We start from the raw sequence: 52,746 nt of genomic DNA on the forward strand, positions 1-52,746 counted from the left end.
GCACCACCGCATCGATCACCCGGTCACGCAAATCCTGAGAATAGGCTCGTGGCATAAAGGCTGGCCTCCAAACCCAGCCCCAAGCTTGAATCACACCTCGGCCGCCTTGGGAATCCCAATTCGATTCAAGCTATTCGCAGCGCGCTCTAGCCGTTAAATTTAGCCTTCGGCCCCCCTTGCGTCGGCGGCGTGGCGGCGGTTCTATGCCCACCCCCTGTGGAGCGCATGCATGTCGCTATTCGATAAGTTCGTAAACCGCCTGTTCAAGCGCGGAGAGTTCACGATCATCTTCGCCGATGGTAGCCGAAAGACCTACGGCACGCCCGATCTCAAGCTGAAGCCGGTCACCATCCGCTTCGCCGACAAGGGCGTGGTGCGTGCCATCGCGAGCAATCCGCATCTCGGCGCGGCCGAAGCCTATATGGACGGGCGGCTGGTCATCGAGCAGGGCGATATCCGCGACCTCGTCGACCTCGTCCGCTATAACGGCCGCTGGGAAGAGGGCCGGATCACCCTGCGCGGGACCTTCGCCAGCCTGGTGCGCGACCGGCTGCGCGCGCGGCTGCAGAGCTTCAACACAGCGCGCCTCGCCAAGCGCAACGTCGCCCATCATTACGACCTGAACGACCGGCTCTACGATCTCTTCCTCGACGCCGACCGCCAATATAGCTGCGCCTATTTCGCCGATCCCGGCAACAGCCTCGACCAGGCCCAGGCCGACAAGAAGGCACATATCGCCGCCAAGCTGCACCTCAAGCCAGGCCAGCGGGTGCTCGATATCGGCTGCGGCTGGGGCGGGATGGCGCTCTACCTGAACCGCGCCGCCGACGTAGACGTGCTCGGCATCACCCTGTCCGAGGAGCAGCTGAAGGTGGCCCGCGCGCGCGCCGAGGCGGCGGGCGTCTCGGATCGGGTGAAGTTCGAGCTGATCGACTACCGCCTGCTCGAAGGCAGGTTCGACCGAATCGTCTCGGTCGGCATGTTCGAGCATGTCGGCGTGCCGCAATATGAGACCTTCTTCCTCAAGTGCCGCGATCTGCTCGCCGAGGACGGGGTGATGCTGCTCCACACCATCGGGCGGCTCGGCGTGCCCGGCAAGACCGACGCCTTCACCCTGAAATATATTTTCCCCGGCGGCTACAACCCGGCCTTGTCGGAGATCGTCTCTGCCAGCGAACCGGCCCGGCTGATCGTCGCCGATGTCGAGACGCTGCGGCTCCATTACGGGATGACGCTCGATCACTGGTACGACCGGACCATGGCGGCCAGGGACGCGATCGTCGCCCTGTACGACGAGCGCTTCTTCCGGATGTGGACCTTCTACCTGGCCGGCGCGCGGGCCGCCTTCATCCATGGCAATCTGTGCAATTACCAGCTCCAATATATCCGCAACCGCCGCGCGTTGCCGATCACGCGCGACTATATGGCCGAGGTGGAACAGGCGCTGCCGCGATAGCCAGCCCGATCGCCGCGCGACGCTCAGGCGGCGAAGCCGCCATCGATGGTCTGCATCGATCCGGTGATCATCGCGGCGGCGGGGCTGGCCAGAAAGGCTGCGTAGTCGGCAATCTCGCTGGCGTGGACATGGCGGGGGATCGCCATGAACCCGTGCATCATGTCCGCCATCGGACCGTCGGCGGGGTTCATGTCGGTATCGGTCGGCCCCGGCTGGATCGAATTGACGGTGATGCCGCGCGCGCCGAAATCGCGGGCAAGGCCGCGCACCATGCCCTGGAGCGCCGACTTCGTCATCGCATAGGCTGCGCCGCCGGCGAACGGGATGCGATCGCCATTGGTCGAGCCGATGATGAGGATGCGGCCTCCATCGGGCATGCTGCGCGCTGCCTCGACCGCCGCGAAATAGGGCGCGCGGACGTTGACGTCGATCATCCGGTCGACGGCCTCGGCATCGAGCGCCAGCGGGTCGCCCAGCACCAGCGCGCCGGCGTTGACCAGCAGGATGTCGATCGGACCTTCGGCGATGATCGCCGCGGTCAGCGCCGCCCGATCCGCGCTGTCCACGCGCAGCGGCCTCGCGCCGGTTTCGGCGGCCAGCGCGGCGGCGGCGTCCTGCGAGCCCGCATAGGTGAAGACGACCGCCGCGCCATCGGCGGCGAATTGGCGCACCAGGGCAGCGCCTATGCCGCGGCTACCGCCAAGGATGACCGTCTTGCGGCGCGAAACAGGGGGGGAAATGTCGGTCATGCCATGTCCTTTCAATTTCTATAGTTATCGCTATATTATTGGCTTGGGATGAGGGCAAGGATTTTTTTAGTGACCGATACAAAACTCCCGGGCCGGGGGCGCCCGCGCGGCTTCGATCCGGAGGAAGCGGTGGCGACGGCGCAGCGGCTGTTCCAGGAGCGCGGCTATGACGGCGTCGGCGTCGCCGAGATCGGCAAGGCGCTGGGGATCACGCCGCCCAGCTTCTACAACGCCTTCGGCAGCAAGGCGGCGTTGTTCGACAGGGTGCTCGACCGCTATGCGGGCAGCTTCGGCCGCTTCGTGCCCGATGCCCTCGAGGGCGGTGGCGACGCCTGCGCGGCAGTGGAACGCGTGCTCAGGGATGCCGCGCGGCTTTATGCCCGCCGGGACGGCATTGCCGGCTGTCTCGTGCTGGATGGCGCGCGCGGCAGCAATGATCCCGAGGTGGTGGCGCTGACGGCGCGCCGGATGGCGGACAGCAGCGAGGTCATCGCCGCGCGGATCGCCCGGGACCTTCCGGCTCGGGCGCATGAACTCGCGTCGATCGTGACGATCGCTCTCAAGGGCCTGTCGGCGGCGGCACGGGACGGCGCCAGCCGGGCCGAGCTGGACGGCTTCGCCCGAGCGGCGGCGGCGGGGTTCAGGGCGATCGTCGCCGCAGGATGACCGGCGGCCGGCGCGGGCCGACCCCGCGCCCTGTCACGCCGCCGGCGGCGTCTTGCGCGCAGCGAGCCTTTCCTCGCTGGTGATGATGCCGTCATGATCGGCGTCGACCCGATCGAACATCGCGACCGGGCCCCGTGCTGCTTCCGCGCGGGTGAGGATGCCGTTCGCGTCGGCATCGGCCTGCCGGAACCAGCGGCGGCTCGTCCCGATCCCCGGACCGTCCCCGCCCACCACCATGTGCCAGGCCTGGTTGCGGATCGCATCATCACCATAGGGCCGGGCCGGCGCCTTGTAGGCCGGGATCGCGCCCTTCAGCTCGGCTTGCGACAGCGCACCGTCCTTGTCGGCGTCGAAGCGGGCCAGGAACCACTCGCGGAAATTGTCGCGCCCTTCGGCATATTCGTCGGCGATGCGCTCCTGGCGGCTGTTGATTTCCCACCATTGTAGCGAGCCATTCTCATCCCAGTCGGACGCATCATAATATTCGGCCAGTTGCGACTGCAGAGCCGCGCGCGTCCGTGGCGGCCCATCCGGCCCGCGCTGGCCGAAGGCGGCAAGGAGCACCGACCCGACCAGCAATGCAGCAGCCAGCGACAAACTCTTGCTCATATGGAACCCCCCGGTTCTATTGCTGGCCAACGGCCGGCAAAAGGGGGCCCCTGCCCCCGCCGGAACGATATAATCCTATCCTGACGACGATAGCTAGAGCGGCGCGCCGCGGCCACGCTCAGCTGCGGGCAGCGCCCGTCCACTTGGCGCGCGCTGCATCCTGTTCGGCCGGGCTGATCGTCCCGTCATGGTCCAGATCGATGCTGTCGAACATCGCCAGCGCGCCGGCCGAAGCCTCGGCGAGGCTGAGCCTGCCATTCCCGTCGCGATCGGCGTGCATGAACCATTCGGCGCTTGTGCCGATCGCAGGCGCCTGGCCGGCAACGACGAGCCGCCATGCCTGGTTGGCGGCCGCATCGCGGCCAAAAGGGTGGCTTGGCCAGGCAGGCCCGCGTGCCACGCCGCTGAAGTCCGCACGGGTCAGGGCACCGTCCCTGTCCGCGTCGAGCTTGTCCACCAGCCATATCCGGAAATTATTCTGGCCCATGCCGTACCGGTCGTCGATCGCATCCTGGGCATCCTGCAGCTCGGCCAAGGTCACGCCGCCGCTATCGTCGCCATCGGCGATGTCGAAATAGTCGGCCAGCCTGACGCCCAGCTCGGCACGGGTCCTTGGCGCCCGATCCGGCCCCGGCTGGGCGAATGCGCCGAGCAAAATGGCGGCGCCCAGCATGGCAATGGCGGCTGGCGAGATTCCGGTCATCGGGAAACTCAACCCGCGCCGCCGTCCCTCCATCGCGCGCGCATCGCGTCGCGGGCGGCATCATGCTCCTGCGGGCTGACCGTACCGTCATGGTCGGTGTCGACCCGATCGAACATCGCCAGCGCGCTGGCAGACGCCTCGGCGAGGCTGACCCTGCCGTCCTTGTCGGCATCGGTGCGGGCGAACCAGTCGCCGCCCATGCCGCCCATCCGGCCGTGCCGCAGCTTCATGTCGTCGCCATGCCCGTCCCTGCCGCGATCCATGTCATCGGCGCCTTCGGGCCCTCCGCGCCGCGGCGGCGGCGCCATGAACTCGTCCTTGGACAGCGATCCGCTATGGTCCTTGTCGAGCATTGCGAACATCTCCGCGCGCCGATCCTCGCGCCGCTCGGCGAATTTCGCGTGCATCGCCGCGCGGGCGACATCGAACTCGGCCGGGGTGATGAAGCCGTCGCCATTGGCGTCGGCCTTGCGAAAATGCTCGGCGACCCGGGCCTGCAGCTCGGCGCGGGTCCGCGGCGGCCCATCGGGCGTCGCCTGGGCATAAGCCGCCGCCGCGAGCGTTGCGGCGAGGGCGGCTCCGGCGATCCAGGGTGTCTTCGTCATCATGCTATCCTCGCGAATGGGTGGGCGGACCGGCTGCGACAGGGAAAACCGGCCCACCCTGTCATGTTGATGAAACGCAAAGCTTGCCCGGATAGTTCGATGGTGAAATACCTGTGTCGGCGGTGAAATATATCCGGCCCGCTCATCGCCCGCCCGACACCAGCGCCTTGAGCATGCCGAGCTGCTGCTTCGCCGCCTGCCGTTCCCGCTCGTCCAATATCCCGTCGCCGTCGCTATCCACCGCATCGAAGCGTTCGCGTCCCGCCGCCTGCACCTCGGCCAGCGACAGCGTGCCGCTGGCGTCCCGATCGGTGCGGCGGAACAGCATATCGAGCATGCCGCTCCGGCTGAGCGGGCCATTGTCGTTCAGCGTCAGCCGGGGGCGGCCATCGGGCCCGACGTCCATCATGAATGGCTCCTCGTCGCGCCGGCCACTCAGCATCGAGCGCGCGACGCCCAGCGCAGCGGCGGCCTCGGCCCGGTCAAGGCTACCGTTCTGGTCGCGGTCGGCACCCGCGAAATATTGCGCGAGCGCACTGTCGAGCCCCTCTCGCGTCATCGGCAGTTCCTGTGCCGCAACGGGCAAGGTCAGGAGGGCACCCGCCAGGATGGGCCAGATACGCATCGCTACTCCTCCTCGCCTGCCGGCACCGCACCGCCACGAAGTGCCGCTAGCAACTTGAATGGCGGCCCCACGCATGGCAAGGGCCGCGCGCGCTGAGGTGGCGGGGCGGGAGATTGAGATGACGAATGACGTGAAGCGGGTGGTGCTGGCCTTTTCGGGCGGCCTCGACACGAGCGTGATTCTCAAATGGCTCCAGCAGACCTATGGTTGCGAGGTCGTCACCTTCACCGCCGATCTTGGCCAGGGCGAGGAACTCGAGCCCGCGCGCGCCAAGGCGCGGCTGATGGGCGTGCCCGACAAGCATATCTTCATCGACGATCTCCGCGAGGAGTTCGTCAAGGATTATGTCTATCCGATGATGCGCGCCAACGCGCTGTACGAAGGGCTGTACCTGCTTGGTACCTCGATCGCACGGCCGCTGATCGCCAAGCGCCAGATCGAGATCGCGCGCCAGGTCGGCGCCGATGCGGTCAGCCATGGCGCGACCGGCAAGGGCAACGACCAGGTCCGTTTCGAGCTCGGCTATTACGGCCTGGCCCCCGACATCCGCGTGATCGCTCCGTGGCGCGAGTGGGACCTGACCAGCCGCACCGCGCTGATCGCCTTCGCCGAGCAGCACCAGATCCCGGTGCCCAAGGACAAGCGCGGCGAATCGCCCTTCTCGACCGATGCGAACATCCTCCACACTTCGTCCGAGGGCAAAGTGCTCGAGGATCCGTGGGAGGAAGTGCCCGACTATGTCTTCTCGCGCACGGTCAATCCCGAGGATGCGCCCGATACCCCCGAGATCATCACCATCGACTTCGAGCGCGGCGACGCGGTCGCGATCAACGGCGAGGGGCTGAGCCCGGCGGCCCTGCTGGCGAAGCTCAACGATTATGGCCGCGTCCATGGCATCGGCCGGCTCGATCTCGTCGAGAACCGCTTCGTCGGCATGAAGTCGCGCGGCATGTACGAAACGCCGGGCGGCACCATCTATCACCTCGCCCATCGCGGCATCGAGCAGATCACGCTGGATCGCGGCGCCGCACACCTCAAGGACGAGCTGGCGCCGCGCTATGCCGAGCTGATCTACAACGGCTTCTGGTTCAGCCCCGAGCGCGAGATGCTCCAGGCGGCGATCGACCATAGCCAGGCCAAGGTGACCGGCACGGTGCGCCTGAAGCTGTACAAGGGCGGCGTCCATGTGATCGGCCGCAAGTCGCCCTACACGCTCTATTCGGAGAAGGTCGTCACCTTCGAGGACGACGCCGGCGCCTATGACCAGCGCGACGCCGCGGGCTTCATCAAGCTCCAGGCGCTGCGGCTAAGGCTGCTGGGGCGGCGCGACGGGCTCTGATCGCGTCCGTCTCGAGAGCAAATGCGATCAGATCAAACCGCTCATCCTGAGTAAGGGCTGAGCCGGGCGAAGACCGCATCGAAGGACGTCCTTCGAGACGCCACTTCGCCAGGCTCAGTGGCTCCTCAGGATGAGCGAGGGTGTCAATCTGTTGGCCACTTTGGCTTTTGAGAGGGCACCCGGCGGAGGCCGACGATGTCGATCGCGCCATCCCTGTAGCGTCCGACCTCGACCCGCCCGCGCGACAGCTCATCGAGGAACACGTCGCCCTTGTCATAGGCCCATGGCCCGAGCCGCAGCAGCCAGATGGTCGGCACGGATCGTGTCGTGGGTGCCTGCGCGATGACGCGCAGATGCGGCCGGTCGAGCGAGGGGACGCCCCGCGAGCCGCTGACATAGATGCTCCCCGGCGGCGGGTTCAGGCTCGGGATCGCGGTCGGGATCGGCCTGCTCGGCATCGCCAGCGCCATGTCGCGTACTGCCCGGTCGAAGGGCAGCGCGCCCTCGTTCGGATAGGCAAAGACGACATCGCCCGGCTGGAAGCGCGGCTTCAGCCACGCCAGCGTCCGATACCAGTCGCGCCGCGGATGCTCGCGCATGCGGATGTCGAACCCGATCTGCGAGACGCATAGCCATGCCAGCGCGCCGGTGCCGGCGAGCAGCCCGATGCGCCAGCGCCAGCCCAGCGCCAGCGCCATCAGCAATATCGCCGGGCAGGCCAGCGGCGTCATCGTCCGGATGATGAAGATCGGCGCGACCGTCGCCGACAGGATCAGCGACAGCGCCACCGGCAGAAGGCTGAGCAGCAGCAACGCGGCGAGCAGCCGCCGCGCCCGGCGCGCGCGCCACAGCAGCGCTGCGCCGAGCAGCGCCAGCATCGCCGCCGCCACCCGCATATCGTCGGTCGGCCCGCTGAACATCACCGTCGCCCGCCGCGCCAGATCGACGGTCGAGAAGCGCAGCCAGGTCGCCTTCACCCATTCGGGCGCCTGGTCCATCAGGATCAGCAGCGCCGGCAGCCAGACCAGCAGGACGATAAGATGGCCGCCGAATAGCCACAACCAGTCGCCGCGACGCATGATCCGGACGCGCACCACGCACAGCAGCGCCAGGCCCAGGGCGGCCGCATAGAGCGGCCCCAGATTGTGGAGCCACAGCATCAGCGCGGTACAGGCGAGATGTCCCGCATAGGCGCGCCCGGCGAGCGGCAGACCCTCGCCGCGCCGCGCCGCGATCGCCAGCAGGGCGAGCGTGGCGGCGGCATAGACCAGGATCATCACCGGATAGGGCCGCACCTCGCGCGTCATCTCGGCGAGGATCGGCGACACAGCGGCCAGCGCCAGCGCGGCCAGCGTCACGCGCCCCGCCGGTGCCCCGCATAGCCGGGCCAGTCGATGCGCTGCCAGGGCGAGCACCGGCAGCGCCGCCAGGCCGCAGACCAGCCCGAGCGCGCGGTGCCCCGCCAGATCATCCCCCGCGACCAGCGTCCAGGCGCGCAGCAGCGAATAATAAAAGGGCGGATGGGTCTCATAGCGCGGCACGACATGCCAAAGGAAATGCCAGCCTTTCGATGCGGCATAGGCGCTATAGCCTTCGTCGAGCCACATCGGCTCGCCGGCTATCCCCCATGCGCGAGCCCAGAGCCCGACCGCAGCGACGAGCGCGGCGGCAAGGATGAGGCGGTGGCGGGGGCGCGGCAGAAACCTGATCACCCGTTCCGCTTAGAGTGATTTCGAGGCAGATGGAATCATCTGCCGGCTCGGAAATCACGGACAATCGAGTCTAGGCGAAATAGCCCGGGGCGGTGAACCCCTTTCGCATCGGCGATCGGCGCCTGCCTATTCGCTCGCCGCCGCCACCCCGTCGCACATCCACGCCGGCACCAGCGCATCGCCGAGCTTGTCGACCGAGCGCCGCTCGACGCTACCGTCCGGCAGCACCACCAGCCGCCGATTGACCTTGTTGCGCCAGTTCATCCGCGCGGTGTTTTCCTGGCCGACATAGCAGCCCTTGGTGAAGCTCACCCCGTGCAGCAGGTCGGCATTGCATTCGAGCCACAGCGTCTTGTCCGAGCCGAGTTCCGCCACCCCTTCGGGCACGCCGAGCGACAGCCGGTGCTCGTGCCAGCCGGTCGCCGCGCCATCGGGCGCCGCGATCCAGCGGCGGCCGAGCGCCGCGAGGCGGGGGTCGGGCACGCCCTGCCCGCCGTCGAGCGCCCAATGCACCGCCAGCGCGGGTTCGCGCGCGATGACGATCGGCTTGCGCAGCCGATAGAGCGACAGGCGGCGGACCAGCGCGTCGGCCTGCGACGCCTCGCAATCGATCAGCAGAGCGTCGCCATCCTCGTCCCTGGCGTCCCAGACGATGAAATCGAACAGCGCCTTGCCCTGCGGCGTCAACAGGCCGGCCCACACCGGCAGCGCCGCGCTCACATCATTGGTGACAAGCCCCTGCAGGAAGTCACGCACCTCCGGGCCGGAGAGGCGGATCAGCGCGCGATCGATGAGGGTGGTATCGGACATGGCACGAAGGTAGGAGCAACGCACCCGGAAGTTAACCCATGGTGGCTGGCATGACCTACGATCTCATCCTCAAGAACGGCACGGTGTGGACGGTAGGCGGCCCGGTGCAGACCAGCGTGGGCGTCAAGGACGGCAGGATCGCCGGAATCGGCGTCGCCGGTGACGCAGGCGAGACGATCGACTGCGCCGGGCTCGACGTGCTGCCGGGCGTGATCGACAGCCAGGTGCATTTCCGCGAGCCGGGGCTCGAGGCCAAGGAGGATCTCGAATCGGGCAGCCGCGCCGCGGTGCTCGGAGGGGTGACCGCGGTCTTCGAGATGCCGAACACCAAGCCCAACACCGATTCGGCCGAGGCGATCGCCGACAAACTGGCGCGCGCGAAGGATCGGATGTGGTGCGACCATGCCTTCTATGTCGGCGCGACCGCGGCCAATGCCGAGCAGCTGGCCGAGTTGGAGATGATCCCCGGTACGGCCGGAGTGAAGATCTTCATGGGCGCATCGACCGGCGACCTGCTCGTCGCCGAGGACGAAAATCTGGCGCGGGTGCTGCGCTCGGGCAAGCGCCGCGTCGCCATCCACGCCGAGGACGAGGCGCGGATGATCGCGCGGCAGGGCGAGCGGATCGAGGGCGATCCATCGAGCCACCCGGTCTGGCGCGACGATGAAAGCGCGCTGCTCGCCACCCGCCGTATCCTGCGCATCGCGCGCGAGGCCGGGCGCAGGATTCACATCCTCCACATCACCACCCCGGCCGAACTCGCGCTGATCGCGCAGCACAAGGACATCGCGACCTGCGAGGTGACTCCGCAGCACCTGACGCTGGCCGGCGAGGAGGCTTATCCGCGGCTCGGCACCTACGCACAGATGAACCCGCCGATCCGGTCCGCCGCGCACCGCGAGGGGCTGTGGGACTATCTGCGCCAGGGCGTGCCAGACGTGCTCGGCTCGGACCATGCACCGCATACCAGGGACGAGAAGGCGAAGACCTATCCGACGTCGCCGAGCGGCATGCCCGGCGTCCAGACGCTGCTGCCGCTGATGCTCAACCATGTCGCCGAGGGCCGCCTGACGCTCCAGCAGCTGATCGAGCTGACTTCGGCCGGCCCGCAGCGCGTGTTCGGGCTGCGCACCAAGGGCCGCATCGCGCTCGGCTATGATGCCGACTTCTCGATCGTCGACCTGAAGGCGCGCTGGACGATCGAGGAGGACTGGCTGGCATCGCGCTGCGGATGGTCGCCCTTCACCGGCATGGCGCTTACCGGACGGCCAATCGGCACGATCATACGCGGACATCGGGTGATGTGGGACGGCAATCTCGCCAACGCAGCGATCGGTACGCCGATTCGCTTCGACAGCGTCGCTCTCGTCTGACGCAGCGGCGGCCGCCGTTCGTTTCGTCTGTGGATAAGTTGCAACTCAACGCAGGATGAAACCCGCTCGCCGCGTTGCAGCAACTTGTTAACCATTTAGCCTTCCCTCGCGCCGAATTGGATGTCTATCAGACACCACGGGATCGGGTGGGGACTACCAGATGACGAAAACGATGCGCGCGATTGTCGGTTCCATGCTGCTTGCGTGCATGGCTGTCGCGCCCAGTGCCGCCAACGCCCAGATGCTCCAGTGCGCACCCTTCGCCCGCATGTTCTCCGGCATCCAGCTGTTCGGCGCGGCCGCCGCATGGTGGGATCAGGCCGCGGGCAAATATCTGCGCGGCAACAGCCCGGCGATCGGTTCGGTGATGGTGTTCAAGGCGATCGGCTCGATGCGCTCGGGCCATGTCGCGACCGTCACCCAGGTGGTCAGTGAGCGGGTCATCAAGATCACCCACGCCAACTGGTCGATCATCAACGGCCGCCGCGGTCAGGTCGAGCGCGACGTCACTGTCGTCGACGCCTCACCGCGCAACGACTGGAGCCAGGTCAAGGTCTGGTTCGCGCCGATCGGCGCGGTCGGCAACAAGGCCTATCCGGTCAACGGCTTCATCTACAAGAATGGCAAGTCGACCGCCTCCACGGCCACCGAGGTGAACGGCCAGGAAGGCTGAGCCTCTCCGGGGCTCGCTTATCCGGGATCGTTCTTCAGTCCCAGTCGACGATCGTCCAGCCGCGCCGCTTTGCCTCTTCGCGCAGGCCCTGATGCGGGTTCGCGGCGATCGCCTCGTCCGCCCATTCGAGCACCGGCACGTCCGATACATGATCCGAATAGAAGCGGATCCGGCACTGGCTGCGCTCAAGGCCTTCCAGCCCCATCCACGCTTCGATCATCCGCAGCTTGGCCGGGCCGTAGCAATTCTCGCCGTCGACCTTGTGGCTGACATAGTCGTCGAGGCCCCTGATGCTGGTCGTGGCGACGATATCGTCCATGCCCAGCTTCGCGGCGATCGGCTCGACCCATAGCCGCGACGAAGCGGTGGCGAGCACCAGCCGCCGGCCCGCGGCCCGGTTCTCGGCAAGGCTGTCGAGCGCCTGCCGGCGGACATTGTGCCGCACCGTCTTTTCGGCGAAGCTCTCGGCAAGCGGCGCCAGCGCAGACAGGCGCACAGTGCGGCCGAGCAGCATCGCCTGGTTCAGCTCCTTGACGCGCTTGCGCTCGATCAGCCGGAGCACATAGGCGAGCATCACCAGCGCCGCCGCCGGCACGAAGATCAGCCGCCATGGCGCCAGCCGCAGCGCGGCATGGATCATGAAAGGCGTGAAGGTACCGGTCCGGGTGATCGTCCGGTCCATGTCGTAGATGGCGAGTTCGGTCATGCGACCGGCTTTAGGCGATTTGCCGCAGCAAAGAATATGGGAACATTCGCGTCCCGCCGGGATTTCATTTCGGATGCTTGCCGATCTCCTGCTTTTCGAGCACTGCTGAGTGTCATGAGCGCGCCGGCCGACTTCGAGTTCGACGACGGAACCCTGCGGTTCTCTGGAGAGCTGACCCTTGCCCGCATCGGCGACCTGCCGCAGCGGCTGGCGGCGATCGCGCAGGCACCGGCGCAGATCGATCTCGATGGCGTCGACCGCATCGACACGGTCGGCGCCTGGCTGGTCCACCGCATCGCCCGCGAGCATGACGCCCGGGTGATCGGCGCCGACGAGGACGTCTGCCACCTGCTCGAGCAGATTGCCGCTGCCGACAAGCCGCTGAAGATCCGCCCCGATCCGAGCCCGCCTTTCGTCCGCGTGCTGCGCGAGATGGGCGACGCCACCGCGGTCGCCGGCCATTCGCTGGTCGGGCTGCTGGGCTTCTTCGGCGCCACGGTGATCGGGCTGTGGGGCCTCGTCACCCACCCGCGCCGGTTCCGCTTCAACGCGATGGCCCGGCAGTTCGAGGTGGTGGGCGTCACGGCGCTCGGCATCATCGGGCTGATGAGCTTCCTGATCGGCATCGTCATCGCCCAGCAGGGCGCGGTCCAGCTCCGCCAGTTCGGCGCCGAGGTGTTCGCGATCAACCTGATCGGCCGGATCACGATCCGCGAGCTCGGCGTGCTGATGACGGCGATCATGGTCGCCGGCCGCTCCGGCAGCGCCTTCGCCGCCCAGCTCGGCTCGATGAAGCTGGCCGAGGAAATCGACGCGATGCGCACCATCGGCGTCTCGCCGATGGAGGCGTTGATCCTGCCGCGGGTGATCTCCACCGTGTTCCTGATGCCGCTGCTGGGCTTCTATGCGGCGGTGGTCGCCATCGTCGGCGGCGGCATATTCTGCTGGATCGATCTCGACATCCCGCCGATCACCTTCGTCCAGCGGCTGCAGGAGGTGGTGCCGCTCACCGATCTGTGGGTCGGCCTGATCAAGGCACCGGTGTTCGGCCTGATCATCGCGATGTCGGGCTGCTACCAGGGCATGCAGGTCGAGGGAAATGCCGAGGAGGTCGGGCTGCGCACCACCGCCTCGGTGGTGCAGGCGATCTTCCTGGTGATCGTGCTCGATTCGGTGTTCGCGGTGTTCTTCAGCTCGATCGGGTGGATCTGATGGCACGGCTCAACACCGCCGAAGGGGATACCGTCATCCACGTCTCCGGGCTCAGGAACAGCTTCGGCGATCAGGTGGTCCACGATGGGCTCGACCTCGACGTGCGGCGCGGCGAGATATTGGGCGTGGTCGGCGGCTCCGGCACCGGCAAATCGGTGCTGATGCGCTCGATCATCGGGCTGCAGACCCCGCTCGAAGGCGACGTCGAGGTGTTCGGCGAACCGATGATCGGCCGCGAGGAATATGAAGCGAAGCAGGTCCGCAGGCGCTGGGGCGTGCTGTTCCAGGGCGGGGCGCTGTTCTCGACCCTGACCGTGGCCGAAAATGTCCAGGTGCCGATCCGCGAATATTATCCGCAGATCGACGCACAGCTGCTCGACGAGATCGCCGCCTACAAGGTGGCGATGACCGGCCTGCCGCCCGAGGCCGGGCCGAAATATCCCTCCGAGCTGTCGGGCGGGATGCGCAAGCGCGCTGGCCTGGCCCGCGCGCTGTCGCTCGATCCGCAGCTGCTGTTCCTCGACGAACCGACCGCGGGGCTCGATCCGATCGGCGCCGCGGCATTCGACGCGCTGATCCACGCGCTCCAGCGCACGCTCGGCCTCACTGTCTTCCTGATCACCCACGACCTCGATACGCTCTATGCGATATGCGATCGCGTCGCGGTGCTCGCCGACCAGCGGGTGATCGCAGTTGGAACGATCCCGGAATTATTGGCGTTGGACCATCCGTGGATTCAGGAATATTTCAACGGCCCGCGGGGGCGGGTCGCATCGGACGCGGCCAGGCGCGAAGCGGCGAAGGACAGCAGGGCATGAGAGGCTGATGGAAACCCGGTCCAACCATGTGCTGGTGGGCGGCGTCGTGCTGGCGCTGCTTGTCGGGCTGCTCGCCTTCATCGTCTGGCTGGCGGGGTTCAACACCGCCACCGAGCAGCGCTACGACATCTTCTTCAAGACCTCCGTCGATGGCCTCGCCAAGGGCTCACCGGTGAACTTCTCCGGCGTTCCGGTCGGCAAGATCCAGGAGATCAAGCTGCTCCCGGACAGCCCGGAATTCGTGCGGGTGCGGATCTCGGTCGACCAGGAGACGCCGATCCTGCAGGGCACCACCGCGACCATCGCCGGCGTCGGCTTCACCGGCGTCAGCCAGATCAATCTCGATGGCGCGATCAAGGGCGCCCCGCCCATCGTCGAACCCGGACCCTATGGCGTGCCGGTGATCCCGACCAAGCCCGGTGCGCTCGGCGAGCTGCTCAACTCGGCGCCCGAGCTGCTGAACCGGATATCGGCGCTGACCGAACGACTCACCGAGCTGCTCAACGACAAGAACCAGAAATCGATCAGCGGCATTCTTGCGCATGTCGACCGGCTGAGCGGCGACCTCGCCGACCGTGGACCCGAGATCGCCGCCTCGGTCGCACAGCTCAAGGTCACGCTGCAGCAGGCGGGCGACACCGCCGCCAAGATCGGCGCGCTGGCCGAAACGACGAACGGCGTGATGTCGAGCGACGTCAAGCCGGCGATGGCCAGTCTCAACCGCGCCACGACCGCCGCCCAGCACACCATGGAGTCGCTGGACCAGGCGATCACCGACGCGCGGCCGGGGGTGAAGGCCTTCTCGACCCAGACGGTACCCCAGATCAACCAGCTGGTCCGCAACCTCGCGGAGATGTCCGAATCGCTCAACGCGATCTCCGCCAAGCTCGATCGCGGCGGCGCCGGCGCGGTGCTCGGCGGCGGCAAGCTGCCCGACTATAAGGGACAATGAGAGTGAAGATGATCCGCCCGCTCGTCGCCGTCATGCTGCTCGCCACGCTGTCGGGCTGCATCAGCCTCGGCGCCAAGCCGCCCAAGGCGCTGCTCAGCCTGACCTCGGACGCGCGCGTGCCCGCCGACCAGGCCAAGTCGACCCGCGACGCCCAGGCGATCGGAGTCTCGGTCCCGGTCCTGCCCGCGGCGCTGCGCAACCAGCGAATCGCGGTGCAGACCGGCGCGGCCTTCGCCTATCTGCCGAAAGCCGCCTGGGCCGATACCCCCGCCGCGCTGTTCCGCGCCGTCCTCGCCGAGACGATCGAGGCGAAGACCGGCCGCTTCGTCCCAGACCAGCGCAACGGGGCAATCACGCCAGACACGCGGCTGGCCGGCACGCTATCCGCCTTCCAGTTGCTCGGTGGCCAGGGCAAGGTGCTGGTGATCTTCGACGCGACGCTGGCGACGAGCGGCTCGGACATCTTGAAGACACGCCGCTTCGAGGCGACCGCGCCGGTCGCGGCGGAGGATGCTGCCAGCGTCAGCGCCGCGCTCAACCGCGCCGCCAATGCCGTCGCGGGCGATGTAGCGACCTGGGTGGCCGCCTGAGCCTCGCCGCGCGCCGGCAACAGGATGATCCTACAGCCTCTTGAGTTTGCTTTGGGCATTCCGTTCGTGTCGAGCGTAGTCGAGACACGCTGGCGCACGGTACGTCCCTCGACTTCGCTCGGGACGAACGGTTTAGACTGGAACGAAACGACCTCTACTTCTTCTCGACGAAAGCCGTCAGCCGCGCGAATTGTCCACCGATCACCTGGTCGACGATCGGCGCATAGCCCTGTCCGCCACCCGGCATATAGCCGCCGAGCGCATAGCTCAGGCTGATCGCGGTGCCGCTGCCCGAGGGCTTCAGCTCCCAGGTCATCGCGCCCGACACGCCCATCGATTGAAAGGGCCCGAGCGCACCCTGCAGGCGCAGCAGCCGATCCGGCATGATCTGCACGACGCGCATATGCTCCACCGCCCCCTTCGCCTGCGGCACGGTCTCGCAGAAGCAGCCGCCCGCGGTGGGATCGAGCGTCAGGTTGGCACCCTCCTGGGAATAGCTGTGGGTCATGTCCCACCAGCGGCCGGGCGCGATCAAGGCTGCCCAGACCGCGGACGGCGAGGCCGATACGGTTGCGGCGAACGCCACCACGAAGCCGCCGCTCTCGGCTGCCTTGACCTCGGCCGCGGCTGGCGAAGCCGCTGCCAGCGCCAGCCCGGCCAGACTCCCGACATATCTCATCCACCCACTCCCTGGTCGACCCGCTGCATTGCTGCCCAGCCCGCATCCGCGCTGCATAGCAAACCGCCCGTCTCTCCCGAAGGAGAAACGGGCGGCCTAGGCTGCGGACGATCGGGGGGAGTCCGCAGCAGCTAAAAGGGTCAGCGGGCGATCATCGCCACCGCTGTGACCTGGTTGGGATGGAAGCCGAACTCGACCAGCCGGTGCTTGAGGTCGGAGGCGTCGGCCCGGTCGCGCACCCGGCAGACGAAGCGGCGCAGGGTTTCGAGCCGCGGATCGGCGAGCGGCAGCTTGGGACGAACGCCGTTGCTGCCTTCGACCAGCCTTCCGAACCATCCGCGCCGGCGCGCCTCGCCCGCCTCGCGCATCGCCAGGCTGACGACCTTCCACTCGAGCGCCGACAAGGGTGGCGTCGAAGCGTCGGTTTCGGCCTGGAACGGCACCGCGATAGTCATGTCTTCCTCCGATTGTTACACATTGTTATCTGCTCAGGCGAAGAGCTTGGCTGTGATCTCCGCCACATGTTTTCCCTGAAATCTTGCGCCATCGAGTTCGGTCGCGCTCGGGTGGCGCGAGCCGTCGCTGCCGGCGATGGTCGTTGCGCCATAGGGTGCACCGCCCTTGACCTCGTCCACGCCGGTCTGGCCGGCAAAGCTGTAGGGCAGGCCGACGATCACCATGCCGAAATGGAGCAGGTTGGTGATGATCGAAAACAGCGTGGTCTCCTGCCCGCCATGCTGCGAGCCGGTCGAGGTGAAGGCGGCGCCGACCTTGCCGTTGAGCGCACCGCTCGCCCACAGGCCGCCCGCTCCGTCCAGGAAGGATGCCATTTGTCCCGATATGCGCCCAAAGCGGGTGCCGGTGCCGACGATGATCGCATCATAACCGGCCAGCTCGGCCACGGTCGCGACCGGCGCAGGCTGATCGAGCTTGAAGTGATTCTTCCGGGCGATGTCGAGCGGCACCGTCTCCGGCACGCGCTTGACGTCCACCTGGGCGCCCGCGCTGCGCGCGCCTTCGGCGACGGCGTGCGCCATCGTCTCGATATGGCCATAGGTCGAATAATAGAGAACGAGGATCTTCGGCATCTGCTTCGCTCCGAACATGTTGACGGAAGCGACCGCCCCGAGCCTTGGTCCGGGGCGGTCGAAGGAGTCAGGCGACGTCGACCAGTACGATCTCGGCGTCGTCGATCGCCTTGATGCTGATCGTGTCGAGATCGGCGATGGCCACGCCATCGCGGGGGGAAACCGCGACGCCATTGACTTCGATGCTGCCGCGGGCCGGCACCAGATAGGCCTTGCGGTCCCTGCCGATCGCCTGCTCCACGGTCTCGCCGGCGGCGATCGTGGCGCCCAGGACCCGGGCATCGGCCCGGATCGGCAGCGCGTCCCCGTCGCCCTGAATGCCGCTCGCCAGCGTCACGAAGCGCCCGGTACGATCACCCTTGGGGAAGGGCCGCGCGCCCCAGCTGGGCTTTTCGCCCCGCTTGTCCGGGATGATCCAGATCTGGAACAGGGTGGTCTCGACATCCTCCTCGTTCTTTTCCGAATGGACGATCCCGGTGCCCGCCGACATCACCTGGACGTCGCCCGCCTCGGTGCGACCTTCATTGCCCAGGCTGTCGCGATGGGTGATCGCACCCGAACGGACATAGGTGATGATCTCCATGTCATTGTGCGGATGGGGAGCGAAGCCGGTGTGCGGGGCGATGGTGTCGTCGTTCCAGACTCGCAGCGCGCCCCAATTGACCCGCTTGGGATCGCGATAGTCGGCGAAGGAAAAATGATGCTTGCCGTCGAGCCAGCCATGGTTGCCGCCACCGAGCGAGGAAAAGGGCCGAACTTCGATCATGTCGTCTACTCCTATGCTGGCCGCCGCAGCGGCGCGTTGGGGACAATCTAGGCTTGCAGCCCTGCAAATAAATGGAGATGATCGAAACTCATCGTTTCCAAAACCAGGCAAGACCATATGGCGCATCTCCCCGATTTCGAGGCATGGGCGATCTTCGCCAAGGTTGCGGAACTGGGCAGCTTTTCGGGCGCGGCCGACGATCTGGGGCTGTCCAAGGCGACCGTCTCCAAGGCGGTGTCCCGCCTGGAGCTGCGGCTGGCGACCCCGCTGTTTCACCGCAGCTCGCGCAAATTGTCGCTCACCGACAGTGGCCATCTCGCCCAGGAGCGCGCCGCGCGGATGCTTGCCGACGGCGAGGCGATCGAGGAGGCGATTTCCGAGCGCGGCGCCGCGCCGCGCGGGCTGGTGCGGCTAGCGGCGCCGATGTCGTTCGGGATCGCGCATCTCGGGCCGATCCTGCCGCTGTTCCACCAGGCCTATCCCCAGGTGACGGTCGAACTCCATCTCTCCGATGCGCGCACCGACCTGATCGAAGAGGGATTCGACGTCGCCCTGCGGATCGGCCAGCTCGAGGACTCGGCGCTGAAGGCGCGACGGCTGTTCCCGGTGCGGCTGCCGCTGGTCGGCGCCCCGGCGCTGTTCGACCGGCTCGGCCGCCCCGAGCATCCGCGCGACCTGGTCCGCTATCCGACCTTCGCCTACACGCATACCCGCACGCCGGGCCGCCTGCATTTCCGCCATCCCGAGCAGGGCGAATTCGCGATCGAGGTGAAGGGCCCGATCCGCACCAACAATGGCGACGTGCTGCTGGACGCGCTGCTCGCCGGCACCGGCATCGCTTCCCTGCCGGATTTTCTTGCCTGGAAATGCCTTGCCGACGGACGGCTCGAGGAGGTGCTGTCGGACTGGTCGGCGGGCCCGATCAGCGCGCTGCATGTCGTGACGCCGCCCACCGCGATGCGCCCCGCCCGGGTGAAGGTCCTGATCGACTTCCTCGCAGCCGCCTTCCTGAAGCCGCCCTGGATGACGAGGTGAGAAGGCGCCATTTTGGATCGAGCGGGCGAGACCTGCATTGCAGGCTGCGCAGCGCTTAGGCACAAAGGCAGGGGGGAGGACGGCCCGATGAACATGTTGCCGCTGCGCCGATGGTTGTCCGCGTTATCGCTGCCGTTCCTCTTGGTCGCCTGCAGCCAAGCAAAGATCCTGGACACGCTGTCGATTCCAGAAGATCGCGCATTGGCGAAAGCAGCCATCAATGATCTGCTTACGAATCGTCCCGCCACCCTCCTGGCGAAGATGCAGCCCGAACTGCGGCCACAGTTGGCCACGCAGTTCCGTCCTATGCGTGAAGCCATGCCGTTTGATGTCATGACTGGCGTAACATTGGTCGACGCGAGCTGGTTCAGCTTCAAATCAACAAGTGGTGCAAACTATCGAGATTCGAAGCTCGCCTACGAGATTGTGAGTGGAGACCATCGTGCCTTGGCGCAGCTCAGCATAAGGCGGCAAGGCGCCAGCGCGGCGATCACGGGCTTCCTCGTCAACGCAATTGATCGCCCCGCGTCGGAGTTGAACGCTTTTCGACTCACCGATGTAAGCTTGGACAATACCATCGTCGTGCTTTTGGCAATATCCGCCATTGGCGTGACAGCCATGGCTCTGCGAAAAATTTGGACATCTAGACTCTTCCGCCGCCGCTGGCTCTGGAGCCTGGGTTCTCTGCTTGGAATTGGCAAGCTAACCACGATCTGGGGCTCAGCGGCGCTGAATGTTTCGGCGGCCTATATGAGCATCTTTCCGATAAGTGTGATCAAACAGGGCATTTTGCAGCCTTGGCAAATCGGCACCACCATTCCCGGCATCGCCCTTTGGGCGCTCCTGCGGCGGTCAAAGAAGGAAGTAGCAGAGGAAGCGTTGAGCTAATCAGTCGACGTGGCTAAAGGCCCTCATCGCTATTATCGGACCTTGCATCATGACTGACACCCTGCCCGACCGTCTCTCGATCAACCCCGCCAGCCCGCATTTCAATGGCGAGCTGCTCGAACGCGGCATCGGCATCAAGTTCAAGGGTGCCGAGAAGACCAATGTCGAGGAATATTGCGTGAGCGAGGGCTGGATCCGCGTCTCGGTCGGCAACACCCGCGATCGCAAGGGCAACCCGCTGACGATCAAGCTGAGCGGCCCTGTCGAGCCCTATCTCAAGGACGTGCCCCAGGACGCCGGCGACAGCGCGGAGGGCTGACCGGACGATGGCGATCCGTATCGCATCGGACCGCCTCACCGCCGAGATATCGCAGGACGGCGCCGAGCTGCGGCGGCTGACCGATGCTGCCGGCCAAGAGTATCTGTGGGACGGCGATCCCGCTTATTGGGCCGGGCGCGCGCCGATCCTGTTCCCGATCGTGGGCATGTTGAACGGTGATCGCTTCCGCTGGCGGGGCCGCGACTACAGCCTGCCGCGCCACGGCTTTGCCCGCCGCCGCGGCTTCGCCGTGGCCGAACAGGGCGGCGACGGCCTCGTCCTCCGCCTCGAGGCCGACGACGCCACCCGCGCGGCATGGCCGTTCGACTTCTGCCTCGACATGATCTTCGCGATCAACAGCGCGACCCTGACGATGACGGCGCGCGTCGCCAATCGCGGCGGCGATCCGATGCCGGCCTCCTTCGGCTTCCATCCGGCGCTGCGCTGGCCGCTGCCCGGCGCGTCATCGAAAGCCGGCCATGTCCTGCAATTCGACAAGAGCGAACCGGCCCCGATCCGGCGGCTCGACACCGATGGCCTCCTCGATCCGCGGCCGCGGCCTACCCCGGTCGACGGCCGGCTGCTCGCGCTCGACGACAGTCTTTTCGCCGAAGACGCGCTGATCCTCGACCGGATCGAGAGCCGCTCGCTGGTCTATCGCGGGCCGGGCAGCGCGCCCGTCATCGTCGACTTCCAGGGCATGCCGCATCTCGGCCTGTGGATGAAGCCGGGCGCGGGATATCTGTGCATCGAGCCGTGGCAGGGCCACAGCGATCCCGCCGGATATGCCGGGACGATCGAGGACAAGCCGGGAATGGTGACGATCGCGCCAGGCGCGAGCCGCAGCTTCACCATGGCGATCACGATCGGCTGACCCGCCATGGCTGGCCCGGCGATCCAACGCCGGGCTCAACTCTCAAGCCACCCAGATCATCAACGAGAGCCTGATTCACGCTTTTGTGGAAGCGCATAGCGCTTCCACCTCAAACGATCAGGCTCGAAGGTGGGGGCGATTCCCCTGCGCCCCCATAAGCCAACGCAACCACTCGAACGCCATGCAACGTTGCAACGGGGATAGGATGGTTAACCCATGCCCGCAGTGATCCCGGTCACAGCGCAACGCTTGACCTGCATGCCCGGCAGACCCACATTCACCGCATGGAAAAGCTCGATCTCACCGACGCCGAATGGCGTGAACGGCTCACGCCGGAACAATATCATGTGCTGCGGCAGGCCGGGACCGAGCGGGCCTTCACCGGCAAATATTGGAACAACCACGACGACGGCACCTATCGCTGCGCGGGCTGCGGGGCCGAGCTGTTCGCGAGCGACAGCAAATATGATTCGGGTTGCGGCTGGCCCAGCTTCACCGCGCCGGCAGACGAGCAGATGGTGACCGAGCATCGCGACGCCAGCCACGGCATGGTTCGTATCGAAGTCCGCTGCGCGCGCTGCGAAGGCCATCTCGGCCATGTCTTCCCCGATGGCCCGGGGCCGGAAGGGCTGCGCTACTGCATCAACTCGGCGTCGATCGACTTCGAAGGCGGCGACAAGTAGGGCAAGGCCACCCAGGCGGAGAGGTTAGGGTCGTTGAGACCACCAATATCTCACGACCAAGACGGAGGTCGCAAGAGTTTCACCGGCGATGCCGGCAACGCCGCTCGCCACGAGAAGAAGCAGGATCGCGCGCGAGAAGGCCCGGGCCAATTCCAGATGCAACGCGAACGATAGCAACGCTCCGGTAGCGACAAGAATGATCGCGAGGAGGAACGCCAAGCGAGAGCACCTCCACAGGAGCGTGGCTTGTGAGGACCAGGTCATCGATAACCTACCGAATGTAATCCAGCCCGACACCAAAGCTAATGCCCCCCAGGCGAAGACGGGCACCACGATCACCGGAAAAATCCCGCAGTACAGTTGAGCCAGCGCACCCGGGAATATCGCAGCCGAAGCCACGGCCGCGCCAGCCATGGCGAGGGCCGTTACGAAGATGGACGCCGCGAGAGCCGATGGTCGTGCGGAACTGCTCATCGCGCGACCATCCCATCGATGGTGAAGTTCCACAATGGATCGGCGGCAGCCATTCGATCCAATCTGGCGTGGAGTGGCGATGGAGCCGCGAGCTGACCTTTAGGTTCGGGCGCCACCGACGTTTCAGGCGTCACGCCCCAGCCAGTAGAGTTCGCGGCCATGGGCGCGCAGCCAGGCGCGTTCGGCACTGGGATCGCGCCCGAGCAGGCGGCGCACCGCCGCATGGAACGCCGGGCTGTGGTCCATGTGCAGCCGGTGCGCCACTTCATGCGCGACGGTTGCCTCGAGCACGTCGGGTGGGGCGAGGATCAGGCGCCAGCTGTAGCGGATGTCGCCATTGGCCGAGCAGCTTCCCCAGCGTGCGCGTGGATCGCCGATCGACACCCGGCCGATATCGACCCCGGCCAGCGCCGCGAAGCGCGTGGTCTCAGCCTCAAGGCGTTCGAGCGCCCGGGCCCGCAGCCAGCGCGTGACGCGTGCGCCGAGCAGATCGGCCGGGCGGGGCACGATCAGGCTGTTTCCCACCCGGCGCACGATACGCCCGCGATCGGCCAGCTCGATGCGCAGCGGCTCGCCGGCGACCTCGATCGTCATGCCGTCCTCGATCGGCCGCGCCTCGGGCAAGGCCACCAGCGCCGCCTCGATCCAGTCGCGTTTGCTCTCCACCCATTTGAGCGCGGCGCGCAGCGAAGCCCGGCTGGGCATGATGAGGCGGACGCCGCCATCACGCGGATCAACGCTCAGCCGCATCCCATGTGCCTGTGCCATGCGCCGCACGACCAGCGGCCGGCTGCGCCCGCCGGCTTCGAATATCAGATTGGCCTCGGCCGTTTTCCGCGAGAAGATCATGAGGGGCGGGCTGCCCGGCTACAGGGCACGGTCGACCAGATGATGTTCGAGATCGCCGGCTTCATCCTCCGAGACGGTCCAGCCGCGAACCGACATTCCAGCACGGTGCACCGACTCGGGATCGCCGCTGACCAGCGGGTGCCAGTCGGCAAGCGGCTTGCCCTCGTCGATCAGCCGATAGGCACAGCTGGCCGGCAGCCAGTCGATTTCGGACAGGACCTTGGGCGTCAGCCGCACGCATTCGGGCACGAAGGTCCGGCGGTGCTTATAGTCCTTGCACAGGCCGCTGCGGCGATCGAGTAGCCGGCAGGCGACATTGGTCGCCATCAGCTCGCCGGTCTCTTCGTCCTCGAGCTTGTGGAGGCAACATTTGCCGCAGCCGTCGCACAGCGATTCCCATTCGGCGCGGCTCATCTGGTCGAGCCGCTTGGTCTCCCAGAACGGCCTTGCCTCAGCCATTATCTCGCCCAGCGTTCGATATCGGAAACCACGGTGTCGGCACCCTTGTCCTGCGTGATCAGGGCGATCGGCTCGCCTGCCGGGCCCATTAGATAGGCCGCGCGGACGTGATTTACGAGGTAGGAGCCATCTTTTTCCGCCGGCATCTTCTCGTAAAAAACCGCATATTCTTTGGCTACCCCGGCGATCTCGGACTCTGTTCCGGTCAGCCCGATCAGCTTGGGATGGAAAGCGCGAACGAACTGCTTGAGCTTGTCGGGCGTATCACGCACGGGATCGACCGTGATGAAGATCGGCTGGATCCTGCTCGCGAGAGACGGATTTGTCTTTTCGAGTTCCTTGTAGCCCTTCATCAGGTTCTGGACGTCGACCGGGCAGACATCGGGGCAGAAAGTATAACCGAAATAGATCAGCCGGTATTTGCCGGCGAAATCGCTGTCGCGGACCTTCCGCCCGTCCTGGTCGGTGAGCGCGAACGGCCCGCCGATCTTCGCGCCGGCCAGCGGTGGGGTCTCGGGCGCGCTGCCGCAGCCGGTCAGCAACAGCGTCGAGGCGGCGATCAGCAGCGCGGCCCAGGCAGCGAGGCGTGGATTGTTCATGGTGCGGCCAGCCATGCTTTGCTATTGGCCCTTGCGCAAGGGCGTTTCAGAACAGGGACATGACAGACAATATGGTCCGCCGTCACATCCGCATGATGCTGGCCGCCGCAGCGCTGGCGATCGCCTCGACGCCTGCCGCAGCGCAATTTTCCGACAGCTATATTTTCCTCAAGGCGGTGCGCGACGCCGATGGCGACAAAGCCACGAAGGCGCTCAGCGGCAATGGCGCGACGATCATCAACACGCGCGATTACCAGACCGGCGAGACCGCGCTGGCGATCACGATCAAGCGCCGCGACCTGACCTGGTCGAACTTCCTGCTGAGCAAGGGCGCCAATCCCAACGTCCGCGACAGCCAGGGCAACGCGCCGCTCCACGTCGCGACGCTGCTCGGCTTCAACGAGGGTGTCGAGCTGCTGCTCATCCGTGGCGCGCAGGTCAACATGGCCAACAACAGCGGCGAGACTCCGCTGATCATCGCCGTGCAGCAGCGCAATGTGGCGCTGGTCCGCCTGCTCCTGGCCAACGGCGCCAATCCCAAGCTGGCCGATCGCATCGCCGGCAAGTCGGCGCGCGACTATGCCAGCGACGATCCGCGCGGCGCGGCGGTGCTCAAGGTGATCGACGAATCCAAGGTCGATGTGAAACCGAAGCCGAAGATGTCGGGCCCAGGACTTTAACGCGTCGCGATACCCCTGCCGTCATCCTGAACTTGTTTCAGGATCCACCTCTTCCCATGGGAGCGCCCCCGAGCCGCAAAGTGGATGCTGAAATAAATTCAGCATGACGGCGGTAGGAGGGATCCCGCCGTCCTCAGACGCAGCTCTCCGGAAATGGATCGAGATCGCCCCACAGCCGCCGCGCCGCGCGGCGGGCGAAGCGCAGCGTTTCGGCCTTGCGGCGCGCGCCGGAGAGCGGGCGGTGCTGCGGTTCGCGGATCACCGCGGCGTCGTAGCGGTCGGCGACGATCAGGCCGCAGCAGCCCGGCCGGAATGGCTCGGTCTCGAACGGTGACAGGTCGAACCCACCCGGCACCGCCCAGAAGAAACGGTCGCAATAATCCAGATAGTCGGGCCATTTTCCGTCACCGAGCAGGTCGGCGCGCGACACCTTGATCTCGACGATGATGATGCAGCCGCGGGCGTCGATCGCCATGATGTCGGCGCGCCGGCCATTGCCGAGCGGCACTTCCGGCAACGGCGTCATTTCGGCACGCAGGAACAGCCGCGCGACCCCGCGCGCGACATCCGCGGCGATCAGGGGTTCAAGCGACTCGGGGAGAGCGGTCATCGGCGCAGCCTAGAACAGGACGGGAACGATTTCCATATCCCGCCCGGCGCCGGCCAGAGCGTCAGGTCGAGAGAAGCAGCTCGCTGGCGATCCGCTCGGCCTGCGGATGATCGAGTTCGACGACCCACAGGTCGGGATCGGATTTCCGCCGCCGCACGATATACTCGCCAGCTGCGGCCGGATCGGCCGGGCCGACCGTCTCGAGGCCGAAGCCACCCTCGAATCGCCAGGTCCGTTCGGCGATCCGGATGAGCATGCCGCGATCGTTCAGAAGAAGAAGCAGGGCGCCGGCGGTCGCGTCGCCCTTCGCGATCACCATCGCCGATCCGCCTTCGGCCTCGATCCGCCGGATCAGCGCCGAAACGAGCAGCCCCGATGCGGGCCGCGGCTCGATCATTTGCGCGCGTAGCCGGGAAGGGTGGCGAGCGGGATGCGCGAGCGCATGAAGGTGCCGGTGCCGCGCGCGATCTCCTCGCCATCGGCATCGATCAGCGCGGCTTCGGCGACGAGCACCCGGCGGCGGCCGTTGATCCAGCGGCCTTCGGCGATAACCGGGCCCGCGCCCATCGGCCGGGTCAGCAGCAGGTTGAACGCCGTCGTCAACAGGAAGAAGTCGTTGACCAGGCTGTTGGCCGCATAGAAGGCGGCATCGTCGAGCATCTTGAAATAGGTGGTGCCATGCGCCGCCCCGGCAGCATGGAAGTGGCCCGCCTCGACGGTGAAATGAATCCGCGAATGTCCTTCGGCGGGAATCTCGAGCCGCGACCGGAACATGCTGTTGATCGGCGCGGCCGCATAGAGCGATTCCAGCGCGCGATAATGCGCTTCCGCACCCGATGGCGGCGCCGGCTCGGCTGGAGGGTCGCCGCTCACCGTGCTTCAGGCGGCGTGACGGGTCTCGCCGGTCGCGAACAGCGCATAGAGAGCGTCTTCCGAACCGGCACCGCGCAGCTTGGCGACGAAGCCCTTGTCGCGCAGCCGCCGGCTGACCCGGGCAAGCGCCTTGAGATGCTCGACGCCGGCATCGACCGGCGACAGCAGAAGAAATACCAGATCGACCGGAAGGTCGTCGATGGCGGCAAAGTCGATCGGGTTGGCGAGTCGCGCAAACAGGCCGACGACGCGATCCAACCCTTCGACCTTGCCATGCGGAATGGCGATGCCGCCGCCGAATCCCGTCGAGCCCAGCCGCTCGCGTTCCACCAGCCGGTCGACGATGACGCGCGCCTCGACGTTCACCTGCTTCGATGCAATCGCCGCAAGCTGCTGGAACAGAGCCTTTTTGTTGGGAACGATGATGGCGGCCTGCACCGCCTGAGGCGATAGCAGGTCGCTCAGGTCGTCCATCGATTTGCTGTCAGTCATTTCAACGGGATTCGCATTCCTTATCCGGCCACCCGGCTCGGCTCCACCCAGCCGATCGTGCCGTCGGTGCGCCGATACACCATATTGAATGCGCCGGTACCAGAATTCCGAAACAGAAGCGCAGTGGTATTTCTGAGGTCGAGCATCATCACCGCGTCCGATACGCTGGCGTCGGGCACGTCGACCCGCGTCTCGGCGATGATCACGGGGCTGTCGCCTTCGACCTCCTCCTCGCGCGACGCCTCGAACACGGTATAGTTCGCATTGTCGTCGATCGTTTCGAGCGGCGGGGTGACCGCGGCGCCGTTGCGCGACTTCAGCCGGCGCATGTAGCGGCGCAGCTGGGTTTCGATGCGATCCGCGGCCTGGTCGAAGCAGGGGTGGGCGTCCATCGCATTGCCGCTGCCCTTCAGAATCACGCCCTGCATCACATGCGCAACGATATCGCAGGAGAAGCCATTGCCGTGCTGCCCGCGGCCGAAGGTGACATGCGCGGACAGACTTCGGGAGAAATATTTGTCGGCAATCGCGTGGAGCCGCTCTTCGACATGGGTTCTGAGCGCGTCGCCCGTGTTCACCTGATGTCCCGAAACGCGAATTTCCATAACGAATCTCCACTCTTGGTCGGCGATGGTGAGGCGGTCGCAACCGCTGCGCCATCCGCACAAACACGGATCAGATAGTCAGCTCGCGGCACCCTCAAGCCAGAGCGGCGCATCGAGCTTCGCAACAAATGCCTTGTGTCTCTCCAGTTCCTCCTCGCTTGGGTGATGGGGTCGCATCGTCCTGACCGACCGGCGCATGGCGACCAGCGCCGGCGTCGCGACCAGGATCGCCTCCTCGACGATGACATCGCCGATCGACAGGCCGATCTGGCGACCGCCGGTCAGCTCGACATAAAGCTGGGCGAGCAACTGGGCGTCGAGCAGCGCGCCGTGCTTGACGCGGTGGCTGCGATCGATGCCGTAGCGGCTGCACAGCGCGTCCAGGCTGTGCTTGGCGCCCGGATGGGCCTTGCGGGCCAGCGCCAGCGTGTCGATCATCCGGCCGACATGAACCTCGGGATGGCCGCAAGCCTTCAGTTCCCAGTTGAGGAATGCGAAGTCGAAGCTGGCATTATGCGCGACCAGCGGGCTGTCGCCAATGAACTCGAGCAGTTCGATCGCGCGGGTGCCGAACAACGGCTTGTCGCTGAGGAAGCGATCGGACAGGCCGTGGACCTGTTCCGCCTCGAACGGCATCGGCCGGCCGGGATTGAAATAGGCGTGGAACGTCCGCCCGGTCTCGACCCGGTTGACCAGTTCGACACAGCCTATCTCGACCAGCCTGTCCCCAGTAGCTGGATTCAGACCGGTTGTTTCGGTGTCGAATATGATTTCGCGCATGGCTGGCAATATCGGACTCCATGCGCCTGCAAGCAAGTGATCAGATGACGAACCGCGGCGCGGGTACGTCCAGTCGTCCCGCCGTTGTCGATCACGAAGTCGGCCTGCGCCCGCTTGATGTGGTCGGGCAGCTGCAGCGAACGGATATGCCGTAATTTCAATGGGTTCATCCCCGGCCGCGCGAGCACCCGGCGCGCCTGCTTCCAGGGCGGGGCGGACACCACGGCGATCGCGTCGACCTGCCGCCATCCTTTTTTCTCGAACAGCAAGGGGATGTCGAGGACCACCAGGCGCCGCGCGCGATGGCGCCGGAGGAACAGCCGCCGCGACTCGGCAAGCACCGGGTGGACGATGCGTTCGAGACGGTGCAGCGCAACACGGTCGCCGAGCACCGCCTTGCCGAGCACCGCCCGGTCTATCCCGTGCGGGCCCGCGGTGCCCGGGAAGGCAGCCTCGATCGCGGCGACCAGGCGCCCGCCGCGGCCCTGCAGACGGTGCACCTCGGCGTCGGCATCATAGACCGGCACGCCCGCTTGGGCGAACATCGCCGCCACGGTCGACTTGCCCATGCCGATCGAGCCGGTCAGACCCAATATGATCATGCCAGCAGCTTCGCCCGCAGCGCGTCGTCGGCATCGCGTGGCGCCGGTACGCCGAAGAACAGCGCGAACGCCGCCGCGGCCTGGCCGATCAGCATGTGCAGCCCGTCGATGGTACGCAGGCCCCGCGCGCGCGCCTCGGCGAGCAGTGGCGTCTCCAGCGGGGCATAGACGATGTCATAGACCACCGACCCGGGCGGGACATGGCTGAAATCCAGCAGCAGCGGCGGCTGGCCCTTCATGCCGAGCGACGTGGTGTTGACGACGAGATCGAGCATCCCTTCGCGATCGTCCCACGGAAAGTCCGTCGGGGTGGCGAAATGATCGAGCGACGCCGTCAGCCGCTCGTCGGGCTCGAAGCTCTCGCGCAGCTTGCGCACCTGATCGATGTTGCGGGCAGCGACGACGATGGTGAAGCCATGATCGTGAAGCGCGAGGCAGATCGCCTTGGCAGCGCCGCCGGCCCCGAAGATCCGCGCCATGCGGAACAGGTGGTTCTGCCGGAGCAATGGCTGCAGCGGCTCGAGGAATCCGGCATAGTCGGTATTATAGCCGACGAGCTTGCCGTCTTCGCGCCGCACGGTGTTGACCGCGCCGATCCGCTCGGCGGCGGGATCGAGCCGGTCGAGCAGCGCGATGACCGCCTGCTTGTGGGGAAGGGTGATGTTGCAGCCGCGCCAGAGCGGATCGCTCCGCCGCTGTTCGAAAAAGCTCTCAAGCTGTTCGGATCGAATATGAGAGGCGCGATATTCCGCAGCGATTCCAGCACGTTCGAGCCAGTGCTTATGGATGATCGGCGATTTGCTGTGGCTGATCGGATCGCCGATCACTTCGGCATAGGGCTTGGTGATCGCTGCGATCGGCAGGTCCAGCTGCTGGCTCATGACGATAACACCCCTCGAATGCGCAGATAATCGAGCAGTGGCAGCAGCGGCAAGCCTAGGATGGTGAACTGGCTGCCTTCGATCCGCGCGAACAGTTGCACGCCGGGCCCCTCGATCCGGTAGCCGCCGACGCATCCGCCGATCTCGGGCCATTCGCTGTCGAGATAGGATTCGATGAAAGCATCCCCCAGCGGCCGGACATGCATCGCGGCCCTGTCCACATGGCGCCACACCGGCGCGCCGCCCTCGCAGATCACCGCCGCGCTATAGAGCCGGTGCCGCTGGCCGCTGAGTACGCGCAACAACGCCCTCTGCTCCTCGCGGCTCTCCGCCTTGTCTATCATGGTGCCGTCGTCGAGGACCACCGTCGTGTCGCAGCCCAGCACCAGCTCGGCCGGATGGCGGCGCGACAATTTGGTCGCCTTCAGTTCCGCGAGCGCATCGGTGAGATCGCGTGCACCGACGCCTTCCGCGCGAAGCGATGCCTTCATCGAATCCTCGTCGACACCGGCCGCCATAGCCTGATGCGGGACACCGGCGGCATCGAGCATTGCCCGGCGGGATGCGGATTGCGACGCGAGGATCAGCATCAAGCGTCCTCCTGTGGCGAGCGTTCGTTGATCAGGTTGATGATCGCCGCGGCGGTCTCCTCGATCGACCGGCGGGTGACATCGATCACCGGCCAGCCCTGGTCCGAGAAGATGCGGCGCGCAAAGGTAAGCTCGGCGACCACGGCTTCCTGGTCGACATAGGCGGTCTCCGGCGACTGGTTGAGCGTGAGCAGCCGGTTGCGGCGGATCTGGATCAGCCGGTCAGGGCTGGTGGTCAGGCCGACGATCAGCGGGTGGACCAGCCGGTAGAGCGCCGGCGGGGGCGGCGACTCCACCACCAGCGGGACATTGGCGACCTTGTAGCCGCGGTTGGCGAGATAGATCGAGGTCGGCGTTTTCGACGACCGCGACACGCCGGTCAGGATGACATCGGCTTCCTCCCAATCTTCCCCGCCGATGCCGTCGTCATGGGCGATGGTGAACTGGATGGCCTCGACCCGCGCATAATAAGCGGCATCGAGGATATGCTGGCGGCCCGGCCGGGCGAGCGCTTCCTGGCCCAGCAACTGCGACAGCGCGTCGATAACCGGATCAAGCGCTGACACGATCGGCAGGCCGAGCGCGTGGCAGCGGGTCTCGAGTCGCTTGCGGATATCGTTGTTGACCAGGGTGAAGATGACCAGGCCGGGACGCTGGGCGATTTCGAGCATTATCCGATCGAGATGGCCCTGGCTGCGCACCATCGGCCAGAAATGCTTGATGGTCTCGACACCGTCGAACTGGGCGAGTCCTGCCTTGGCGATATTTTCAAGGGTTTCGCCGGTCGAGTCCGACAGGAGATGAAGGTGCAGCCTGATCATCGGCTACCGCACCGGCACGTCATTACGCATCCGGACTCTACGACGCACTTTGAGTTCGTTACAGGGACGAGTCTGTGGAAAACCATGGGGATGGGGCTAGCGGAAGCACGGGGGCGCTTTCAAGCAACGCTTTCGTCCCCATCGATCGGATTTCCTCCGACATATCGTCCACAGGGGATCGAATCGCCCGGCTGGCTGTGGATAATGGGCATAGACGCGGGGACTCGGTGCGCGCCTGTGCTTTCAGATGAGTCAAGCTGTTGGCAATCGGAGCAACTGTGAATAAACCCCGGCTCGCGCCCGCCTACTACCTCTTCAGACTCTCTCTTAATATTCTATATAAGGAAGAAGATGGCTGCTCCGCTTGCCGAACCGCGCCCCTTGCTAGCCGTGCTCAAGGGCAAAAGGCAGGAGCGTCCGCCGATCTGGCTGATGCGCCAGGCGGGTCGCTACCTGCCGGAATATCGCGCGCTGCGGGCCGAGAAGGGCGGCTTCCTCGAGCTGGCCTATGACAGCGATGCCGCGTCGGAGATCACGCTTCAGCCGATCCGCCGTTTCGGCTTCGACGGTGCGATTCTCTTCTCGGACATTCTCGTCATCCCCCATGCCCTGGGTCAGGATTTGCGGTTCGAAGCCGGCGAGGGGCCGCGCCTCTCCCCCACGCTGGTCGATCGCACGCTGGCAACGCTGGCGCCGGCACCCGAGCGGCTGCTGCCGATCTACGACACGGTGCGCAAGGTTCGCGCATCGCTGCCCACCGAGACGACCTTCCTGGGCTTCGCGGGCAGTCCCTGGACGGTGGCGACCTATATGGTGGCGGGACAGGGCAGCAAGGAACAGGCCGAGACGCGGCGCATGGCCTATCGCGATCCGGCAGCGTTCGGCGCCATCATCGATGCACTGGTCGGTGCCACAGCCGATTATCTCGGCAAGCAGATCGAAGCGGGCGTCGATGCGGTGCAGCTGTTCGACAGCTGGTCGGGAAGCCTGGCCCCGCGCGAGTTCGAACGCTGGGTGATCGCGCCGACGGTGGAGCTGGTGAAGCGGCTCCATGCGCGCCACCCGGGGGTTCCGGTGATCGGCTTCCCCAAGGGCGCGGGCGGCAAGCTTCCAGCCTATGCCCGCGAGACCGGGGTGGATGCGATCGGCCTCGATGAAACCGTCGATCCCGTCTGGGCCAACGCCAATCTTCCCGAGCGGCTTCCGGTCCAGGGCAATCTCGATCCGCTGTCGATGATTGCCGGCGGCGCTGCGCTCGACGAGGCGGTGGATACGATCTTGGGGGCTTTCCGGGAGCGTCCGCATGTGTTCAACCTTGGCCATGGAATCCTGCTCGACACCCCGATCGCCCATGTCGAACAGCTGGTCGCCCGTGTGCGGGGCTGATCGGTGAGCGGGCTCGCAGCAGGTTTCCTCGGCAACGCCTATCCCTGGGTGAAGGCTGCGCACCTGATCTTCGTGATCTTCTGGATGGCGGGGCTGTTCATGCTGCCGCGCTTCTTCATCTATCATCATGCCGCGGTGCCCGGATCGGCCGAAGACCGCGCCTGGATCGAACGCGAGCGGCGGCTGCGCTCGATCATCATCAATCCGGCGATGCTGCTGGTCTGGCTGTTCGGGCTGACTCTTGCCTTTGATCAGAATCTTTGGGGCGTGGGCTGGTTTCAGGCCAAATTTGTCGCGGTTTTCCTGCTGAGCGGCTATCATGGCTGGGCGGTCGGCTATGGCCGACGCATGGCGGCGGGATATCGTGCGTCCTCGGATGGTCCGCTACGGCTGATGAACGAGGTTCCGGGCATCGCCACGGCCGTCATCGTCATTCTCGTGATCGTGAGGCCGTTCTGATGGCTGCCCTCTCCCTGTCGCCGAAGTGGTTCGCTGCGGCGGCGTTGCTCGCGGGATCGGCCGCCCAGGCCGAGGAGCAGGAGCCGATCCTGCGTTGTCTCACCGCCACCTCGTCGCTGGCGTCGAGCAGCGACAAGGGCATTGCCCAGATCGGCGTGCTCAACAGCCTCTACTGGCTCGGTCGACTCGATCCCACGCTCAGCGAAGCGGTGATCGAGAAGCGCATCGCGGCGATTTCGGCGAGCATGACCAAGGAGTCCCTCCAGACCGAGGTCGGCCGCTGCGGCCGCGAGCTCGCCGAGCGTGGTGCGATGATGGAGCGGATCGGCAAGAAGCTGAAGGAGCGCGCGGCCCGGCGCGAAACGCGCTAGGCTTTCCCCAGCTGGAATAAACACTGTTCGGCGCCACCTGAGCGACGTTCATCCTCGGTTGCCTGCTTGACTTGATCGGCGCCGCCGCCTAATCCGCACCGTAGAACAGGCCTGCCGTTCGTGCTGGGTCCCTTTCTCCCTTTCCATTGTCAGATAGCGCGCGTCATGCCCGCTCCCGATTTTCCAAACCAGCCGTTCAAGCACCCAGGAACTCCGTAGATGCATTTGAAGGACCTCAAGAAGAAGAGCCCCGCCGATCTGGTCAGCATGGCCGAAGAGCTCGGGGTCGAGGGTGCATCGACGATGCGCAAGCAGGACCTGATGTTCGCGATCCTCAAGGTCGAGGCGGAAAATGGCGAGCAAATCATGGGCGAGGGCACGATCGAGGTGCTGTCTGACGGCTTCGGATTCCTGCGATCCCCCGAGGCCAATTATCTGGCAGGGCCCGACGACATCTATGTCTCGCCCAACCAGGTGCGCAAATTCGGCCTGCGCACTGGCGATACCGTCGAAGGCGAGATCCGCGGCCCCAAGGACGGCGAGCGCTATTTCGCGCTGACCCGGCTGATCTCGATCAATTTCGACGATCCCGACGTGGTCCGCCATCGGGTCAATTTCGACAATCTGACGCCGCTATACCCCGAGCAGAAGCTCAACCTCGATACGCTCGATCCGACCGTCAAGGACAAGTCCGCGCGGGTGATCGACATCATCTCGCCACAGGGCAAGGGCCAGCGCGCGCTGATCGTGGCGCCGCCGCGGGTCGGCAAGACCGTGCTTCTCCAGAACATGGCGAAGGCGATCACCGACAATCATCCCGAAGTCTTCCTGATCGTACTGCTGATCGACGAGCGGCCCGAGGAAGTCACCGACATGCAGCGCTCGGTGAAGGGCGAGGTGATCTCCTCGACCTTCGACGAGCCGGCCCAGCGCCACGTCCAGGTCGCCGAGATGGTGATCGAGAAGGCCAAGCGGCTGGTCGAGCACAAGAAGGATGTCGTCATCCTGCTCGATTCCATCACCCGGCTCGGCCGTGCCTACAACACGGTGGTTCCGTCGTCGGGCAAGGTGTTGACCGGCGGCGTCGACGCCAACGCGCTGCAGCGGCCGAAGCGCTTCTTCGGTGCTGCGCGCAACATCGAGGAAGGCGGATCGCTGTCGATCATCGCCACCGCGTTGATCGACACAGGCAGCCGTATGGACGAGGTGATCTTCGAGGAGTTCAAGGGCACCGGCAATTCGGAAATCATCCTCGACCGCAAGGTCGCCGACAAGCGGATCTTCCCGGCGATGGATGTCGGCAAGTCGGGCACCCGCAAGGAAGAGCTGCTGGTCGACAAGGGCAAGCTGTCGAAGATGTGGGTGCTGCGCCGTATCCTGATGCAGATGGGCACGATCGACGCGATGGAGTTCCTCCTCGACAAGATGAAGGACTCCAAGAGCAACGAGGATTTCTTCGACTCGATGAACCAGTAATCGCGGGGAGCGGGGTCGTTTGGGGGGGCTGACCGACTGGACCTATCGGCATTTCTGGGCGCATGAGGAACACCCTTATCGTCGCCTGCGCCGCCGGCTGGTCGAGATCGCCGCCCCCGGACTGACCATCCTCGATGCCGGCTGCGGCCATAGCGCCCCCAATTTGCAGGAGCTGCGCGGCAGCGGCGCAAGATTGATCGGCGTCGACCTGGTCCGGCTCGAGCCGCAGCCAGGCATGGAACTGATCGAAGGCGATCTCGGCGCTGTGCCACTGCCTGACGGGAGCGTCGACCTGATCTATTCGCGCTCGGTGATGGAGCATGTCGTCGATCCGGATGCGGTCTATGGCGAGGCCGCCCGGCTGTTGAAATCCGGCGGGCGCTGGATATTCCTGACCGCCAATCGCTGGGACTATGTCTCGCTGGTGTCGCGGCTGACGCCCAACCGCTATCATGCCCGCATCGTCCGGCGCTTCGAGGGGCGCGAGGAACATGATGTCTTCCCGACCGCCTATCGGACCAACGATCGCGGCCAGATTGCCCGCCATGCCGCCGCGCATGGCTTCGGAATCGACCGGTTCGAGCGGCATGGCCAATATCCTGCGATGTTCTACCGGTTCGGGCCGCTCTTCCTGGTCGCGACGCTGTACGAGAAGATGATCATGCGGTTCGCCGCGTTGGCGAAGCTGCGGGGCTGGCTCTATGTCGAGCTGGTGAAGCGCTGACGCCACGGTAACAGGCTCGACATGAGCGCTCCTTAGGCTAGGGATGCGCCATGCTGGACCTCTGGAATCACATCACCGCCGATTTCGCCAATATCGGCAGTCCTTCCGCGCTCTCGGCCTTTTTCCAGGTGCTGATGATCGACGTGATGCTGGCCGGGGACAACGCCATCGTCGTCGGCGCGCTGGCCGCGGGCCTGCCCGCCGAGCAGCGCCGCAAGGTCATCCTGATCGGCATCATCGCCGCGCTCGTCCTGCGGATCATCTTCGCGGTCAGCGTGAGCCTGTTGATGAACATCGTCGGGCTCGTCCTTGCCGGCGGCCTGCTGCTGCTGTGGGTGGCCTGGCGGATGTTTCGCGAACTGCGCCACGCCGGCGCGCTCGAGGGCGACGATCCGACCGAGCATGACGGTATTCCGCAGAGCAGGAGCTTCGTCTCGGCGGCCTGGGCTGTCGCGCTTGCCGACGTGTCGATGAGTCTCGACAATGTCCTTGCGGTGGCAGGTGCTGCCCGCGCGCATCCCGGCATATTGGTGATAGGCCTGCTGCTGTCGGTGGCGCTGATGGGCATCGCGGCCAACCTGATCGCGCGCTATATCGAGCGATATCGCTGGATCGCCTATGTCGGCCTGGCGGTGATTCTCTACGTCGCCGTGAAGATGATCTGGGAAGGCGCCGTCCCGCTGGTCTCGATGGTTGGCTGAGCGCGAAGCGCGGTTTTCACAAGATCAGGGCGTGGAGACGCGGGCAGAGAGCGCCGATCTTCTACTTGGCCGTGATCGAATATCGTCGAGCGCCGGCCATTGCCGTAGAATAACTACACGACTGTCGGTTTTCTTTACAGAGCCGAGGTGGCTGCGTTGCCTAGATATCTTTTGTTTACTTTGTTTCTGGAGAATATCGGTTAGAGCTGTTAAGGGCCGATGCCTGACAGGCGGGGTCGTGCGCGTCGTGATGGCGGGAATAGCGTGACGGTGGGGTAGTGTGATGCGTGCGTTTCGAGCAGTTTCCATATTTGCTGCCGGCCTGGTGGCCCTGGCGGGAAGCGGTGGGGCGTCGGCTGCGCTCGTCGGCACTTCGATCAGCACCGGCATCGCCGCGCTGAAGGAATGGAACCTCGTCGCCTTCAACAATTTCAGTTCGCAGAACCATGTCGACGGGCGCGTCCTGGTCGGCAACAACTTCACCGCCGGGCAGAATTTTGCGGTCCTCAACAATAATGTCCCGTCGAGCAGCTATGGGACCTCGGCGCTGACCGTCGGCAACGCGGCCCAGATGGCGGGCAGCATCAACGCCCCGGGTGTGCAGGTCGGCGGCAATCTGTCGGGCAGCTTCAACAATAACGGCAATGGCGCGGTGCAGGTCGGTGGAACCGCCCAGAGCCAGCAGAATTTCACGGTTCAATCAGGGCTGGGGCAGAATTTCACCAATACCCTGCTCAGCCAGAGTGCGGATATAAAGCAGTCGCTAACCAGCCTCAGCGCCAATCTGGCGGCACTGGCCAACAGCGGCACTGTCGCGCTGGGCGGCGACAGCAACAACCAGACGCTGACCGTCACCGGGACCGGCCTCAGCGTCTTCAACATGACCGAGGCGCAGTTTGAGGGCAATTCGAACCAGCAGCTGCTGGTGACCGTGCCGAGCGGCGCGACGCTGGTCGTGAACGTCGCGGGCACCGACATCGACTTCAACCGCACCCTCAATCGCTTTACCAATGATTCCAACGTGATATGGAATTTCTACCAGGCGACGACGGTCGATATCGCCCGCCAGTTCAGCGGCTCGGTGCTGGGCGTGTTTGCCGATATCACCGGCGGCAACAGCGGCAACATCGATGGCTCGGTGGTCGGCAACAACGTCTTCCAGAACGCCAATGGCGAGATTCACAACAATTATTTCCAGGGCGATCTGTCGAGCGTCGGCGGCGGGTCTGTCGTCTCGACCGCGCCCGAGCCCTCGACCTGGGCGATGCTGCTGCTCGGCTTCGGCTTGGTCGGTGCCGTCCTGCGCCGGCGCGGGACCGGGATGCCGGCGACACACGCGGCCTGAAGTACTGCTCCTCCGCCCGTCGGACAGGAGGGATATGATCAGGGTATCAGGATAATCGACCCGGTCGTGCGCCGCGCTTCGAGCGCCCGCTGCGCTTCGGCAGCATCGCGGAGGGGCAGGCGAAGGCCGATCTCGATGTCGAGCTTTCGTGCGGCGATCATTGCGAACAGCGCGCCTGCCGCGGCATCGAGCTCTGCCTTGTCGGCGACATAGTCGAACAGCCTCGGCCTGGTGAGAAACAGCGACCCGCGCCGGGCCAGTTCGAGCGGGCTTGCCGGCGGCACCGGGCCCGAGGCATTGCCGAAGCTCACCATCATCCCGCGCGGCTTCAACGAGTCGAGCGACGCCTCCCAACTGGCCGCGCCGACCCCGTCGAACACCGCGTCGACGCCGCGGCCATCGAGCGTCTCGCGCACCTTCGCCGCCAGGACATCGAACCCACCGTGCAGCCCCTGCTCGGCGCCGAGCTGTCTGGCCAGCGCAGCCTTCTCAGCAGTGCCGGCATGGGCGATGACCTTCACCCCGATGGCGTTCAGCCACTGCACGAGCAGCCGCCCGACGCCGCCGGCGGCGGCCAGCACGAGCGCGGTCTGACCCGCCTTCATCTTCGCGCAGCCCGCTATCAGCGCATGTGCGGTCAGTCCTTTAAGGATAGCCGCCGCCGCCACTTCGTCGCCGATGCCGTCGGGAAGGGCGATCAGACGGCCGGCCGGCACGTCCTGCCAGGTCGCATAGCTGCCCGGCATCGACAGGGCATAGCCGACGCGCGCGCCGACCGGCAGCGCAGTCACGCCGTCACCGACGGCCTCGATCACTCCGACGGCCTCGACGCCGAGCGCCGCCGGCAGCGGCTGCGGATAGAGGCCGGTGCGATGATATATGTCGATGAAATTTACGCCGATCGCGCGATGGCGCACCCGCGCGTGGCCGGGTGGCACCGGCCCGTCGTCGATCGGCAGGGCGGCGATGACCTCCGGGCCGCCAAATGCCTGCGCGACGAGCCGGTAACCGGTCATGCGAGATGTTGTGCGAAGAACGCCTCGGTTCGGCCGTCTGCGAGCTGCGCGCCCGCTTCGTTGCGGCGATTGCCCATCTGGGTGGCAAAGCCATGATCGAGGCCGGGATAGTCGTACAGCGTCACCTTGGCGTGACCGTCGAGCCCCTCATGCATCTTCTGCTGGGCCTCCGGTGGGACGAAGCCATCCGCCTGGGGAATGTGCAGCAGCAGCGGGTGGGCGATGGCATGCGCTTCGCCCAGCAATCCGTCTATCCCGACACCATAATAGCCCACCGTCGCGTTGATGTCGGTGCGGGTGGCGGTCATGAAGGCAAGCCGACCGCCCAGGCAATAGCCGACCGCGCCGACCTTGCCGCCGCCGACCATCTTGCGGGCTTCGCGGATCGTCGCCTCGATGTCCCTGATCCCGGCTTCCTGGTCGAACGCCCCGAATAGGCCAAAGGCTTCCTGCAGCTCATCGGGGACGTCCGCGTCGAGTTCGATGCCGGGCCGGATCCGCCAGAACAGGTCGGGCGCGATTGCCAGATAGCCCTTTGACGCCCATTCATCGCATTTCGCCCGGATCCCGACATTCACGCCGAAGATCTCCTGGATGACGATGATCGCCGCCTTTGGCGCGGAAACCGGCTGCGACGTATAGGCAAGAAACTCCTCATCTCCACCTAAGGTGTTGATTTCAGTGTAGCTTTTCATAAAAGGCCTCCTCTTCGCTCATGGTCCAGCAGCCATGTCTTGGTGACGATTCCGCGTCCCGCGGAATAATGCCCTATCGCACCGCCACTGCCTACCACGCGGTGGCACGGTATCACGATGGGTAAGGGGTTGCGCGCGCAGGCCTGGCCGATGGCGCGAGGGCTCGACCCTGCGGCCTTCGCGACGGCCCCATAGCTGAGCGTGTCGCCCGGCGGGATGGCGGCGATCGCCGCGCGCAGCGCCTCGCCCCGCGGGCCGGCCATCGGCGCGAGCGGCAGATCGAATGCGGTGAATCCTGCCGTGAAATAAGCGTCCAGCTGGCGCGCAGCCTCGGCCACCGGAGATCCCCGCGGTGCTGCATCCGCCGGATGAACGGCCGGCATCGATTCGCCGGCGTCGAGGATATGAATCGACCGCAGCTGGCGATCGTCCCCATTGATCAGGATGGGCCCGATGGCCGAGAGGAGGATCGCTTTTGCCATGGACGTGTGCTCCGCGAGACTCTAGCCATAGCGTATGGCGTTTCAATGATCTTGGAGGCGTGCGTGAAGGTCACGGTAGATGTCGATTGCACGCCTGAAGAGGCGCGCCGGTTCATGGGGTTGCCCGACATGTCGGGCGTCCATGAAATCTATACCGACAAGATGCGGAAGTTCGTCGAGGAAGGTGTTACGCCCGATGCGCTGCAGGACATGATGCGCAATTGGATGCCGATGGGCGAAGCCGGCATGAATTTATGGCGCACCATGTTCGATCAGATGAGTCGTGGCGGCGGCAGCGGACAATAAGGCGAGCGCCACCGCGACGATCTTTGCCCTGTCGAGCGGTGCGCCGCCGGCTGGGGTTGCCGTGGTCCGGATCAGTGGACCTCATGCCGGCAGCGCCATCGATCTCCTGACCGGACGCCCGCGGCCTGCGCCGCGCCGCGCCGTGCTGCGCACATTGCGAGATCCCGAAAATGGCACGCCGCTCGATCGGGCGCTGTTGCTCTGGCTACCGGGGCCGGGCAGTGCGACCGGCGAGGATATGGCGGAGCTCCACCTCCATGGCGGGCGCGCGGTGACTGCGGCGGTGCTGGCCGCACTTGCGAGACAGTTCGGGTTGCGCCCCGCGGAAGCGGGGGAGTTCACGCGCCGCGCTTTCGAACATCGCCGGATCGATCTCAACGAGGCTGAAGCGCTCGGGGATCTGCTGGCGGCGGAGACCGAAGCCCAGCGGCGCAACGCGATGCTGCTCGCGAGCGGCACGCTGAGCCGCGCCATTGACGATTGGCAGGACCGGATCCTGGCGCTGTCGGCGCGGCTCGAGGCCGAGCTCGACTTTTCGGACGAGGATGATGTCGCGCCGCTCGGTCCTGGCTTTGCCGACGAGGTGGCGGGGCTCGGCGCGGAGGTGATGCATTGGCAAGGCCGCGCGCCGGTCGAGCGGCTGCGCGACGGCATAAGGGTGGTGCTCGCGGGCCCGCCCAATAGCGGCAAGTCGACCTTGCTCAATGCCTTGGCGGGCCGGGAGGCGGCGATCGTCACCGCCGTTGCCGGTACCACAAGGGACCTGATCGAAGCACCGATCGCGATCGGCGGCCTTCCCTTTCTGCTGGTCGACACCGCCGGGCTCCACACGGGCAGCGGCGATATCGTCGAGGCGATCGGCATGGATCGCGCCGTCCAGGCCATGGCCGCCGCCGATATCCTGCTTTGGCTGGGTGAACCCGAAGAGGCGCCCTTGGGTGCGATCCGGATCGGAGCACAGGCAGACCGGATGCCGCACGATGGCGATCGCTTCGACCTCCTGCTGTCGGCGCGGTCGGGGCAGGGGATGGATGCGCTGACCGAGCTGCTCATGCGCCGAGCGGCGCAGCTTCTGCCGGCCGAGGGGGAGGCGGCGCTGTCCGCCCGGCAACGCGACGCCCTGGCGCGGCTCGGCGAGGCCTTGGCCCTTGCAGGCGGCGAACATGATCTCCTGCTGATCGCCGAAGCATTGCGGCTGGCGCGGCGCGCCATCGATGCGCTCACCGGTCGGTCGGGAACCGAGGATATGCTTGATGGCCTGTTCGGACGCTTCTGCATCGGCAAATAGACTGTTCCACGTGGAACAGTTTTGACTCGGCGGCGCGCGTGGGATAGCCGCGCCCCATGGCAGACAGCTATGACGTGATTGTGGTCGGTGGCGGCCATGCCGGATGCGAGGCGGCCGCCGCCGCGGCGCGGATGGGTGCGCGGGTCGCGCTCGTCAGCATGCGCCGTGACATGATTGGCGCGATGTCGTGCAATCCCGCCATCGGCGGTCTGGGCAAGGGACATCTCGTTCGGGAAGTCGACGCCTGCGACGGCCTGATGGCGCGCGCGGCGGATCGGGCGGCGCTACATTATCGCATGCTCAACAGCAGCAAGGGTGCGGCGGTCCAGGGACCGCGCATACAGGCCGACCGCCGCCTCTACATGAGGGCGATCCATGATCTGCTTGCCGCTACTCCCGGGCTGGTCATAGTTGAAGGATCGGCGGAGCGGCTCCTCGGCGATGTTCCACATGGGGCAGAAGGGCTGCTATTGGCTGATGGCCGGCAACTGCTGGCGCCGGCCATCGTCCTGGCGACGGGAACGTTCCTGAACGCGCGCCTCCATTTCGGCCTGGATTGCCGCAGCGGCGGGCGGGTCGGAGAGGCAGCGACCATCGGCTTGGCCGATCAACTGCGCGGCCTGGATCTGCCGATGGGGCGGCTGAAGACGGGCACGCCGCCCCGACTCGATGGCCGCACGATCGACTGGGCAGGGCTTGCCCGACAGCCTTCGGATGAGAAGCCATGGACCTTCTCGGCCATGAGCCCGCGCCGGGTGGTGCCCCAACTCGCCTGTGCGATCACGCGGACCAACCGCAGCACGCATGATATCATCCGCGCCGGCCTCGACCGGTCGCCGCTCTTCTCCGGCGTCATCGAGGGCGTCGGCCCACGTTATTGTCCGTCGATCGAGGACAAGGTGCACCGCTTCGGTGATCGCGATTGGCATCAGATCTTTCTTGAGCCGGAAGGCCTCGACGACTCCACCATCTACCCCAACGGGGTGTCGACCTCGCTCCCCGCGGATGTGCAGCTCGCGATGCTGCGGACCGTCGACGGGCTCGAGCGGGTCGAGATCGTCCAGCCGGGTTATGCCGTGGAATATGACTATATCGATCCGCGCGCGCTGACGGCCGGACTGGCCCTGCGCGTACTGCCTGGCCTGTTCTGCGCAGGGCAGATCAATGGCACCACAGGCTATGAGGAAGCCGCGGCACAGGGTCTTGCCGCCGGGATGAATGCGGCTGCCTATGCCGCCGGGCGCGACGCAATCCTATTCGATCGAGCGACCAGCTATATCGGCGTGATGCTCGACGACCTGACGTTGCAGGGCGTTTCCGAGCCCTATCGGATGCTCACCGCGCGCGCCGAATATCGGCTGCGGTTGCGGGCCGACAATGCGGGCACGCGCTTGACCGACTGGGCCGATCGCCATGGCGTGATTGGCCCCGACCGGCGTGCGCTGCATCGATCCCGTACCCACGCGCGGACGGCGCTCCGGTCGACGCTCGACAGCCGCGTCATCAGCGCGGCCGCCATGGCGTCGGCAGGCGCATCGGTTACCGCGGATCATGCAAAGCGCAGCCTGTCGGATTGGTTGCGTTTTGCCGAGGTCGGCACTGAGCAGCTTTTGGCTTTCGGCACCAGGCTCGACGGTGTCGCATCGGACATCGTCGATGAAGTGATCCAGGACTGCCGCTATGCGCCCTATCTTATTCGGCAGGACCTCGAAATCGCGCGGCTTCGCGCCGACGAGCGGATCACGCTGGCCGACATTGCCGACTATCGTTCGATTGCCGGTCTCTCGAACGAGATGGTCGAGCGACTCAACGCGGCCAGGCCTGCCGACCTGGGAGCCGCAGGGCGCATCCGCGGGATCACGCCGGCGGCACTGGCCGCGATCATGGTGCATGCCCGGCGAAACGCCGCGTGAACGAAGAAGAGGAAGCTCGCGCCTGGATCGCATCCCATGTTCCACGTGAAACAGTCGCGGGGCTGGAAGCCTTCGCCGGGTTGATCCTGCAGGAGATGCCGCGACAGAATCTGATCGCGGCCTCGACCGCCGAGCATATCTGGACGCGCCATTTCCTCGACTCCGCCCAGTTGCTTCCCCTCGCGCCAGACGGTGCGAGCAGCTGGATCGACCTCGGCGCAGGCGCGGGTTTCCCCGGCATCGTGATCGCGCTGATGGCGCCACGGCTCCGCGTCACACTTGTCGAATCCCGCCGCAAGCGCGTCGATTTCCTGACATCGGTGGTCGAGGCATTAGGCCTGGCGGCGCAGGTCACTATCGCCGGCAAGCGGCTCGAGATGCTCGACGCCGCGCGATTCGACGTAATCAGCGCGCGCGCCTTCGCGCCGCTCGATCGGCTGTTGCCGCTTGCCCATCGATTTTCCCATGCCGAGACATGCTGGCTGCTTCCGAAAGGCCGCAGCGCCGCATCCGAACTGGAAGCTGTCATGACTTCGTGGCAGGGTGATTTCCGGATCGTACCCAGCATGACCGATCCCGAGGCGGCGATCATCGCCGCCGCGAAGGTGCAGCCAAAGGCCAGGGGCCAAAAGGGACGCCGATGATCCGGATCGCGATCGCCAACCAGAAGGGCGGGGTGGGCAAGACCACCACCGCGATCAATCTTGCCACGGCGTTGGCGGCCACCGGCTGGCGGGTGCTGCTCATCGATTTCGACCCGCAGGGCAATGCCTCCACCGGGCTGGGCATCGACCAGGCGCAACGCAACAACTCCAGCTACGAACTGCTGCGGGACGACTGCTCGCTCGCCGAGGCGGTGATCCCGACCAAGGTGCCGCGGCTGGATATCGTGCCGGCGACCGTCGACTTGTCGGGTGCGGAGATCGAGCTGATCGAGGTCGAACGGCGGACCCACCGGCTGCACGCGGCCATCGCGCAGGAAGAATCGCGCTGGGATGTCTGCCTGATCGACTGCCCGCCCTCGCTCGGGCTTCTCACCGTCAACGCGCTGGTCGCGGCGAATATGATGCTGGTGCCACTGCAATGCGAGTTCTTCGCGCTCGAGGGGTTGAGCCAGCTTCTCCAGACGATCGAGCGGGTGCGCGCGCGGTTCAATCCGCAGCTGTCGATCCTCGGTGTCGCGCTCACCATGTATGACCGGCGCAACCGGCTGTCGGAACAGGTCGCGAGCGATGTGCGCGCAGTGTTGGGGGATGTGGTGTTCGAAACGGTGATTCCGCGCAATGTCCGCCTGTCCGAGGCGCCGAGCCATGGCGTCCCGGCGCTGATCTACGATCATCGCTGCCCCGGTTCCGAGGCCTATATCGCGCTCGCCCGGGAATGCATCACCCGGCTCACCAAGACGGCGCAGGCGGCATGAGCGCAGACACCCCGCGCCGCGGCCTCGGCCGCGGCCTGTCGGCGCTGATGGGCGAGGCGGCCATCGAGCAGCCGACCGCGCCCGGCGCGGCGCGGCCGGCCGGCGTCCAGACGGTTTCGATTTCATTGCTCGAACCCAATCCCGATCAGCCGCGCCGGCATTTCGACGAGGGTGCGCTCGATGAGCTGGCGGGGTCGATCGCGGCGCGCGGGATGATCCAGCCCATTCTGGTCCGGCCGCATCCGACGATGGGCGGCTATCAGATCGTGGCCGGTGAACGACGCTGGCGAGCGGCCCAGCGCGCACGTTTGCACGACGTTCCTGTGATCGTGCGCGAACTTTCGGACACCGATACGCTCGAGCTCGCAATCGTTGAGAACATCCAGAGACAGGATCTTAACGCGATAGAAGAAGCCGAGGCTTATCAGCGGCTTACCAATGATTTCGGCCACACGCAGGAAGCCCTCGGCAAGCTTGTCGCCAAATCGCGCAGCCATGTCGCCAATCTGCTGCGGCTGCTCGAGCTGCCCAAGCCGGTCCGCGACATGGTGGCCGATGGCCGGCTGTCGATGGGCCATGCGCGCGCCCTCATCACGGCGCCGGACGCCGAGGCGCTGGCCGGGGAGGTGCTTCGCCGCGACCTGTCGGTGCGCGATACCGAGAAACTGGCGCGGGCCGGCAAGGCCGGCGGCGGCAGCGGCGGCGCGAAGCCGGCCAAGGCGGCCGGCGCGCTCGATGCCGATGTCGGCGCGCTCGAGCGCCAGCTCGGCGATATCCTCGGCCTGAAGGTGACGATCGAGCATGGCGACAAGGGCGGGCAACTGACGGTCGGCTATTCGACGCTCGATCAGCTCGACCTGATTTGCCAGCGGTTGAGCGGCGAGCCGATCTGAGCCGCCGCTAGCGTTCCCCGCCCCGCGCGCCGCGGGGAAGGGAGATCAGCGCCGGCCGGCCGCCGCTGCCCGCGCGATGGTCAATATCTCCTCGCCGATCAACACCATGCCGGCGGTTCCCGAGCGCTTATAGGCGCGTTCGAGTGCGGCAAGGCGGGTTGTGGCGGTGGCGATGCGCTCCGGAGACCATCGCTGCAGAAGTCCGGATACGACCTTCTGATCCTTCCAGAAAATGCCGCGGCCGGAGCTTGTCATCACCGCGTCGATGCTCTGCCCGGCCGCAACTTCTGCGCGCAGCGGCGCGATCTGGGCGAGGCGGCGGAGCAGGGCGCGGACCAGGCTGATTCCCTCGGTCGCCCCGATCAGCGCCAGCTCGGCGGCGGCGCGCTCGGGCCGGCCGCCGAGCACCGCATCGACGATCGCGCTGAGATCGCTTTCGTCATTGGCGGCGCCGATATCCGCCAGCGCGGCGGCGTCGGCCGGTTTCGGATCGTCGGGGGAGGCGTCGAGGTACAGCGCCAGCTTCTCGATCTCGCGGCTCATCAAGGCGCGGTCGGCATTGGTCGCGGAGACCAGCGCCTGGGCGGCGCGCGGTTCGAGCCGCAGGCCATGTTCGCGGGCGATGTCGATCGCGACCTTGTCGGCCTGGGCGCCCTCGGGAACATAGCTCGCATAGGCGAGCGCCGCCGGCGCGGCGAGGGCGAGCTTCACCAGCTTGGCATCCTTGCGCAGATTGCCCGCGACCAGCACCACCGGATTGCCGGCCGACGGCGCCTCCATCAGCGCCGCCACGGCATCGAACATGTCGTCGGTAGCGGGATCGACGCGGATATGGCGAGCGCCGCCGAACAGCGATATCGATGCCGCCTCGTCGGCGAGCAGCGCCGGATCGGACCTGAGCTGGCCGGAGGCGAGATCGATCCGCTCGGCATCCGCGCCGAACGCCTTGTCGATCCGCGACGCCAACATCCGCGAACCCGATTCATCGGGCCCGTAGAGCAGGAACAGGCGGACGGCAGGGTCGGGCTTGTCGAGCGCGCGCGCGATCTGGCCGGCGTCAGCCTTCACTTGCCCGCGCTGCGCCCCGCATAGGTTGCGATCCGCGCGACGATCTGATCGGCGAGGGTCTCGGTCAGCCGTTCGAGCGCGGTCTGCTCGGCGGCGGCGGTGGCATATTCCGATCCGGCGACGTCGATGCCGGCATCGGCGGAGGCGCTCTGGTCCAGCAGGACGCTGCCGGTGGTGGCGTCGAGCAGCCGATAGCGGGCCCGTAGGGTCCGCCGTTCGCGGCTTATCGCATTGTCCTGGCGCACGCCGAAGCCGGTGATCTCGTCGTCCAGCTCGACTTCGAGGCGGAAGCGCGGACTGGCCTCACCCTGGCGGTGAAGCCGGTCGTTGAGCGCATTGTGGACCAGCCAGCCGCGCTGGCCGCCGATCGGCCTGACCTCGATGGCGCTCAGCGTCGTCGCAACCGGCCCGGCGCCGCCATCGGCATAGAGCGGATGCAGCCCGCAGCCGGGCAGCAGGACCGCCAGTGCCAGCGGCGCGAGGAGGCGGATGGCCAGCTTCATGCGACGATGTTGACGAGACGGTCGGGCACCACGATCACCTTCTTCGGGGCAACGCCTTCGAGCAATTTGCCGATCTTGTCGGACTGCAGCGCCATCGCCTCGAGCGCGTCCCTGCTGGCGCCTTTGGGCGCCGTCAGCGTGTCGCGCAGCTTGCCGTTGATCTGAACGGCGATGGTGACCTCGTCGTCTATCAGCAGGGCCGGATCATGCGCCGGCCAGGCCGCATCCGCAACCAGCCCGCTTTCGCCGAGGCGAGCCCAGGCTTCCTCGGCCAGGTGCGGCACCATCGGTGCGATCAGGCGCACCAGGGTCTGCGCCGCGGCGGTGCGGCTTGCCGATGGAGCGGCTTTCTCGATCGCATTGGCGAGCTCGTGGACCTTGGCTATGGCGCGGTTGAAGCCCAGCGTATCGATATCGGCCGCGATGCCGGCAATAGCTCGATGCAGCTTGCGATCGAGATCCTTGTCGCCACCTTCGCCGGGCTCGGACGCGTCGGTGATCCGCCACAGGCGGTTGACGAAGCGCCAGCATCCCTCGATGCCGCTCTCGGTCCATTCCAGGTCGCGCTCGGGGGGGCTGTCGGACAGCATGAACCAGCGCACCGCGTCCGCGCCATATTGATCGACGATCGGCCCCGGATCGACGACGTTCTTCTTGGACTTGGACATCTTCTCGATGCGGCCCAGCGTCGCCGGCTCGCCGGTCGCGATGACGATGCCATTCGAGACTTCTTCGGGGCTCAGCCACTGGCCGTCCGGCGCCCGGTAGGTCTCGTGGGTCACCATGCCCTGGGTGAACAGGCCGGTGAACGGCTCCTTGACCCCGATCTTGCCGATCCGCTCGAGCGCACGCGTCCAGAAGCGGGCGTAGAGCAAATGGAGGATCGCATGTTCGACACCGCCGATATACTGGCCGACCGGCAGCCAGCTTTCCGCGACGTCACGGTCGAACGGCTTGTCGCCGGGCTGGCTGGCGAAGCGGATGAAATACCAGCTCGAATCCGCGAAGGTGTCGAGCGTGTCGGTTTCGCGCCGGGCCGGCGCGCCGCAGCCGGGGCAATCGACATGCTTCCAGGTCGGGTGGCGGTCGAGCGGATTGCCGGGGATGTCGAAGCTGACATCCTCGGGCAGGATCACCGGCAACTGTTCCCTCGGCACGGCGACGGGCCCGCAGCTGTCGCAATGGATGATCGGGATCGGGGTGCCCCAATAGCGCTGGCGCGAGACGCCCCAGTCGCGCAGGCGCCAGACCGTGGTGCCGGTGCCCCAGCCCTCGGCTTCGCCGCGCGCGATCACTGCGGCCTTGGCGTCCTCGACCGACAGGCCGTCGAGGAAGCTCGAATTGACGATCCTGCCGGGTCCGACATAGGCTTCGTCGTGGATCGGAGCAGTTGCCTCGTCGGGCGACGGGGCGACGACGCGCTTGACCGGCAGCGCATATTTCCGCGCGAAGTCGAGATCGCGCTGATCGTGCGCCGGGCAGCCGAACACCGCGCCGGTGCCATAGTCCATCAGCACGAAATTGGCCACGAACAGCGGCAGTTTCCAGGTCGGATCGAGCGGATGGATCACCGACAATCCGATGTCATAGCCCTTTTTCTCGGCCGTCTCGATCTCTGCCGCGGCGGTGCCGGTGCGCTTGCACTCGGCGATGAAGGCCTCGAGCGCCGGATTGCCGGCCGCCAGCGCCTGGGCGATCGGATGATCGGCGGCGATCGCCGCGAAGCTCGCCCCGAACAGCGTGTCGGGCCGCGTCGTGAACACCTCGAAATCGGTGATGCTGCCGGCGGGCGCGTCGAGCTGGAAGGTGAAGCGCATGCCCTGCGACTTTCCGATCCAGTTCTCCTGCATCGTGCGGACCTTTTCGGGCCACTGGTCGAGCGTCGACAGGCCTTCGAGCAGTTCCTCGGCAAAGTCGGTGATCTTGAGAAACCACTGGCTGAGCTTGCGCCGTTCCACCAGTGCGCCGGAACGCCAGCCGCGGCCGTCGATCACCTGCTCATTGGCGAGCACGGTCATGTCGACCGGATCCCAGTTGACCGCGGATTCCTTGCGATAGACCAGCCCGGCGGCGTAGAGATCGAGGAACAGCGCCTGTTCCTGTCCGTAATAATCGGGCTCGCAGGTCGCCAGCTCGCGGCTCCAGTCGAGCGCGAAGCCCAGCCGCTTCAGCTGCTGGCGCATCGCCGCGATATTGGCGCGGGTCCAGTCGCCGGGGTGAACCTTCTTTTCCATCGCCGCATTTTCGGCGGGCATGCCGAAGGCATCCCAACCCATCGGGTGGAGCACCTCATGGCCCTGCATGCGCCGGAAGCGGGCGAGCACGTCGCCCATCGTATAGTTGCGGACATGGCCCATGTGGATGCGTCCCGACGGATAGGGAAACATCTCGAGCACATAGCTTTTGGGCTTGGGGCTGTCGTCGCGCGCATGGAAGGTGCCCTGGCTTTCCCAGATCCCCTGCCAGTGCGCGTCCGCCTTCACATGGTTGAAACGCGCGTTCACGTGGTCATTGGCCTTTTAACCGGCGATCAGCCGGCGATGGTCGCACGGCGCAGGTCCCGCGCCTTGGTCAGGATGATGTCTTCCAGCTTCTGGGCGGTCGCGGCCTGCACCGTGGCATCGACCCAAGTGCCATTGGCCAGCACTTGGCGCTGCGGCGCCACGCGCACCGCATCGGCGCGCAGGTCGGCGTCGAGGATGGTGACGGTCAGCTTCATCCGCTCGGCCGGCTGGTTGGGGTTGGTGTACCAGTCGGTGACGATCACGCCGCCGTTCGAATCGGTCTGAAGCAGCGGCATGAAGGAGAGCGTCTCGAGCGAGGCCTTCCAGAGATAGGCGTTGACGCCAATCGCCGTGGTCTTGGCGGCCGCGAGGTCGGATGCGAACTGAGCCTTGTTCTTGCCGCCGCCGCAGCCCGCCAGCGAGGCGACAAGGGCGAGGGCGATCGCGGTGCGAAGGGTAGGGCTGGTCATCTGGGGGCGGTCCTTGGGGCTCAATCTGCGGGGCGTTTTGCGCGATGCGTCGTTATAGACGTACCGACCGGCCCCGCAAGGCCGAACGGGCTTGCGGCTCGGGGGCCGAAGTAAAGCGGAACTGGCGCCGCTGCCGATCCTCTGAAGGGGGCGGAAAGAGCAGATTGTGGAGTCTGTGCAACAGACTTCCGATTTCGCCAAAAGGCATATGGCAACGACTCACCTGGGATGTTAGGGCACCCTATATATATAAAAGAATGAGTTACGCAGGATGACATATAAGGGGGCCTACGGAAAGCTGGTTGGCGCTGTCGTTACGACGGCGCTGCTGCTGTGCGCCCCTGCCATATCCGCGAAACCGGCCCCCACGCCCCAGGTGAAGATCGATCGCAAGAAGGCGAGGGGCATCGGCTTTTTCGCGCCGCTCGCCGCCGATCCGCGCCAGTCCGCGTTGTTCGATCGTGTCGGCGGCAGCTTCGCTGAACCCAGCTTCCGCTTCACGCCTTCGGGCGGCAGCAGCAAGCGCGCGGTCACCGTTGCGATTCGTGCGCGCAACAACCGTCCCAATTCGCTGACGACGGTGGCGGTCAACAGCGCTGCGATCAGTGCCGGCCTTGCGCCCTCGGCCTATAGCCTGGGCGCTTCGCTCGGCTGGAAGCATTTCGCGCTGTCGGGCGACTTCGCCCGGATCGATGGCGGCGCAGTGCCCGACGACCGCCAGCTTGCCGACATCGGCGTGAGCTATTCCGGCTCGAAGTGGAGCACGCGCCTGCTGTTCGGTGCGGAGCGCGCCACCGGCGAGAACAAGCTCGGCGGTCCCGACGAAGCCCTGTCCGTCGACCTCGGCGGCTCCTATTCGCTCACGCGCAACCTCGAACTGTCCGGCGGACTGCGCTACAAGACGCAGCGTGAGCGTCTCGACATGACGAGCGACCTGCGCCGCGACAGCCAGGCGATCTATATCGGGACGGCGTTCCGCTTCTAAGACTGTCGTTCAGCTGGTCCCGCTCCTCCTGAACTTGAACGAAACAGAGCCTGGCTACGAAGCCCAGGCGTCGATCGCCGCCCATCCGTAAGCGCCGCAGCGCACGGCCAGTTTTCCCCTGATCCGGTCCATGCCGCCCAAGGCGATCACCGGCCGCCGCGTCGCCCGGGCCAGTGCGGCGAAGCGCATCCGGCCCAGCGGCGTGGCACCGGCATGCGACCGCGTGGCGTGTAGCGGCGACAGGAAGATCGCGCCCGCGCCGGAACGCTCCGCCCGCCTGATCTCGCGCACATCATGCGCCGAAGAGGTACCATAGCGGGGCGGGTGGGCGATGGCGTGATGCGCGCCATCGGCCCGCCAGCGGAGCGCCTCGCGATCTCCGCCGGCGAGCAGCAGAACAAGTCCCCGTTTCCGGGCCATCCGCCGCACCCGCTCGAACAGCTGCCGCCGTTCTGTCGTGCCGCTGGCCTTGTGACGGAACACGATGCCCGATCCGGCCGGCAGGCGCGCGATCGCCGCCCATAAGCCGTCGCCCTGGCGCTCGTCGGTCATCATCCACAGCTGTGGAAGCTCGGGGTGGCGGGGCCTCATCGCGCCACCTATAGCGAAGCGCATGGTTGATATCGACACCACCGCCGCCCGACGCCTTGCCGACATCCGCAAGCGCATCGCCCATGCCGCCGAACTTGCCGGACGCGATCCCACAGGCGTCGAACTGATCGCGATCTCCAAGACGCGCGAGGCGCCCGACATCATCCCCCTGCTCGCGTCAGGCCAGGCGAGCTTCGGCGAAAATCGCGTCCAGGAAGCCGAAGCGAAGTGGCCGGCGCTGCGGGAGGGCCGCGCCCTGCGCATCCATCTCGTCGGGCAGCTCCAGTCCAACAAGGCGCGCGAAGCGGTCGCGCTGTTCGACGCGATCCACTCGATCGACCGTCCTTCGCTGATCGAGGCGCTGGCGCGCGCGATCGGCGCGAGCGAGCGCCGGCCAGATTGCTTCATCCAGGTCAACATCGGCGAGGAGCCACAGAAGGGCGGCTGCGCGATCGATGATCTGCCGACCATCCTGCAGCAGGCGCGCGACGCAGGACTGCCGGTGGCCGGCCTGATGGCGGTGCCGCCGGCCGAGGTCGAGGCCGCGCCCTATTTCGCGCTGCTGGCCAAGCTCGCCCGCCGGCATGGCCTGGCGGGGCTCAGCATGGGCATGTCGTCGGATTTCGAAACGGCGGTGATGCTGGGCGCGACCCAGGTGCGCGTCGGCACGGCATTGTTCGGCGGGCGCGGATGACGCGATCGGTGGCCCTCAGCTCCTGAACCAGCGCGCCGCGGTGAAATAGGCCGCGACGCCCAGCCCGACCAGCAGGCTGAACCCGGTCACCGCCCAGAAGGACAAGGGGTGGTGCGCATAGGGGATGCCGTCGACGTTCATCCCGAAAAGGCCGGTGACAAAGGTGAGCGGCAGGAAGATCAGCGCGACGATCGCGATGATCAGCGAGCGG

Annotated in this window: 65 protein-coding genes (1 of these 65 only partly in view); 30 read left to right on the forward strand and 35 right to left on the reverse strand. The window is 66.2% G+C overall.

Going from position 1 to position 52,746, the window contains the following annotated elements:
- Positions 1-229: 229 nt before the first annotated feature.
- Positions 230-1,456 (forward strand): class I SAM-dependent methyltransferase, encoded by a 1,227-nt coding sequence (locus AC1DQK_RS04255; RefSeq protein WP_477867749.1) that lies wholly within the window; start codon positions 230-232, stop codon positions 1,454-1,456.
- A gap of 23 nt (positions 1,457-1,479) precedes the next feature.
- On the opposite strand, the gene bdcA is transcribed toward AC1DQK_RS04255, so the two are convergent.
- On the reverse strand, positions 1,480-2,205 hold the full coding sequence (gene bdcA / locus AC1DQK_RS04260; protein ID WP_477867751.1) for an SDR family oxidoreductase: 726 nt from the start codon (positions 2,203-2,205) through the stop codon (positions 1,480-1,482).
- A gap of 69 nt (positions 2,206-2,274) precedes the next feature.
- Here bdcA and AC1DQK_RS04265 point away from each other — a divergent pair, with 69 nt between their 5' ends.
- Complete coding sequence (locus tag AC1DQK_RS04265) at positions 2,275-2,871, forward strand: TetR/AcrR family transcriptional regulator (RefSeq protein ID WP_477867753.1); 597 nt, start codon at positions 2,275-2,277, stop codon at positions 2,869-2,871.
- A 33-nt stretch (positions 2,872-2,904) separates the two neighbouring features.
- On the opposite strand, the gene AC1DQK_RS04270 is transcribed toward AC1DQK_RS04265, so the two are convergent.
- The 4 genes from AC1DQK_RS04270 to AC1DQK_RS04285 all read right to left on the reverse strand — a co-directional run bounded on the left by AC1DQK_RS04270 (position 2,905) and on the right by AC1DQK_RS04285 (position 5,413).
- A complete protein-coding gene (locus AC1DQK_RS04270) occupies positions 2,905-3,480 on the reverse strand; it encodes an EF-hand domain-containing protein (protein WP_477867755.1) in 576 nt (191 codons plus the stop codon).
- A gap of 118 nt (positions 3,481-3,598) precedes the next feature.
- Positions 3,599-4,183 (reverse strand): EF-hand domain-containing protein, encoded by a 585-nt coding sequence (locus AC1DQK_RS04275; RefSeq protein ID WP_477867757.1) that lies wholly within the window; start codon positions 4,181-4,183, stop codon positions 3,599-3,601.
- An 8-nt stretch (positions 4,184-4,191) separates the two neighbouring features.
- On the reverse strand, positions 4,192-4,788 hold the full coding sequence (locus tag AC1DQK_RS04280) for an EF-hand domain-containing protein (RefSeq protein WP_477867759.1): 597 nt from the start codon (positions 4,786-4,788) through the stop codon (positions 4,192-4,194).
- Between the two features lie 142 nt (positions 4,789-4,930).
- Positions 4,931-5,413: an EF-hand domain-containing protein gene (locus AC1DQK_RS04285; protein WP_477867760.1), complete on the reverse strand. Its 483-nt coding sequence runs from the start codon at positions 5,411-5,413 to the stop codon at positions 4,931-4,933.
- Positions 5,414-5,531: 118 nt separating this feature from the next.
- Here AC1DQK_RS04285 and AC1DQK_RS04290 point away from each other — a divergent pair, with 118 nt between their 5' ends.
- Positions 5,532-6,752, forward strand: a complete 1,221-nt coding sequence (locus AC1DQK_RS04290) for an argininosuccinate synthase (RefSeq protein ID WP_477867762.1) — start codon at positions 5,532-5,534, stop codon at positions 6,750-6,752.
- Between the two features lie 143 nt (positions 6,753-6,895).
- Here AC1DQK_RS04290 and AC1DQK_RS04295 read toward each other — a convergent pair whose 3' ends face one another.
- Positions 6,896-8,464, reverse strand: a complete 1,569-nt coding sequence (locus AC1DQK_RS04295; protein ID WP_477867764.1) for a hypothetical protein — start codon at positions 8,462-8,464, stop codon at positions 6,896-6,898.
- 126 nt (positions 8,465-8,590) lie between these two features.
- Complete coding sequence (gene ygfZ / locus AC1DQK_RS04300; protein ID WP_477867766.1) at positions 8,591-9,274, reverse strand: CAF17-like 4Fe-4S cluster assembly/insertion protein YgfZ; 684 nt, start codon at positions 9,272-9,274, stop codon at positions 8,591-8,593.
- Between the two features lie 50 nt (positions 9,275-9,324).
- Here ygfZ and AC1DQK_RS04305 point away from each other — a divergent pair, with 50 nt between their 5' ends.
- Both AC1DQK_RS04305 and AC1DQK_RS04310 read left to right on the forward strand, forming a co-directional pair.
- Complete coding sequence (locus AC1DQK_RS04305; protein ID WP_477867768.1) at positions 9,325-10,647, forward strand: dihydroorotase; 1,323 nt, start codon at positions 9,325-9,327, stop codon at positions 10,645-10,647.
- A 160-nt stretch (positions 10,648-10,807) separates the two neighbouring features.
- Complete coding sequence (locus AC1DQK_RS04310; RefSeq protein WP_477867770.1) at positions 10,808-11,320, forward strand: CHAP domain-containing protein; 513 nt, start codon at positions 10,808-10,810, stop codon at positions 11,318-11,320.
- Positions 11,321-11,354: 34 nt separating this feature from the next.
- Here the strand turns inward: AC1DQK_RS04310 and AC1DQK_RS04315 are convergent, their stop codons facing one another.
- A complete protein-coding gene (locus AC1DQK_RS04315) occupies positions 11,355-12,026 on the reverse strand; it encodes an HAD family hydrolase (protein WP_477867772.1) in 672 nt (223 codons plus the stop codon).
- 114 nt (positions 12,027-12,140) lie between these two features.
- Between AC1DQK_RS04315 and AC1DQK_RS04320 the strand changes: the two genes are divergently transcribed.
- From AC1DQK_RS04320 to AC1DQK_RS04335, 4 genes are read left to right on the forward strand one after another with little or no spacing between them, the layout of a single operon-like run.
- Positions 12,141-13,238 (forward strand): MlaE family lipid ABC transporter permease subunit, encoded by a 1,098-nt coding sequence (locus tag AC1DQK_RS04320; RefSeq protein ID WP_477867774.1) that lies wholly within the window; start codon positions 12,141-12,143, stop codon positions 13,236-13,238.
- The gene (locus AC1DQK_RS04325; RefSeq protein ID WP_477867776.1) at positions 13,238-14,056 is read left to right on the forward strand and encodes an ABC transporter ATP-binding protein; all 819 of its coding nucleotides are present in this window, start codon (positions 13,238-13,240) and stop codon (positions 14,054-14,056) included. Before AC1DQK_RS04320 ends, AC1DQK_RS04325 begins: the two co-directional genes overlap by 1 nt.
- A 7-nt stretch (positions 14,057-14,063) precedes the next feature.
- On the forward strand, positions 14,064-15,008 hold the full coding sequence (locus AC1DQK_RS04330) for an MlaD family protein (RefSeq protein WP_477867778.1): 945 nt from the start codon (positions 14,064-14,066) through the stop codon (positions 15,006-15,008).
- An 8-nt stretch (positions 15,009-15,016) separates the two neighbouring features.
- On the forward strand, positions 15,017-15,598 hold the full coding sequence (locus AC1DQK_RS04335) for an ABC-type transport auxiliary lipoprotein family protein (protein ID WP_477867780.1): 582 nt from the start codon (positions 15,017-15,019) through the stop codon (positions 15,596-15,598).
- A gap of 154 nt (positions 15,599-15,752) precedes the next feature.
- Here the strand turns inward: AC1DQK_RS04335 and AC1DQK_RS04340 are convergent, their stop codons facing one another.
- From AC1DQK_RS04340 to AC1DQK_RS04355, 4 genes are all read right to left on the reverse strand, one after another.
- Positions 15,753-16,277, reverse strand: a complete 525-nt coding sequence (locus AC1DQK_RS04340) for an SRPBCC family protein (RefSeq protein ID WP_477867782.1) — start codon at positions 16,275-16,277, stop codon at positions 15,753-15,755.
- Between the two features lie 140 nt (positions 16,278-16,417).
- The gene (locus AC1DQK_RS04345) at positions 16,418-16,732 is read right to left on the reverse strand and encodes a hypothetical protein (protein WP_477867784.1); all 315 of its coding nucleotides are present in this window, start codon (positions 16,730-16,732) and stop codon (positions 16,418-16,420) included.
- A gap of 33 nt (positions 16,733-16,765) precedes the next feature.
- The gene (gene wrbA / locus AC1DQK_RS04350; RefSeq protein ID WP_477867786.1) at positions 16,766-17,365 is read right to left on the reverse strand and encodes an NAD(P)H:quinone oxidoreductase; all 600 of its coding nucleotides are present in this window, start codon (positions 17,363-17,365) and stop codon (positions 16,766-16,768) included.
- 67 nt (positions 17,366-17,432) lie between these two features.
- A complete protein-coding gene (locus AC1DQK_RS04355; RefSeq protein WP_477867788.1) occupies positions 17,433-18,131 on the reverse strand; it encodes a pirin family protein in 699 nt (232 codons plus the stop codon).
- A gap of 117 nt (positions 18,132-18,248) precedes the next feature.
- Between AC1DQK_RS04355 and AC1DQK_RS04360 the strand changes: the two genes are divergently transcribed.
- The 5 genes from AC1DQK_RS04360 (at position 18,249) to msrB (ending at position 21,930) form a co-directional block, all read left to right on the forward strand.
- Positions 18,249-19,166, forward strand: coding sequence for a LysR family transcriptional regulator (locus AC1DQK_RS04360; RefSeq protein ID WP_477867790.1), 918 nt, complete (start codon positions 18,249-18,251; stop codon positions 19,164-19,166).
- An 87-nt stretch (positions 19,167-19,253) separates the two neighbouring features.
- Positions 19,254-20,054: a hypothetical protein gene (locus AC1DQK_RS04365; protein ID WP_477867792.1), complete on the forward strand. Its 801-nt coding sequence runs from the start codon at positions 19,254-19,256 to the stop codon at positions 20,052-20,054.
- A 49-nt stretch (positions 20,055-20,103) separates the two neighbouring features.
- Positions 20,104-20,373 (forward strand): DUF3297 family protein, encoded by a 270-nt coding sequence (locus AC1DQK_RS04370; RefSeq protein ID WP_477867794.1) that lies wholly within the window; start codon positions 20,104-20,106, stop codon positions 20,371-20,373.
- Positions 20,374-20,380: 7 nt separating this feature from the next.
- Positions 20,381-21,247, forward strand: a complete 867-nt coding sequence (locus AC1DQK_RS04375; protein ID WP_477867796.1) for an aldose 1-epimerase family protein — start codon at positions 20,381-20,383, stop codon at positions 21,245-21,247.
- A gap of 284 nt (positions 21,248-21,531) precedes the next feature.
- A complete protein-coding gene (gene msrB, locus AC1DQK_RS04380) occupies positions 21,532-21,930 on the forward strand; it encodes a peptide-methionine (R)-S-oxide reductase MsrB (RefSeq protein ID WP_477867798.1) in 399 nt (132 codons plus the stop codon).
- A gap of 24 nt (positions 21,931-21,954) precedes the next feature.
- Here the strand turns inward: msrB and AC1DQK_RS04385 are convergent, their stop codons facing one another.
- The 4 genes from AC1DQK_RS04385 to AC1DQK_RS04400 all read right to left on the reverse strand — a co-directional run bounded on the left by AC1DQK_RS04385 (position 21,955) and on the right by AC1DQK_RS04400 (position 24,326).
- Positions 21,955-22,404, reverse strand: coding sequence for a hypothetical protein (locus AC1DQK_RS04385; protein ID WP_477867800.1), 450 nt, complete (start codon positions 22,402-22,404; stop codon positions 21,955-21,957).
- A 123-nt stretch (positions 22,405-22,527) separates the two neighbouring features.
- On the reverse strand, positions 22,528-23,253 hold the full coding sequence (locus AC1DQK_RS04390; RefSeq protein WP_477867802.1) for a M48 family metallopeptidase: 726 nt from the start codon (positions 23,251-23,253) through the stop codon (positions 22,528-22,530).
- An 18-nt stretch (positions 23,254-23,271) separates the two neighbouring features.
- A complete protein-coding gene (locus AC1DQK_RS04395) occupies positions 23,272-23,712 on the reverse strand; it encodes a YcgN family cysteine cluster protein (protein WP_477867804.1) in 441 nt (146 codons plus the stop codon).
- Complete coding sequence (locus AC1DQK_RS04400) at positions 23,712-24,326, reverse strand: SCO family protein (protein WP_477867806.1); 615 nt, start codon at positions 24,324-24,326, stop codon at positions 23,712-23,714. Before AC1DQK_RS04400 ends, AC1DQK_RS04395 begins: the two co-directional genes overlap by 1 nt.
- 44 nt (positions 24,327-24,370) lie before the next feature.
- On the opposite strand from AC1DQK_RS04400, the gene AC1DQK_RS04405 reads away from it, so the two are divergent.
- On the forward strand, positions 24,371-24,991 hold the full coding sequence (locus tag AC1DQK_RS04405) for an ankyrin repeat domain-containing protein (protein ID WP_477867808.1): 621 nt from the start codon (positions 24,371-24,373) through the stop codon (positions 24,989-24,991).
- A 133-nt stretch (positions 24,992-25,124) separates the two neighbouring features.
- Here AC1DQK_RS04405 and AC1DQK_RS04410 read toward each other — a convergent pair whose 3' ends face one another.
- The 10 genes from AC1DQK_RS04410 to AC1DQK_RS04455 form a co-directional block, all read right to left on the reverse strand.
- Entirely contained in the window at positions 25,125-25,601 is a 477-nt protein-coding gene (locus AC1DQK_RS04410; protein WP_477867809.1) for an MmcB family DNA repair protein, read from the reverse strand.
- Between the two features lie 61 nt (positions 25,602-25,662).
- Complete coding sequence (locus AC1DQK_RS04415) at positions 25,663-25,998, reverse strand: DUF1491 family protein (RefSeq protein WP_477867811.1); 336 nt, start codon at positions 25,996-25,998, stop codon at positions 25,663-25,665.
- A complete protein-coding gene (locus AC1DQK_RS04420) occupies positions 25,995-26,474 on the reverse strand; it encodes a PaaI family thioesterase (RefSeq protein WP_477867813.1) in 480 nt (159 codons plus the stop codon). The genes AC1DQK_RS04415 and AC1DQK_RS04420 overlap by 4 nt, the downstream gene beginning before the upstream one ends.
- Positions 26,475-26,480: 6 nt before the next feature.
- Complete coding sequence (locus AC1DQK_RS04425; RefSeq protein ID WP_477867815.1) at positions 26,481-26,966, reverse strand: PTS sugar transporter subunit IIA; 486 nt, start codon at positions 26,964-26,966, stop codon at positions 26,481-26,483.
- A 20-nt stretch (positions 26,967-26,986) separates the two neighbouring features.
- Positions 26,987-27,571: a ribosome hibernation-promoting factor, HPF/YfiA family gene (gene hpf / locus AC1DQK_RS04430; RefSeq protein WP_477867817.1), complete on the reverse strand. Its 585-nt coding sequence runs from the start codon at positions 27,569-27,571 to the stop codon at positions 26,987-26,989.
- Between the two features lie 78 nt (positions 27,572-27,649).
- Positions 27,650-28,351, reverse strand: a complete 702-nt coding sequence (gene dnaQ, locus AC1DQK_RS04435; protein ID WP_477867819.1) for a DNA polymerase III subunit epsilon — start codon at positions 28,349-28,351, stop codon at positions 27,650-27,652.
- On the reverse strand, positions 28,312-28,953 hold the full coding sequence (gene coaE, locus AC1DQK_RS04440; protein WP_477867821.1) for a dephospho-CoA kinase: 642 nt from the start codon (positions 28,951-28,953) through the stop codon (positions 28,312-28,314). Before coaE ends, dnaQ begins: the two co-directional genes overlap by 40 nt.
- Positions 28,950-29,834: a shikimate dehydrogenase gene (gene aroE / locus AC1DQK_RS04445; protein ID WP_477867823.1), complete on the reverse strand. Its 885-nt coding sequence runs from the start codon at positions 29,832-29,834 to the stop codon at positions 28,950-28,952. Before aroE ends, coaE begins: the two co-directional genes overlap by 4 nt.
- Positions 29,831-30,424 carry a Maf family protein gene (locus tag AC1DQK_RS04450; RefSeq protein ID WP_477869221.1) on the reverse strand — a complete coding sequence of 198 codons (594 nt, stop codon included), beginning with the start codon at positions 30,422-30,424 and terminating at the stop codon, positions 29,831-29,833. Before AC1DQK_RS04450 ends, aroE begins: the two co-directional genes overlap by 4 nt.
- Positions 30,424-31,245, reverse strand: a complete 822-nt coding sequence (locus AC1DQK_RS04455) for a pyruvate, water dikinase regulatory protein (RefSeq protein ID WP_477867825.1) — start codon at positions 31,243-31,245, stop codon at positions 30,424-30,426. The genes AC1DQK_RS04450 and AC1DQK_RS04455 overlap by 1 nt, the downstream gene beginning before the upstream one ends.
- 351 nt (positions 31,246-31,596) lie before the next feature.
- Here AC1DQK_RS04455 and hemE point away from each other — a divergent pair, with 351 nt between their 5' ends.
- From hemE to AC1DQK_RS04490, 7 genes are all read left to right on the forward strand, one after another.
- A complete protein-coding gene (hemE, locus tag AC1DQK_RS04460; RefSeq protein WP_477867827.1) occupies positions 31,597-32,631 on the forward strand; it encodes a uroporphyrinogen decarboxylase in 1,035 nt (344 codons plus the stop codon).
- Between the two features lie 3 nt (positions 32,632-32,634).
- Positions 32,635-33,090, forward strand: a complete 456-nt coding sequence (locus tag AC1DQK_RS04465) for a CopD family protein (RefSeq protein ID WP_477867829.1) — start codon at positions 32,635-32,637, stop codon at positions 33,088-33,090.
- On the forward strand, positions 33,090-33,461 hold the full coding sequence (locus tag AC1DQK_RS04470) for a hypothetical protein (RefSeq protein ID WP_477867831.1): 372 nt from the start codon (positions 33,090-33,092) through the stop codon (positions 33,459-33,461). The genes AC1DQK_RS04465 and AC1DQK_RS04470 overlap by 1 nt, the downstream gene beginning before the upstream one ends.
- A gap of 219 nt (positions 33,462-33,680) precedes the next feature.
- Positions 33,681-34,937 (forward strand): transcription termination factor Rho, encoded by a 1,257-nt coding sequence (gene rho, locus AC1DQK_RS04475; RefSeq protein WP_477867833.1) that lies wholly within the window; start codon positions 33,681-33,683, stop codon positions 34,935-34,937.
- A 19-nt stretch (positions 34,938-34,956) separates the two neighbouring features.
- The gene (locus AC1DQK_RS04480; RefSeq protein ID WP_477867835.1) at positions 34,957-35,661 is read left to right on the forward strand and encodes a class I SAM-dependent methyltransferase; all 705 of its coding nucleotides are present in this window, start codon (positions 34,957-34,959) and stop codon (positions 35,659-35,661) included.
- A 50-nt stretch (positions 35,662-35,711) separates the two neighbouring features.
- Positions 35,712-36,362, forward strand: a complete 651-nt coding sequence (locus AC1DQK_RS04485; RefSeq protein ID WP_477867837.1) for a YjbE family putative metal transport protein — start codon at positions 35,712-35,714, stop codon at positions 36,360-36,362.
- Between the two features lie 283 nt (positions 36,363-36,645).
- A complete protein-coding gene (locus AC1DQK_RS04490) occupies positions 36,646-37,707 on the forward strand; it encodes a choice-of-anchor A family protein (protein ID WP_477867839.1) in 1,062 nt (353 codons plus the stop codon).
- Positions 37,708-37,745: 38 nt separating this feature from the next.
- On the opposite strand, the gene AC1DQK_RS04495 is transcribed toward AC1DQK_RS04490, so the two are convergent.
- From AC1DQK_RS04495 to AC1DQK_RS04505, 3 genes are read right to left on the reverse strand one after another with little or no spacing between them, the layout of a single operon-like run.
- Positions 37,746-38,723 (reverse strand): quinone oxidoreductase family protein, encoded by a 978-nt coding sequence (locus AC1DQK_RS04495; RefSeq protein ID WP_477867841.1) that lies wholly within the window; start codon positions 38,721-38,723, stop codon positions 37,746-37,748.
- Positions 38,720-39,418: a dienelactone hydrolase family protein gene (locus AC1DQK_RS04500; RefSeq protein WP_477867843.1), complete on the reverse strand. Its 699-nt coding sequence runs from the start codon at positions 39,416-39,418 to the stop codon at positions 38,720-38,722. Before AC1DQK_RS04500 ends, AC1DQK_RS04495 begins: the two co-directional genes overlap by 4 nt.
- Positions 39,415-39,900: a methylated-DNA--[protein]-cysteine S-methyltransferase gene (locus AC1DQK_RS04505; RefSeq protein ID WP_477867845.1), complete on the reverse strand. Its 486-nt coding sequence runs from the start codon at positions 39,898-39,900 to the stop codon at positions 39,415-39,417. The genes AC1DQK_RS04500 and AC1DQK_RS04505 overlap by 4 nt, the downstream gene beginning before the upstream one ends.
- Before the next feature lie 63 nt (positions 39,901-39,963).
- On the opposite strand from AC1DQK_RS04505, the gene AC1DQK_RS04510 reads away from it, so the two are divergent.
- From AC1DQK_RS04510 to AC1DQK_RS04535, 6 genes are read left to right on the forward strand one after another with little or no spacing between them, the layout of a single operon-like run.
- Positions 39,964-40,206 carry a DUF6489 family protein gene (locus tag AC1DQK_RS04510; protein ID WP_477867847.1) on the forward strand — a complete coding sequence of 81 codons (243 nt, stop codon included), beginning with the start codon at positions 39,964-39,966 and terminating at the stop codon, positions 40,204-40,206.
- Positions 40,184-41,494, forward strand: coding sequence for a tRNA uridine-5-carboxymethylaminomethyl(34) synthesis GTPase MnmE (mnmE, locus tag AC1DQK_RS04515; protein WP_477867849.1), 1,311 nt, complete (start codon positions 40,184-40,186; stop codon positions 41,492-41,494). The genes AC1DQK_RS04510 and mnmE overlap by 23 nt, the downstream gene beginning before the upstream one ends.
- A 56-nt stretch (positions 41,495-41,550) precedes the next feature.
- Complete coding sequence (mnmG, locus tag AC1DQK_RS04520) at positions 41,551-43,407, forward strand: tRNA uridine-5-carboxymethylaminomethyl(34) synthesis enzyme MnmG (protein ID WP_477867851.1); 1,857 nt, start codon at positions 41,551-41,553, stop codon at positions 43,405-43,407.
- The gene (gene rsmG / locus AC1DQK_RS04525; RefSeq protein ID WP_477867853.1) at positions 43,404-44,051 is read left to right on the forward strand and encodes a 16S rRNA (guanine(527)-N(7))-methyltransferase RsmG; all 648 of its coding nucleotides are present in this window, start codon (positions 43,404-43,406) and stop codon (positions 44,049-44,051) included. The genes mnmG and rsmG overlap by 4 nt, the downstream gene beginning before the upstream one ends.
- Entirely contained in the window at positions 44,048-44,827 is a 780-nt protein-coding gene (locus AC1DQK_RS04530) for a ParA family protein (protein ID WP_477867855.1), read from the forward strand. The genes rsmG and AC1DQK_RS04530 overlap by 4 nt, the downstream gene beginning before the upstream one ends.
- Positions 44,824-45,720, forward strand: a complete 897-nt coding sequence (locus tag AC1DQK_RS04535) for a ParB/RepB/Spo0J family partition protein (protein ID WP_477867857.1) — start codon at positions 44,824-44,826, stop codon at positions 45,718-45,720. Before AC1DQK_RS04530 ends, AC1DQK_RS04535 begins: the two co-directional genes overlap by 4 nt.
- Before the next feature lie 45 nt (positions 45,721-45,765).
- Here AC1DQK_RS04535 and holA read toward each other — a convergent pair whose 3' ends face one another.
- Genes holA through AC1DQK_RS04555 form a run of 4 tightly spaced genes read right to left on the reverse strand, consistent with a single transcriptional unit; the run spans position 45,766 to position 50,265 of the window.
- Positions 45,766-46,788 carry a DNA polymerase III subunit delta gene (holA, locus tag AC1DQK_RS04540; RefSeq protein WP_477867859.1) on the reverse strand — a complete coding sequence of 341 codons (1,023 nt, stop codon included), beginning with the start codon at positions 46,786-46,788 and terminating at the stop codon, positions 45,766-45,768.
- Positions 46,785-47,291 carry an LPS assembly lipoprotein LptE gene (gene lptE, locus AC1DQK_RS04545; RefSeq protein WP_477867861.1) on the reverse strand — a complete coding sequence of 169 codons (507 nt, stop codon included), beginning with the start codon at positions 47,289-47,291 and terminating at the stop codon, positions 46,785-46,787. Before lptE ends, holA begins: the two co-directional genes overlap by 4 nt.
- A complete protein-coding gene (gene leuS / locus AC1DQK_RS04550; protein ID WP_477867863.1) occupies positions 47,288-49,795 on the reverse strand; it encodes a leucine--tRNA ligase in 2,508 nt (835 codons plus the stop codon). The genes lptE and leuS overlap by 4 nt, the downstream gene beginning before the upstream one ends.
- Before the next feature lie 26 nt (positions 49,796-49,821).
- Positions 49,822-50,265 (reverse strand): DUF3576 domain-containing protein, encoded by a 444-nt coding sequence (locus tag AC1DQK_RS04555; RefSeq protein ID WP_477867865.1) that lies wholly within the window; start codon positions 50,263-50,265, stop codon positions 49,822-49,824.
- 271 nt (positions 50,266-50,536) lie between these two features.
- Here AC1DQK_RS04555 and AC1DQK_RS04560 point away from each other — a divergent pair, with 271 nt between their 5' ends.
- Positions 50,537-51,250 (forward strand): porin, encoded by a 714-nt coding sequence (locus AC1DQK_RS04560; protein ID WP_477867867.1) that lies wholly within the window; start codon positions 50,537-50,539, stop codon positions 51,248-51,250.
- Positions 51,251-51,304: 54 nt separating this feature from the next.
- On the opposite strand, the gene AC1DQK_RS04565 is transcribed toward AC1DQK_RS04560, so the two are convergent.
- Positions 51,305-51,841, reverse strand: coding sequence for a thiamine phosphate synthase (locus tag AC1DQK_RS04565; RefSeq protein ID WP_477867869.1), 537 nt, complete (start codon positions 51,839-51,841; stop codon positions 51,305-51,307).
- Between the two features lie 22 nt (positions 51,842-51,863).
- Between AC1DQK_RS04565 and AC1DQK_RS04570 the strand changes: the two genes are divergently transcribed.
- Positions 51,864-52,535: a YggS family pyridoxal phosphate-dependent enzyme gene (locus tag AC1DQK_RS04570; protein WP_477867871.1), complete on the forward strand. Its 672-nt coding sequence runs from the start codon at positions 51,864-51,866 to the stop codon at positions 52,533-52,535.
- Positions 52,536-52,550: 15 nt separating this feature from the next.
- Here AC1DQK_RS04570 and AC1DQK_RS04575 read toward each other — a convergent pair whose 3' ends face one another.
- Positions 52,551-52,746, reverse strand: partial view of a zinc transporter ZntB gene (locus tag AC1DQK_RS04575; RefSeq protein ID WP_477867873.1) — the end only. The gene runs 722 nt beyond the window's last position; 196 of the gene's 918 nt are visible here — the last part of the coding sequence; its start codon lies beyond the right edge, outside the window; it ends in the stop codon at positions 52,551-52,553.

The organism is Rhizorhabdus sp. P4_G5, assembly GCF_056401065.1.

Bases quoted from the DNA above. Each gene is read 5' to 3' on its own strand.
- AC1DQK_RS04255 (WP_477867749.1), top strand. From the start codon at position 230: ATGTCGCTATTCGATAAGTTCGTAAACCGCCTGTTCAAGCGCGGAGAG.
- bdcA (WP_477867751.1), bottom strand. From the start codon at position 2,205: ATGACCGACATTTCCCCCCCTGTTTCGCGCCGCAAGACGGTCATCCTT.
- AC1DQK_RS04270 (WP_477867755.1), bottom strand. From the start codon at position 3,480: ATGAGCAAGAGTTTGTCGCTGGCTGCTGCATTGCTGGTCGGGTCGGTG.
- AC1DQK_RS04275 (WP_477867757.1), bottom strand. From the start codon at position 4,183: ATGACCGGAATCTCGCCAGCCGCCATTGCCATGCTGGGCGCCGCCATT.
- AC1DQK_RS04280 (WP_477867759.1), bottom strand. From the start codon at position 4,788: ATGACGAAGACACCCTGGATCGCCGGAGCCGCCCTCGCCGCAACGCTC.
- AC1DQK_RS04285 (WP_477867760.1), bottom strand. From the start codon at position 5,413: ATGCGTATCTGGCCCATCCTGGCGGGTGCCCTCCTGACCTTGCCCGTT.
- AC1DQK_RS04290 (WP_477867762.1), top strand. From the start codon at position 5,532: ATGACGAATGACGTGAAGCGGGTGGTGCTGGCCTTTTCGGGCGGCCTC.
- ygfZ (WP_477867766.1), bottom strand. From the start codon at position 9,274: ATGTCCGATACCACCCTCATCGATCGCGCGCTGATCCGCCTCTCCGGC.
- AC1DQK_RS04305 (WP_477867768.1), top strand. From the start codon at position 9,325: ATGACCTACGATCTCATCCTCAAGAACGGCACGGTGTGGACGGTAGGC.
- AC1DQK_RS04310 (WP_477867770.1), top strand. From the start codon at position 10,808: ATGACGAAAACGATGCGCGCGATTGTCGGTTCCATGCTGCTTGCGTGC.
- AC1DQK_RS04315 (WP_477867772.1), bottom strand. From the start codon at position 12,026: ATGACCGAACTCGCCATCTACGACATGGACCGGACGATCACCCGGACC.
- AC1DQK_RS04320 (WP_477867774.1), top strand. From the start codon at position 12,141: ATGAGCGCGCCGGCCGACTTCGAGTTCGACGACGGAACCCTGCGGTTC.
- AC1DQK_RS04325 (WP_477867776.1), top strand. From the start codon at position 13,238: ATGGCACGGCTCAACACCGCCGAAGGGGATACCGTCATCCACGTCTCC.
- AC1DQK_RS04330 (WP_477867778.1), top strand. From the start codon at position 14,064: ATGGAAACCCGGTCCAACCATGTGCTGGTGGGCGGCGTCGTGCTGGCG.
- AC1DQK_RS04335 (WP_477867780.1), top strand. From the start codon at position 15,017: ATGATCCGCCCGCTCGTCGCCGTCATGCTGCTCGCCACGCTGTCGGGC.
- AC1DQK_RS04340 (WP_477867782.1), bottom strand. From the start codon at position 16,277: ATGAGATATGTCGGGAGTCTGGCCGGGCTGGCGCTGGCAGCGGCTTCG.
- AC1DQK_RS04345 (WP_477867784.1), bottom strand. From the start codon at position 16,732: ATGACTATCGCGGTGCCGTTCCAGGCCGAAACCGACGCTTCGACGCCA.
- wrbA (WP_477867786.1), bottom strand. From the start codon at position 17,365: ATGCCGAAGATCCTCGTTCTCTATTATTCGACCTATGGCCATATCGAG.
- AC1DQK_RS04355 (WP_477867788.1), bottom strand. From the start codon at position 18,131: ATGATCGAAGTTCGGCCCTTTTCCTCGCTCGGTGGCGGCAACCATGGC.
- AC1DQK_RS04360 (WP_477867790.1), top strand. From the start codon at position 18,249: ATGGCGCATCTCCCCGATTTCGAGGCATGGGCGATCTTCGCCAAGGTT.
- AC1DQK_RS04365 (WP_477867792.1), top strand. From the start codon at position 19,254: ATGAACATGTTGCCGCTGCGCCGATGGTTGTCCGCGTTATCGCTGCCG.
- AC1DQK_RS04370 (WP_477867794.1), top strand. From the start codon at position 20,104: ATGACTGACACCCTGCCCGACCGTCTCTCGATCAACCCCGCCAGCCCG.
- AC1DQK_RS04375 (WP_477867796.1), top strand. From the start codon at position 20,381: ATGGCGATCCGTATCGCATCGGACCGCCTCACCGCCGAGATATCGCAG.
- msrB (WP_477867798.1), top strand. From the start codon at position 21,532: ATGGAAAAGCTCGATCTCACCGACGCCGAATGGCGTGAACGGCTCACG.
- AC1DQK_RS04385 (WP_477867800.1), bottom strand. From the start codon at position 22,404: ATGAGCAGTTCCGCACGACCATCGGCTCTCGCGGCGTCCATCTTCGTA.
- AC1DQK_RS04390 (WP_477867802.1), bottom strand. From the start codon at position 23,253: ATGATCTTCTCGCGGAAAACGGCCGAGGCCAATCTGATATTCGAAGCC.
- AC1DQK_RS04395 (WP_477867804.1), bottom strand. From the start codon at position 23,712: ATGGCTGAGGCAAGGCCGTTCTGGGAGACCAAGCGGCTCGACCAGATG.
- AC1DQK_RS04400 (WP_477867806.1), bottom strand. From the start codon at position 24,326: ATGGCTGGCCGCACCATGAACAATCCACGCCTCGCTGCCTGGGCCGCG.
- AC1DQK_RS04405 (WP_477867808.1), top strand. From the start codon at position 24,371: ATGACAGACAATATGGTCCGCCGTCACATCCGCATGATGCTGGCCGCC.
- AC1DQK_RS04410 (WP_477867809.1), bottom strand. From the start codon at position 25,601: ATGACCGCTCTCCCCGAGTCGCTTGAACCCCTGATCGCCGCGGATGTC.
- AC1DQK_RS04415 (WP_477867811.1), bottom strand. From the start codon at position 25,998: ATGATCGAGCCGCGGCCCGCATCGGGGCTGCTCGTTTCGGCGCTGATC.
- AC1DQK_RS04425 (WP_477867815.1), bottom strand. From the start codon at position 26,966: ATGACTGACAGCAAATCGATGGACGACCTGAGCGACCTGCTATCGCCT.
- hpf (WP_477867817.1), bottom strand. From the start codon at position 27,571: ATGGAAATTCGCGTTTCGGGACATCAGGTGAACACGGGCGACGCGCTC.
- dnaQ (WP_477867819.1), bottom strand. From the start codon at position 28,351: ATGCGCGAAATCATATTCGACACCGAAACAACCGGTCTGAATCCAGCT.
- coaE (WP_477867821.1), bottom strand. From the start codon at position 28,953: ATGATCATATTGGGTCTGACCGGCTCGATCGGCATGGGCAAGTCGACC.
- aroE (WP_477867823.1), bottom strand. From the start codon at position 29,834: ATGAGCCAGCAGCTGGACCTGCCGATCGCAGCGATCACCAAGCCCTAT.
- AC1DQK_RS04450 (WP_477869221.1), bottom strand. From the start codon at position 30,424: ATGCTGATCCTCGCGTCGCAATCCGCATCCCGCCGGGCAATGCTCGAT.
- AC1DQK_RS04455 (WP_477867825.1), bottom strand. From the start codon at position 31,245: ATGATCAGGCTGCACCTTCATCTCCTGTCGGACTCGACCGGCGAAACC.
- hemE (WP_477867827.1), top strand. From the start codon at position 31,597: ATGGCTGCTCCGCTTGCCGAACCGCGCCCCTTGCTAGCCGTGCTCAAG.
- AC1DQK_RS04470 (WP_477867831.1), top strand. From the start codon at position 33,090: ATGGCTGCCCTCTCCCTGTCGCCGAAGTGGTTCGCTGCGGCGGCGTTG.
- rho (WP_477867833.1), top strand. From the start codon at position 33,681: ATGCATTTGAAGGACCTCAAGAAGAAGAGCCCCGCCGATCTGGTCAGC.
- AC1DQK_RS04485 (WP_477867837.1), top strand. From the start codon at position 35,712: ATGCTGGACCTCTGGAATCACATCACCGCCGATTTCGCCAATATCGGC.
- AC1DQK_RS04490 (WP_477867839.1), top strand. From the start codon at position 36,646: ATGCGTGCGTTTCGAGCAGTTTCCATATTTGCTGCCGGCCTGGTGGCC.
- AC1DQK_RS04495 (WP_477867841.1), bottom strand. From the start codon at position 38,723: ATGACCGGTTACCGGCTCGTCGCGCAGGCATTTGGCGGCCCGGAGGTC.
- AC1DQK_RS04500 (WP_477867843.1), bottom strand. From the start codon at position 39,418: ATGAAAAGCTACACTGAAATCAACACCTTAGGTGGAGATGAGGAGTTT.
- AC1DQK_RS04505 (WP_477867845.1), bottom strand. From the start codon at position 39,900: ATGGCAAAAGCGATCCTCCTCTCGGCCATCGGGCCCATCCTGATCAAT.
- mnmG (WP_477867851.1), top strand. From the start codon at position 41,551: ATGGCAGACAGCTATGACGTGATTGTGGTCGGTGGCGGCCATGCCGGA.
- AC1DQK_RS04530 (WP_477867855.1), top strand. From the start codon at position 44,048: ATGATCCGGATCGCGATCGCCAACCAGAAGGGCGGGGTGGGCAAGACC.
- AC1DQK_RS04535 (WP_477867857.1), top strand. From the start codon at position 44,824: ATGAGCGCAGACACCCCGCGCCGCGGCCTCGGCCGCGGCCTGTCGGCG.
- lptE (WP_477867861.1), bottom strand. From the start codon at position 47,291: ATGAAGCTGGCCATCCGCCTCCTCGCGCCGCTGGCACTGGCGGTCCTG.
- AC1DQK_RS04555 (WP_477867865.1), bottom strand. From the start codon at position 50,265: ATGACCAGCCCTACCCTTCGCACCGCGATCGCCCTCGCCCTTGTCGCC.
- AC1DQK_RS04560 (WP_477867867.1), top strand. From the start codon at position 50,537: ATGACATATAAGGGGGCCTACGGAAAGCTGGTTGGCGCTGTCGTTACG.
- AC1DQK_RS04565 (WP_477867869.1), bottom strand. From the start codon at position 51,841: ATGAGGCCCCGCCACCCCGAGCTTCCACAGCTGTGGATGATGACCGAC.
- AC1DQK_RS04570 (WP_477867871.1), top strand. From the start codon at position 51,864: ATGGTTGATATCGACACCACCGCCGCCCGACGCCTTGCCGACATCCGC.